We start from the raw sequence: 50685 nt of genomic DNA, 5'->3' as shown, positions 1-50685 counted from the left end.
GCTTTCTGCAGTTGGCCGGAAAGATCATCCTTGAAGCTGTTCGGGTTGAACTGTGCGACGGGGACGGTACCGCCGGCGGCCGCGCGATTCGATTTGCGCGCCGTGTCCGGATACGTCACCACCAGCCGCTGTGCGAGCAGCGCACTGGCGCCCTTGGTGGGTAGCACAGTCCACGCATCGCGTCCGGCGATCTTGCCGATCAGACGCACAACCCCGTCCAATTTTCGCCAGCGGCGCCATGCGGAATACGCCTGCTGCGTCACGCCCGCTTCACCGCCGCTGTCGAAACCGAAAGCGCGGATCGGCATCCGCCGGCGGCTACCGTCCGAAAGCGGGTAGGTCCGCGTGACGATCTCGAGCAGTTGATCCCAATCGTCGGCGTTCGTCGCGGGATCGCCGAGAAGACGACCTTTCTCGATCACCCAGCTCTCGCCGTTCATGCCCCAGCCGCGCACCAACCACTCGAACCGGCCGCCGTTTGCATCGACGCCGGCCGTCAGGAAGCGCACGCCCTCGGGAATTTCTGCCAGCTTGAGCGCAGCCTCGGCGCGCTCCGCAAGCACATTCGCGTCGATCGATCCTGTGCCGCGCTTGGGCGAATACAGAAAGCCCCATTGCTTGGCGACGACCTGACGAAGCGTCTTGTCATCGCCGTCGATCTCGTACTCGCGCTCTGCTTTCGCTTTCGCACGGGCGAGGCCGCCGATGCCGCCCAGGATAAACGGCGACATTGCGCCGACGATCCAGAAGCCAGCACTGTCGCGCGCCGCCAGATCGCCGGTCACGACGCCCTCTTGCGAGATCTCCTGGCCGTCGCCAACCCACCCGCCGAACGGAGACCGATACGCGGCGAGATTCATGGCGCGGCGTTCGCGGTCCTCAATCAGGCAGCCGTTCACGGGGCAGATAAGCCGCGCCTTCTCCTGGATCTCGTCGAGGCTCCAATCGTCCTGGTAGTGCAGCACCATATAGCGCGCTGCGATCGGCACCGGGCTTGACCACGCGCCGCAGTGCGGACATGGCCAATACCACACGCGGCGATCGCTGTCGCCATACAGGGCCATGATGCCGGCGGTCCAGTCACGCTCCGGAACCATCCCGCGTGCACGGTCCGGGTGGCTCATCGCCAGCAGCATCGACTGGCGGCCGAAGGTCTGGCGCCGCACGTCCAGCACCGCCTTAATGTCGCCGAGCGACTCCGGATATGCATCGACCTCGTCGGCCACGATCCGCGGCGCCGACTTGTTGATCAGGTTGTTGTCGTTCGCCGACAGAAATTCGACGTGCATGCCGTCGAACATCTTGTAGTGCAACGAGTCGTCGACGGGCTTCGAACCGAGCCGCATCGCCATCTCTGGATGGCTGTTGATCTGCGTGTTGATCCGGCTCTTGACGAATGCCTCGAGGCCCGGATCGGTCTGCATATACCAGAGCATGTCGCCCGGGTCGTTCGCGACCGACTTGAGCAACCAGTTCTGCGCAACCTCAGTTTTGCCCGACTGGCCCGGCCCGACGATCACCGTCGTCAGGTAGTCGAGTCGGGTGAGCGTCTCCATCGGCGCGACGAGATACGGCGCTTTCTCGTGGTGCCAGCGCCCGACGAAACCACCGCCCTGATTGGACAGCCGGCGATTCATCGCGGCGTACTGGGCAACCGTCTCGCGCTTCGGCGGTATGAATGCCGCTAGCGCCTCGCGCGCGATCTGGTACGCGTCGGCGTATGCGTTCTCAAGCATCGGGACCCAGCAACACGTTCAGCTCGTCGACCATCGTTGCGCGCAGGTCGTCCGTCAGATCCCGGATGTCGTCGGCGTTCGACTCCGGCAATCCCAGCTTGTCGACTACCTGATCGGCCAAACGGTCGAGACCCTTGCCGAGGTGCACAAGCATCTTGGTGATCACCTGGCGCATCACCTCCGCCTGCACGAGCTCGCCTCGATCGCGACGCAGCTTGTCTTCGAGGATCTCGGCCTGCACGGCGTCGCGCCGCTGACGCGCGGACTGTTCGCCGGCATGCACGACTGGTTCGACACCGGCCGGCGGGACAACGGAGTACTTCGCGCCTGGGTACGGATTACCCGAGGCCTTCGGATCGGTGCGCTGATCAAAATGCGAGTTCGCCGCCGCTGGCGCCGGAGCGCGCGCTCCGCTCTCGAGGTACGTGCGCACCGCGGCGAGATCGAAAACCCAACCGCCGGCGCGAGTCCCGCGCTGCGCGATCGGAAAGTTTTCGTCGCTCTCGAGCCGACGGTCCAGCTTCGGCCGCGTCCACCCCAACGACTCACAAAGGGCCGCCTTGCCGATCATCCCATCGGCGCCCGCCGGTGTAACGGCGGCTGGTGTAACGGCCTGCTCCTTTCCCCGAGGTTTGCGCGCGCCCTGCGTTACACCACGCTTCCCAGACGCCGCGTGGCTTTGCGCTGCGTTTGATTCCGCCATAGGTGTAACGTGTAACGGTTTTTTTTTACCCAATGGAACGGGAAAAACGGGCGCGCGCAATGCCCGCGTATTTCGCGACCCGCCGGAAGGACCCTGAAAGGTACGGGCGCCCGCGCCGGGCCACCCTCCCCGGGGTGCACCCTCGGCTCACCGCGCCGTCCTGCGCGCCGATGCGAGGGCCTCGGCGAGGTCGCGGTCGATCCACTGGTCGACGATCCGCTTCGCGCTGCTGCCCCAGTTCAGTTGCTTCTTCACCGGCAGCGCGTCGCCGAAACGAATGAGCAGCTTCAACGCACCGAGGTGCTTGTCGTACAGACCACCGCGCGCGACGCGCTTCTTTCGCACACCGCCATTGCGAGAAACATCGAGGCGCTGCCACACACCGTTGATGCTGCCCTTGGCTGTCTTGATCACGCCGATGTAGATGTCTTTGCGGCCGCGCAGCTTGGCCATGATGCCGCGTGGCAATTGGCCGTACTGGTTGAGAGCGGTGTCTTTCGGGTTCAGCAGCGCCGTACCGGGCAGCTTGTGCACACCGCCGGTTTCGTACGGCTGCAGATAGCTCGCAGTGGTGTCCTTCATGAACACGACTGCCGTCGGCGAGCCCTTTCTGGCACGCCGGACGCCAACCGACTTGCGTGTGAACGGCGTTGGATTCTTGAGCGTCTGAACGATGTTGTCGCTCTCGCCCTCCGCCACGCGCTGAGCCGTCTTGTTGACACCCTGTGCGATCGCGAACGGCAGCTGCCGCTTGATGAAGTCGTCGAGGCCGCGCGCGAGGGCGTTGGCGTTCGACGAAACGCGGATCGCTATTGCGCCGGCCATGCTGCGGAGCGAACGCTCGCGTCGGGTTCCGCATCGAAGAGGGGAATCGCGGGAATCTGCAGCGAATCACGACCAAGGGGAAACGCCTGCACAGCGATATCGTTCGTGTCTTGCTCATGCAGGCCGATTACGAGGCTGACCGTCGGCTTCACAAAGAACGGGGCCCGCACCATGACGCTTTCACCGAGGCGCGGGCGCGCGATCTTGGGCGCGACGCCCTTGGACTTCGGTCTGTTCATCGCTCGCCTTCTCGTGATTCGTGCGGCATGCAGCAATTGGTTGCGGGGGCAGAAGTCGAACCTGATGCTCTCGGGTTATGAGCATGATGGTCTGCCGGTGGCGTGCACCCGCACGGGAATCGAAATGAAATTTCGCGACTTAGAGATACGTCAATCGGTGAAAGCGTTGAGTACCGCCGGCGTTTTCGCGTCTTGAATTCGCGGGGCTCGTCCCGAACTTCTGCGTCCATCAACAACGTCGAGGCATATATGGCAACCACTGCAGACGAATTGCATCCCCAAATCACTGGCGCTTTGGACACTTTTGCCAAGATGTCGGCAAAAGAACGCGAGGCGCAGGTATCGAAGTATTACGCCGAGCGCTTGAATGCACTGCTTGATCTCGCAAAGGAGGCGATGAGCGGCGTTTCCGAGAATCGCTGGCCCAGGCCGATCCCGATTAGGACCACCGCGAATGGCATGGGCGGCAGCGGCGACGCGACGTATGCCGATGTTCGTGCTGTTCTTGCAGAACTCAGCGCAATCGTAGCTGAGGGCGTTACGCCGCCGTCATTCGGGTTCGCCTGACACGTGCTAGTGGCTATAGCCAAAGAAAAAAAGCCCCGAGTCCGTGAGGGCTCGAGGCTTTGGAGACACTTGTTCACAGTGTCAGGTTGAAGCGTATTCTGTGAGAGAAAATCATACCGGTCAAGAGAAATCATCGCGAGCGCTGCCGTCTGCCGGCTCGACTACCCCGATGGTCATTCATGCCGTCGCCGGTTCGAATAGGATAATGCGGGGATTCGATAACATTGTTGCGCCGTTGGCTGCCGCGTCAACGGCGTAATCCGCACTCCACGTTACATTGAAATTTACTGGCGGAAGCGCCAAGGTCTCGAGATGTCCCGCGTAGGCCGGAAAGATAGGCGGCGGTGCGATTCCTACTGTGTGCGAGCCGTAGTGACGGATTGAGTCGAAATCATGGCCAGAGTGCCAGTCATGAAATCCAAACGGGGCGGTAACTGTCGCGGGCCCCGCTGGTGCAGACAGGCCAAACAGTCCTGGTGCTGCAGGCTGAGACACAACATGTTGGTCCGACACCCACCGCTGTGCCGTCCGTTGGACCGAGTACACGCAGGAAAACAGCACCCTCGCCATCTCTTTTCGAAGGAATACAGGCGGCCAATAGAGAGCGCCGCTGATTTGGGACGAGAAGCCTATGTCGTTCGCTGCACTCAAATCAACCCATGGGCGCGCAAGTGCTGCGACGTTACTCCAGAACTCGTCAGCGGTTGCAATGAGCGCGTTCGCCTTTTCTTGCAGATCTTCGAACATCACCGGCTGGATGTCCGACACCAGAAAGTTGAGTTCGCTTTGCAGGGCGTCTAACCCCCGGATCACCTTCCCGTTAGGATAGTTGCGGGAGGCAACATGGCTGGCAAGAAGCCCATCGTCAGTGACGAGTATCGCGCTCTCTGCGCCATATGCAGGGAGATCGCCGCATAGTTGCTCAAAAGTCTCAGCAACAATCGCGTCTTTGAAGCCCTTCTCGTTTTCCGGATTCGGATCGAAGGGAGGTAGCCGGCTCCCGGCGGAAGACATGATCTTGCGCCAATCGACCCTAGCAGGATCGCACTGGCGGACCGCGATGCCGAGCTCGTCGAGTTCGCTCTGACCTACACGAGCAATCTCTTTGTACAGGGCTTCCGCGTCTCCGACCCACGTGTTCACGAAGAACGCTGGCATCTCCTTTGCAGCCGCCAACACATGCTTAAGCTTTTGGCGAAACTGATATTCGCGTTCCAGTTGAGCCATTTCTGGTATGACCCATCTGATATTGAGTGCTGCATGCGACGGGTCTTTGATCACCTTCGAGACCTTGCTTGCAATAAAACGCGACTGCGACATGAATACATTTGTGTCCAGCATCACATGCAACTTGGAATTTGTGCTTGGGATCATGGCAGCTTGCAGGGGGCGTGGTTGTAGATACATGAATAGCGTAACAGATTCGGCCAGTATCTCTTCCCGTGATCGAACTGATTACGCTTCGTCGCCAATGAGTCCTCGGGCGCTTAGGATGCTATCGATCTTCTTTCTTGCCGCCGACTCAATACCGTCCACCGCTGGCATAGCCTCGCGACCGCTCTTTTCGTGTCTCGCCTTATCGCCGGATATCCATAGTCGGATGAGGCGGCGGTGCTCAGTTGCAGTGTTAGGATGAACCCCACACTGCTCGGCAAGGTCCTTTAAAACGACCTTCACGCCGAATACCTGCTCCACAAGCTTGCGGCGCAGCCGGTAGTGGGAAACGTGGCCCGACAATACCGATTGCGCGCCGCCTTCAAGGGTGGCGATCGCGTAGTCCCAGTCCGGATTGAGCCTGTATCCGGCGCAGCAAGCGCTGCGGCAGCTGCAAGGGATTGTGCGCGGTGCAAAACGCGCGATCATCGCCGCCTCTTCGAACCTCGATAGATTGGATATCTCACGGCGGATCATCCCCGCCTGCCCGGCGCCGTCCATTCCGGATAGACCTTTCCCTGCACGCGCCGCCGGCGCGGCGAGACGATCCATAAGCGGCCGCCCCTGCTGTTGCATGGAATAGTTGAATGCGAAGACGAGCGCCGCCTGCGGCGTGCGAAAAAGTGTTGTGGCTTCAGTCATTGCTGTTCCTATATTGCGCGCAGCGCTTTCCGTATTTCCTGCCCTTCCTGCAAACCATCCGCACGCCGCCGAATGGATCTTCACGCGGTACCGCATGCTGGCAACCGATGCACCTCTCCGACTCACGGCGCTCGAGCACGTCTGCGGGATCCCCGTACTCCCACCACTCGAGCGGTTCGCTCATTCGCTCTGCGCGCCGCCGGCGTCACCAAAGAGCGCGATCGCAGCGGGATCACGCCGGATCAACTTGCCCGACTGCATTAACCGTCGGTGGTTGTCACGCGCGACGCGATGCCCTGCCACGTCCGGCCGCTCACGTTTCAGGCGCTGCCACCAACGCTGATAGATCTCGGCCCGCGATTGCCGCGGCGGTCTGAGCACGTCCGCGCCAGCACCTGCGGCAAATATCTCGGCGCGCCGGCCGTGATCGTCGGGCGCGGTCCAGCCACAAACGTGAATGTCGGCACGGTTTTCTTTGATGAAAGCTGTGACTGAGCACTTGCATGCCTTCGCAAGGCGCTCTATCTGTGCGCGCGTGCATGGTCTGCGCATCAGCACCTTCCAGATCTTCGGCGTCGTCAGACGCTTTGGTGCCGCGCCGCCGAATACGAGGCGCAGCTCTAGACCTGCCTCGGCGGCGAGCTTCTCTCTGCGCTTCCTGATCGCCGATTCGGTGCGCAGCGGCAGACGCTTCAGCATTCCCTTCACGGGAACACCGGCTCTCCACATCTTGCAGACCAGCGCGTCCTCAGCGGGGCTCCAATCTGGAGCGCGGCCGGCTTGCTGTTTATCCATCGATGTCTCCCACTGATTCATCGGGCACGCCGTCGCGCACCGTCGACCATTCCCTATATGCGCGCCGCCATGTCTTGAACTTCAGCAACTGCGCCGCGCCGCCGAAGTCGAGCCAGTAATGGCAGAGGCCACACGCGGGGACGGTGTATCTGTCATCGGCCTTACGCTGCCCTGCCTTGCCATGCGCGCTCTCGTTGGAATGCGCGGGCACAATCGTCTCTTCAGTATCCAGCCGCCGGCAGAGGTCCGGCACGCGCAGATAGCAGATCTGGCGGTTGCAAGCGTTGCGCATCTTCGCGTCGTGCCAGCTTCGCTTCTTCCGCGCTTTGCGCTTGAATGGCGACTTGACGAAAATCTTCGTGCGCGTGAGCGAACTGCTCGGCGCCGGCCGATGTCCGATCGGCGCGGTACGCTTCAGCGGCGTCCTGCTGACCAGCGGCTTCTTTCGCGTCAACATGGATCGCCTCGCAGCTTCAGCACGTCGTCGATGCGCACGCTGTTACGGTCCGGCGGAAACTCCGGCAGCACCACGCGCTGATTGAAATGCAACGGCACGCGTAGTTCGACCTCGCCGGATTCCAGCCGTGGCCAGTTCTCCGGCGGCGTGATCCACGCCGGCAGCCGGACGTATGCTGAGTAGCTGACGCGCAGACCGCGGCGCAATGAGTTCCGGAATTTCCACGGCGAATGCGCGAAGCTGCGCACGAGCTCGACGACGTCGCACTGAATCAGGCACGGCGGCCGCTCCTTCTGCGGCACGCCGTACACGGTGAATGACGCGGGGACGATGAACGTCATTCGCATGGTGCGTCAGGCCGGCGTGAAGTCGACGTAGTACTCGGCGCCCAGCTCGAACTGGCTACCGGTCTCAGCATTGACTACCCCAAGCGAGATGTCGCCGCACGGTGTGGCTGTGAAAAAGGAGTCATTCTCGGGCGAGCCGCTCACCACCGGGATCAACTTCACCGTGTGAATGTGTCCTTTCTTAACGTCCCAATGCCTCTCTTTAGTGATGGACTTGACTTGGAATTTTGCGCGGACAGTCATGGCGTTGCTCCTGTGGGTGTGGGTAATCACCAGCTGCGGCTGGTGAGGTCTTCAGAGCGCCAGCCGTGTCGGCCCACGCGATGAATGGCGATAAAACGAAACGGGTATTGCGCCGCGGCGATCTTCGTCTTCGCGCGCGCGTCGTCTGTCCAACGGCCTTTCACCTCTCGGAACTCGAGCTGGCCGGCGGCGTTGATGACTGGAAAATCGATGGTGATGAACGTGTTGTCTGCGAGACGCAGCTTGATCGCCTCGAAGCGGTAGAACAGGATCTCGCCGGCGTGCAGTTGCGGCTTCAGTACCTCGAACTCGTATGCGGCCTCGGTCTTGTTCATGCGGCCGCGCGGAAGACGGCCCAGCTGTTGCATGCGTTCGATCGGACTGGCGTCAGCGCGGACAGTCGATTCGCGGATCACAAATGCCGGGCCCGGAAGGGGTTTCAGGCGGCCCGTCAGTTGCGCGATAGTTGGGTCGAGGGGTTCGACGAACGGATCAACGTATGCTGACCTAAGGCGCGCGGCCGCCTCAGCGACGGTTGATGCAATGCGCGACGTGCCAATGCGGCCGTCGACGATCGCGCTCTCAGGGAAACGGACGGTGCCCTTGCTCATCAGAACGGAATCTCCTTCTCGTCGACGTAGGTCGTGCGAACCATGTTGTCCACGCGCCGCCCGGCGATCGGCTCGAGCACGACGAACAATTGGCCCGGGTGAGCGCGCGCGAGTCGCTCTGCTTCGGTGACGGCGCTCTGCTTGCTCGCATGGCGGTACCGCGGCGGCGCGCTGCCGGTCGGCGACCAGACGAGCCAGAATGCGTTTTCGGTCTGCGCGCTCATGAGGCGTAGTCGTCCACAGGCATGAGCGCATCACCGAACGTCGTGCGCGCGAATTGGCAAAGGGCGATGGAATTGAAGCGCTGCGCGTCCGCCAGCACGAATTCGATTGCCCGGTGCTCGCGCGACGCCTTCGCAACCAGCACCCGGTACGCACGCCAGTCCTCGTCGGCCTTTCGTTCGCGCATGGAGAGTTCGGCGGCGCGTGCCTCCACGCCAAGCTGCGTGCGGTACCAGTCGTCCGGTTCTGTTGCCGGGCTTGCCGTGCCTGCAGACGGCGGCGCGATCGCTTGATCGACGAACGTTGCAACGAACCCCACGTACGCCGGCCGCTCGTCACCGTCGCGTTTGCGCGCCGCCACCGCCAGCGCGTGCGCCTCTCGCAGCTGCTGGGCCGTCACGCCCTTGCCGCCCCACGTCAGCACGTGGGCGCGATCGCGGCTCCGGTCGATCACAAGCTCTTTGCCACGGGCATGCTCCAGTGCGATCAGCAACGCGGTGAGCTCGAGCTCGGTGTTTGGTTTTTCGCTTTCAGAAGTTGCAGCAGCAGCGGCAGCCGAGTTGTCCACAGCATCGCTCCCGCGCGTTGCTGCTGCTGTAGTCTCTGCTGTAGTCACACCATCGTTAACGACCTGGGAACTTCCCTCCCCCCGGACAGGGTTTTGCCCGCTCGGCGGAGAAGGGTTTCCCGTGTTCGCGGGTTGGACTTCGTCCAGTTCGCGAGATGGACTTTCACCATTTCCCGGATTGGACTTTTCCAATTCCCCGAAATGGACTTTTCCCATTTCGGGAGATGGACTTTCACCAGATGGTGGTGACGGTTCTTTCGACTTCGAAACGCGCGGCTTACGCGCCTTTTTGGCGCTCGGTCCGGACGCCAGCAATTGTTCGAGCGCATCCTCGTCGACGCGAAAATAAATCTTGTGCTCGATGCGCTTCTCGGTCTCAATCAGCACGCCCTTTGAGCGCAACGCAGCGCGCGCCGAGCGCTGCTCTTCGTAGGACAGGCCAGTCTCGTTCTCGAGCTCGGCCGACGTCTTGTGGACGCCCAGCTCACTTGTTGCCTTGTCCTGCCAATAGAAGATCTGACAGAAGAACACGGTTGCATTCACACCGCCCAGATAGCGCGCCAAATATGGGTAATACGCGATCGGGCGCCCGAGCTCACGCAGTAAGTCTGCGACCCTCATGCGACACCTTCCCTTACAAACTTCGCCATCCGGCCTTCAGCGTGGATGCGTTGGTCCCAATAGCGGTAGTACAAGTTGCGAAGCCACGTGCCCATCACCACCAGCGGCACCTTCTCGCGCCCGAGCACGTGCGGGGCGCGTGCGACGACGATCTCAAGCCCGTCAGGTCTCGTCGGTCCCTCCCATGCTGCGTATTGCGGCGGCCGCGGTCGCACATGCCAGATGCCGGCGTGCTCGGGCACAAAAGCGGGAATGCCGAGATCGATCGGCACGACGTAAATGAAACGCGTGACCCATGCAGGCATTCCAACCCACTTAGGTTTGCCGAGATCCGCTCGCCAGTCCGCTCGCGAGACCTTCACTTCGAGCTCGGTGCCGTAACCGGCTCGCGTGACCATCATGAAGTCGGCGCGATATTCGCCGATCTTGCCGCCGAGGCCATAGCGGATCGCGGCCTCGGGGATGAGCGTGTTGGCGCGGTGGTCGACGTGCCGCCGGATCGCCGCCTCGACGAGGCCAGCGTTCATTGGCCGTCGCGCAGCAGCGCGTTGCTTATTGAACTCAGGCATCGCGACGCGCCACATCGATTCGGAAGTACGTCCTGCGTCCTTCGCGGAACTGCATGACGAGACCCATCTCCTCGAGCAGCTTGATCTGGCGACGAACACCGCTGTCCGACATGCGGCATTTGACTGCCAGCTCGGGCACCGACACCGCGCATTCGCCTGTGCTTTGCGTGCTCAGATGCGCCAGACGAAGCAACACGAGCAGGCCGTGACCGGACAATGCGGCGCTCGATCCGTCGATATCCCAAGTGAGATTGGTGAGGTGATGGGACACGTCAGTTGCTCCAGAGAACTGCCGTGGCCATGAGTGCGACGACGAACGTGACGCCGAACGGCACGCGACTGCGCGCGAGTGCCGGCACGAATGCGACCGCGATACCTGCGAACGCAAAGGCGCGCAGCGCCGCTGTGGAAATCAGATGGACATCCATGAATGCACCGGTCAATGACGAAGATTCTGTGATTCCCAAAGGCGTGTAATCCCGAGCATCTGGAACGCTTCCTGTAACGCAGGTTCGCGTTGCACCATTCTCAGCAGCTCGGCCTTCACCCCTTCCTCGTTGTCCCCTGCTCTGGCGCTCGCAGTACGCAACGCCTCTTGTGTTCGCCTCTTGGCTTCGCCTTCCTTCACCGGGCGTGCTCCACAGCAAAGAACTCCTCGACTAGCCGCACTGCCATGTCGCGCGCGAGCCATTGACCGATCGCGCAATTGCCGAGCTGCTGCTGCACGATGCCGACCTTGTCGGCCGGCAACTGGCGACGCTTGCGCCCTTTCTCGTCGCGCTCGGCGGCTTGGAAGTACTCGGAGACATGCTGCTGTGTGAGATCGCACACGGACGCGAGATAGGTCTCGGTCATGCCAGGGTGCTGGCGATATTTCCAGGCGAGCACGCATGCATCGCGGAAGGTTTGGCAGCTGTCGATCAGGTCGCGCGGAAGAAACCGCAACCGCGGCTCTTCGTAGTGCGGGTCGGCGCCAGGCGCGCCGCCCGCCGCACGTTTGGGATCTTCGCGATAGAGAAATGTCATCGTTACACCTCTTGATACACCGGTCGGCCGGCGTCGAAAATTTTTTGCATGGACACCATGCAAATCCCCGAAAACTTACTCGCCGCCGGGCGCTTGCTTCAGCGGCTCACGACAGAATTGGTGAGGGTTCACACCCCGTTTAGAATCGGTGGCTTCCACACGCACCGCTTCACAACAAAGGGAAACCCTCATGACCGCTTCGACCAACGAATCGCCTCGAGAAGACGAGCCGCCAAAAGACGCAACAATGCTTGTTTTAATGGCGCTGATTCGAGCACTTCACGAGCAGGGCACTCTCCCCGCGCAAGCGGTCGCGAACGTGCTGGATCGTCGCGCAGTGAATGCCGCGCTTCGAGGCTCGACCTCAAACGAAACAATCGTTCGAGAAACCGCGGTCGCGGTTCAGAAGTTCGCGGACCTGGTCGAGAGGCAGACTCCGTTCGGGACAGCGAGTCGACATCCGACTGCAGAGTAGTTAAGCCGCGATCCGCGATTGGTAGTGGCCCTTCAATGAACACGGGGCGTAGGCCAATCTCGTGGAAGTGCTTGACTTCTCGTTCGCGCTGCGCGAGCAGCTCTTTCCATTCATCGCCAGTGTGGCCATCCGCGATGAACTGGGTTTCGAACGTTTCGAGGCCCGCTTGCATCCGCAGGCGGGTCGCTATCCGATCGCGAAACCGCACGATTTCCGACTCGTGCGGACGAATCCACGGTAGCCATGCACCCATCTCAGGAAGCGGCGCTCGCTCGGAACGCTTGCGGATCTGCCCGCGCACGGGCACCAACATCGATCGGATACGCCGCATGTCAGACGCCCTCCTCGTGCGGCGATTGCTCAGCCAGTTCGAGCTCGGGCCAGTACTCGGCCCAGTCATCGGGACGCAATTCCTTCCGTGTGACCTCGCCGTGGGTGAGCCGCTCTACGGCCACGCAGCGACTGGGGGGTACGGGACGCTCGCCGTTCACCCATTGCTGGACGGTAGGCGGTTTAACGCCGATCGCTCGTGCAAGCGCGGCATTGCCGCCCAAAATCTTGCTGGCCCGCAGGACAGCCTCGGAAGAGGATTCGCTCATGAGGCAAATTATATGGCATTGCCTCATCTTTGCAAGGCATTGCCGCATGACGGCTTCTACGGGTCAAATTAGGCAATGCTTACTGGCCCTGAACTCGGCGCAGCCATCGCGCGCGCCATCGAACGAAAACACGTCACGAAAAAGGCGTTTGCGGACGCTATGGGCGTCAAACCGGCGTCTGTGCAGGACTGGATTAAATACGGGCGCATCGCGAAAAACCGCATTGCCGATTTGATCGAATACTTTAGCGACGTCGCAGATCCAAAATATTGGGGCCTCGAGTACGTCGCGATGGCGACTGGCGGAGGAAAGACAAGCACCTTCGTCAACCTGATGAAGAACCCTCAATACGTTGAGTTGAGTCGATTCGCGCACGGAAAGATGGGTGATTCGCCCTTCTCGAACGCCGTTGCGATGATCGCGCGCGCTGCAATGGAGGCCGACGCCGCCGGCGTTCCTACAGAGAAGCTTCTCGCCATACACACAATCCTTTCGTCCTTACGTGACGCACAGAAAGCCATTTCAGGCGCTTCTCAGCGAATTGAAGAATCTGTAGCGGTTGCAGAATTGCCCTCGGACAAAGAAGTCGAGGACGCCCTCGCGGATCTCGGACTCGCACCCGACCGGGGGAACGCAAAGAATGGACGATCGACAAGCCGGGGACGCCACCCCAAGAGTGGTTAACCTCGCCTCCTACCGCCGTGCAGCGCGCAGAGCAGAATTGCGCGCACACAGAGCACGGCGCAAATGCATCACCACATCCCTTCACATCGATATCTATCAAGACGGCCGGATTGAATCTCAGCCGCTCGTGGCAAATCCGACGCAAGCAATCAGTCTCCTAAAGCTCGTGCTTGCCGTCTCAAACCACCTCGTAGAAGTGCACTCGGGACGCGCTGGGTAACGCCCGCCACTCATCTTTCCCCTTGGCCTCAAACCGTCGCCATATGGCGATGAGGCAGTCTTGCGCAAAAAATATGGCATTGCCTCTTTACAAGAGATATGGCATTGCCTAATATTCGCTCCAACAGGTCGTAGTCAACGGAGCAAGCGATGGCCCACCAACAGTCAGTTAGCAACAGAACCCGCAGCCGCGCCGCCGATGCATTGCGCTTCGTAGCAGCGCGGGTATCTAGAGCACTGTGTGTAATTGCCGACTGTGTCGAGGGGCCGGGGGAAGTCGGTCGCCGGCACCGCGCTTCTAGGAAAGCAGCTTTAGAAGCCTTGTTAGCGCAGCTTTCCGACTGTCCTGTCGCGGACTACGCGGCAGCATCTCGACCACGCGCGGGAAGCCGGGCTCACGAGGCGGCGGCTCCGTTTTCGCAATCTCGTCCAGTTCACTCTGGAGCGCCTGACGAGCAACGCTCGCCACATCGGCCGACTCCGCCAGTGCAGCCTTCAACGCAATCTCCAGCGCCTCAACGCGAAGTTTGAGTTCGGTTGTTTCGTCCATGGGTGATTCCTTCTGAAAGTGGTCAATGAAATGCCGTTTGCGAGTTCGGCACTCTCATTATCACGCGAAGGAATTGCCCGCCAACATGCGGAGCAGTGATGGCCCATCAACAGTCAGCAACACCCACCGGCAACACCCGGCGCGGCGCGCGCGCTGTGAAGTCGGCTTTTCGGATCGTCCGGAACATCCTCGCCGTGCTCGGCGTGCTCTTCGTCTACCTGCTCTACACCGGATATATGCAGTACCAGGACCGTGAGGCCGCTAGACATTCCGCGTGCTCGTTCACTCGGTGCCTGTGAGAACGGCCATGCGACCGACTCCCACCCGTCTCCCCGATGACTTGCTCGCGCCGGCATGCCGCACGCTCGGCGTCGAGGGTGAGCCCGATGAAGCGCTCCTCTCGCCTGCCGTGCGCGCCGCCGTTCAGGCTGCCGTGCGCGCCCAGCTCCATCCGAACCCGAAAGCACGTCGCAGCTCGCAGCCGCGCAGCCAGCTCGGCGACCAGACATCGCTCGGGTTCGACGATCAATGCGTCGACATCAAACGGCGCGCCGCCAACGACATCGATGAGGACTGACACGATGAACACACTCGGCTATGTGGGGTCCGCCCTCGTCGCTTTCGGCTCCGTTGCCTGGACGCTCACGAGCGCCGCCAGTCGCTTCGACCGCACCTTCGACACTGATTTCAACCCACCCGCCCCCGCGAACGATGACCGGGCTCTTCCTGAGGCGCGGTCGCGTCGTGCCTCCGGTTTAGGAAGCGCTATGAGCATGCTTCTTCGTAAGGGTGCGCCAGCGGTACCGGTGCGACTGCGCGCCATGCCGCCCGCGGCTGATGCGCCGTCACTGGACCTCGCCGCCTGCCATTACTACAAGCGGTGCGCCATCTGCGGCGAAGCGCTCGGTCAGTACAAGGCATTCATCCTGCGGCCCACCGCAGCGGTCAATCGCCTGAGCGGTTCTGCGCCGGCGCATCAGGACTGCGCGAAATATAAAGCTGCCGGTCTCTCGAGCCACCGCGGTGCCGGCGTCGTAATGGTCTGGGTGACGCGTAGCTATGAGGTGCTGCCGGGCGCCGACGTCGTTCAGCTGCGCATCGGCGACGCTGAACAAGTCTTCTGGTACCGCGACAATCGCTGCGCGACGCGCGACGAAGTGCGCGAGAGCTTCGAAAGCGCGCTGCCCGCTCTATATAGGACCGCGCACGCGGCGAGCGAACAGGCCGTGCTCGAGCTCGAGCTCGACACCATGGTCGCACGTGCAACGCGCTTCTTCCCGCGCCACAGCACCGCCGCGCTCGTGGAGCACCTGTCGTGAAGAGCGTCGACCACCCCAACATGTTCCCGCGTGCGGCAGGGCCGGCGGACACCGTGGAAGCAGTCACCGACGCCGACGTCGGTGGGATTGCGCACGAAGGCGCCGCGCCAACGGGCCCATGGGCTAATCCGCTCAGCCGGCTTCACAAAGCGACGCCGGTCGGAGCTCCTGAGATGAAGCGCGTCACGCGCGCCGAAGAGGTAATCGCATATCTGCGCGAGCACGGTCCGTCGCCGGCGGGCGATCTGTGCAAGGCACTCGGCATTACCTCAAAGGGAGGAATTATGCCCTTCATAACCGCAGCTCTTCGGGAAGGACGGATCGTTCGCGACGGCGGGAAGTACTGCATTGGCATCGAGGTCGCCGCGAAGCCAAACGTCGCAGCGAAGGGGCCACCGGTCGCGGTCAGCCACTTCGAAGCCGCTTCGGCAATCGTCGCGATGCGCAAGCCGCGCGCGCCGAAGTTGGTCGATGCGGCACCAGCACCGGCACCAGCACCAGCACCAGCACCAGCACCAGCACCAGCACCAGCACCAGCACCAGCACCAGCACCAGCAAGTGAGCCTGCGCCGGTGCTCGCGCGCAAGCCCGAGTTCGTGGTCTTCGTCGGCGACGTGCGGCTGCTCTGCTGGCCTGACGGCGATATCACCATCCAGACCGAAGCCTGCACGGTCGAGCTGAAGCCTCAACACTTCCGCGCGCTGATGACGCTTGTCGAGCTGCGCAAATGATTTCTCGGTGGTCTCCTCGTCGGTTGTACCCCCCCGGTCGGCGAGCTTTGGGGGCGGCTCTCACAGCGCCCGTTTTTTTCAGGATTCGTCATGCAGCGACGCAGGCAAACACCGACTCTCTGGCAACTGCTCGCGGATCTGCAGGCAAACAGCATTTCGCTTCACGAAGCACATCGACTCGTTCGCGCACATGTGCGCGCCGCCAGGCGTCGGCGCGTGACGCACCACACGAAGGGACTCAAGCCATGAAAACGATCTTCATATTCAACGACTCGCGGCCGAGTGATTATTTTCAGTCGATCGCTGCACTCGGCGAGGACGGGCAGCTCATCGACTCCATCCAGTTCGATGGATGGACGTTGCCGCACGTCGGGTTCGCCATGGGCGTTGAGCATGTGCTGCGCGAGGACGACCTCACTGTCGCTGTCCCCGTTCGCATGACACGCGCCGCCATGCTGCGCCGCTATGACGCCGCGTATAGCGCCGGCAACTGGATCCCGATGTGGCTCGATTCGCCGCAGACCAATGAGGCATGGCGCCGCGCACTGCACCTGATGCGCGAGCGTCTTTCGCAACCGGTACCGCCGGCGTCGCAGTTCAGCGATCGCGGGTTGACCGGCATCCTCGGCGCGATCTTCAACTCGGCAGATGTCACGCCGCACACCACTCATTAACAGGCAACTCAACCGCCATGAAAAAACAGACCGTCGACGGCCGCCTCATTACGGTGCCGCTGAACAAGCTGCATATCTCGCCGCTCAACGCACGCCCGGACGATAAGAGCGATGTAACTGAGCTCGCCGCGCTGCTGGATTCGCAAGGTCAGCTGCAGAACCTGATCGTCATTCCCGAGGACGGCGATCACGGCGCCGTCGGCGGCGGTCGGAGGTACCGCGCATTCAAGCTGCTCGAGCAACAGGGCAAAGTGCCGGCCGATCACCCCGTGTTCTGCCTGCTCACGAGTCCCGAGCACGCGCTGGCCGCGAGTGTCGCCGAGAACAGTGCCCGCGAACCGATGCATCCGGCGGACGAGTTTTATGCGTTCAAGGTGCTTTCCGAGGAAGGCACGCCGGTCGAAGATATCGCCGCGCAATTCGGAGTGACGCCTCTCGTTGTGCGCCGGCGTCTCGCGCTTTCGGATGTGGCGCCCGAGCTCATCGAGATCTACCGTAAGGGTGAAATGACGCTCGACGCCCTGCAGGCGTTCACGCTGACCACAGATCGCAAGCTGCAGTTGAAGGTATGGAAGGGTACGCAATATCCCTACCAGCGCAGCGGCAGCAGCCTGCGCGACGCGCTGATGGCGGGCAAGCTGCAGGTGAGCGGCGAGCGAGTGGCCAAGTTCGTCGGCGTCGACGCATACGAAGCCGCCGGCGGCCGCGTGGTGCGGGATCTTTTCGGCACCGAAAATAGCAGCTACGTCGAAGACATGACGCTCATGAATACGCTCGCAGCGGGCAAGCTGCAGGCCGTGGCCGACCAGCTCAAAGCCGAGGGCTGGTCGTTCGTGAAAGTGGTACCGGAAATGGGATATAGCGTCACCAGCGCTTACGGTCGGAGCAAACCGAAGGTGCGCGAACTCACTGCCGCGGAGCGGACCGAGATCGCATCGCTTGAAGAGATCGCCAACGCGGCCAATGAAGCTCAGAACGCCGACACTGAAGATCAGATCACTGACGGCGAGATAGACGAGCTTGAGCACAAAGCAGAGCGAGCCGTCGACCTGATCAACAAGATCAAGGAATCGCTCGAAACCTACAGCGATCGACAGATGAAAGCCTCTGGGGTCGTGCTGGGGCTCAACCATCAAGGCATGCTGGAAATTCACCGCGGCATGATTGACCCGAAGGTGGCGGCCGAGAAAGAGAAGGCGAAGGTCAAGGCCGAACGCGAGAAGCGCGTCGCCGCCGGCGAAGCGGTGGAAGACGAGAAGCCCGCGTATAGCGAAGTACTGCTGCGCAAGCTCACAGCGAACCGGTCGGCCGCCATGTCCGCACACCTTCTCGAAGCACCGCGCGTGGCGCTCGATCTGCTGTGCTCGACGCTGCTCGCAAGGGTGCTCCATACCGGCTATTTCGGATCCGGCGGCCTCTCTATCGCGCCGACCGAGCAGCTCACGAATCTCACGTCCAGCGCTGACGACATGGAAGAAAGCAAGGCGTGGGCAGCGCTAACCGAGCGGCGCACGCAGCTGCTGGACGAACTGCCAGAGGATCCGAACGCCATTTTCGACTACGTGGCTTCGCGCAGCGTGGTCGACGTGGTCGAGCTGCTCGCGTTCTGCACGGCGGCCTGCATCAACACCACCACCAGCAACGATCACGCGCGGCCGCTCGAGCACGTTGAGCAAACGATCGGTCTGAACATGGCCGACTGGTGGCAACCGACGCGCAAGTCCTTTCTCGGCCAGGTGGCCAAGCCGGTAATCATCGAAGCGCTCGAAGAGGTTGGCATCGCCGAGATCGCGATCAAGCAGGCCGACAAGCTGAAAAAGGCCGAGCTCGCACAGAAGGCCGAAGAGCTGCTCGCCGATTCCGGCTGGCTCCCTTCTCTCTTGCGCGCAAAGACGCCGCCGGCGAAGAAGGCGCAGGTCAAGATCCCGGCCGAGAAGATCCCCGCCGTGAAAAAGACCCTCCTGTGAAAACCGTCGCGCCAATTCCGGTGAAGAACGTGCCGGCGGCTAAGAAGACAGCACGCAAGGTCGCAGCCAAGCAACAGGAACCGCATGCAGCGCTGCCGTTGGAAGCTGCATGGCCCTTCCCCACCACCGGGAGGCCCTGACCATGTCCAGCATTCTCGAACAGGCCCGCGCCGCCGGACTCACGGTGCTTCTCAACGCCCGCATTGGTCGCGAGGAATACCACAGCGTGTCCGGATCCGTCGCGGCCCTACAGCGGTTCGCCGATGCCTATACGAACGAACCGATCGTACTCGGCGGCATCGCTGAGCGTCTGCTAATCCGCGCCGCTCTCCAGATCGACGACGCGGACGCACACCTCATGCGCGCCGCCGCGCGCGCGATCGCGCAACTGTATTACACGAATCTCGCACAAGAAGCCGCCGCAATTGCGTCGACCACTGAATCAAGTAGTGCGGCGCGCTGACCCTCTCATCAGCGCGGCGTGTGTTTGGCAGGGCCTCGGCCCGGTCCCTTTGAGGATACCGACGTCACATGTGCATTCTAGAACTCAGCAAACCCGGGCAGCGAAGGGGCTTTGAGATATTGCCGCGTCAGTTATGTCCAGCTCGACGCATCATAGGCAACGCTCCCACACTCGTGCAGCAGGGGTATCAATATTTCCTTAGCGAATCGAACATGCTTGCCAAGGTTCGAAAGCGCCATTTCGAGTTGCGAGTCACATGCGCCAATTCGCGTGGAGTCTTTGCTGTTGAGCGCGTCGTAAAGGGCGATCAATGCACCGTTCACCGAGCCCGCGTGGGCGGCGCTGCCGGTGAGAAGCAGCGAAAGTGTATGCAATCGAATTGCAAAGTTCCCCTTGATCGGTGCGAGCAACACAAGATCTTCCAACGTGACCGCCAGGGCGAGGTCGGCGATACGCTCTATGTTGCTATGTTCGCTACTTCCGTCGAACAGAGCTTTCATACGGTCCTCTGCCCAAACTTCCACGAAATTGAGCTTGATGTGAAGTTCACTCAGGGACCCGACGTAACGGAGCGCGGTCATTCTTGCACGGACATAGTCCTTTTGTTGCTCTTTGCGGTCAACCTGCTTCGCGAGGAACAGAGAAACAACGACGGCTCCAACAGTGGCAATTCCGGCAACCCACGTCCCCCAAGCTGCAAAGGCATTCCAGTCCCATCCTTGATGATGTTCCACCCCGAGCAGAATTTTGCATGCCCAAATAAAGAACAGGACGGATATCGAGACCAGCGCGAACGCGCCAGCCCAATCGACAACGTTTATCTTTCGCATTTGATATCCCGTTTTTTCGAGAAATCCTAGCATGGCCGTCTACGTCGACGACATGCTCGCAAGGTTCGGCCGAATGGTGATGTGTCACATGCTCGCCGACACCGACGACGAGCTCCACGCAATGGCCGAACGAATCGGCGTCGCCGGGCGCTGGCACCAGGCGCCCCCGCGTCACGATAGCCATTACGACATTGCGCTCAGCAAACGCGCCGCCGCGGTCGCGGCCGGCGCTGTCGAAATTACATGGCGCCAATGTGGTGCCATGGCGATGCGCCGTCGCGTCACTGGTGAGCTGGGCTCGCACTCGGATGCGATGGACTGGCAGGCGAAGTTTCTCGCTGCGCGCCGCGACGCATCTTTGCAAGGAAAGATCGAATGAGCGGTAATACCATGACTAGTCACGCTTATGGGGTAGCGTCTGGCGCACCGGCGTCTAGGTATTTGTCTTTGCCCGTCAACTCCGCGCTGACCGCAAGAAGCTCGGTAAGTGACTTTTCGAGCAGTTGCATTCCGTCATTCAATTGCAACTCCCAAGTTTCAAACACGGATTCAAGTCGACGTCCACTGACGGCGAATGGGCGCGCTACTCGAGCCTTCAGCGCTATATCCGCTGCAACGGTATTAATTAGAGCCATTGCGCGGGCCAATCTAAAGGCCGCTGCGCGTGGGAGCGGCGTCAGCGCAGCTAAATCATTTGGGGGAATCGTCCAATCCATCGGCCGGCAGAGCTCAGCGGCAGTTTGGCAGCGCATCCCCTTGGTAACTCCATCCGCGTCGCCGAAAAGCGCTTCTCTCGTTTTGACGGCCGCGTCCATCACCACGGCCAAACGTGGGGTCAAGTACGCTCCAACGATTTTCGCCTTTGCGAGGGAATCATTCCGTCTGATCACTTCTTGGGTTATCCCAAACCCAAGGGCAACGACAACGGCTCCGCATGTTCCAACTGCCGAAAGAACGTCCACCCAGTCTTTTGTCGTATGCCTGAAGGGTGCGAACGGCCAAATTAACATCGCACCTAGTCCGATCAAGATGCCATATCCGATAAGCGCGACGCACTGCTGCGTATCTCTCATGATCGACCCGATAATAATTTTCAGGATCGTAGTATGAGCGATCACTGCAAAATCGAGCGGATGGAAGATTCGCCTCCATACCTAATCTGGGTCTCCGCCGGCAACCCGCGCTCCGACTTGTCGAACCTGCTCCATGAGCTTATCGGGTGCCCGAATCCATTTACTCTGCTGAGGATTCCACCATTCGATGTTAGGGGGCGTCTGCGGGCTACCAAAGTAATCAGCAATGTCCTCAACATGCGCCCTCATCGCGCGAAGCACGGTGCGACGGTACTCGCTGAACTCTGTTTTTTCAGCCTGGGCGATCGCTGCAAGGGCTTCCCGCTGCGCACTGACGTCCAATTGGACCGGTTGTCTCGGATTGAACTGAGTAAGGAGGCGCAGCGTGTCGCGCAGGATCTTGTACGCGATTCGTTCAATCTCGTACATCTGCTGTTTTGCCCGTTCAAGCCGTTGCGCGGCAGCTTCTTTGTCACTTTGCCTTCGTTGGCTCAAAGGGAAGTAGATAGCAACCCCAAGAGCAACGATGGTGCCGATTGCCTGTACCCAAGTGGCCCATTCGGACGGCGACCCCGGAATATGCGTGAAAGCTGCGGCCAAAACAATGCCGAGTACGAACCCGCCAATTGCGATAGCCGTCTCTCGAAACTGCTTCGAATCGTTACTTTCTTCCATTGTTCGCCCCGTGTTTTGGGAGGAATCGTAGCATGAGTCAAAACAGCAAAATCGAATGGACCGATCACACCTTCAACCCGTGGGAAGGATGCCAGAAAGTAAGCCCCGGCTGTGACCACTGCTATGCCGAGGCTCGTAACGCGCGCTTCGCTGGCGGTACCGCAATCAATTGGGGGCCCGGCGCGCCGCGGCGCCGCACGTCAAAGGCTAACTGGCGTAAGCCGCTTCAGTGGAACGCGAATCACGCGGCCTTCTTCGCCGAGCACGGCCGGCGCCAGCGGGTCTTCTGCGCGTCGCTCGCCGACGTGTTCGACAATGCGGTCGACCCGGCGTGGCGCATCGATCTGCAGGACCTTATCGAGCTGACGCCACACCTCAATTGGCTACTGCTGACGAAGCGCATCGGCAATGCCATGCACATGTTGAAGTCCCACGACTGGTGCGCCGGGCGCGACAACGTCTGGCTCGGCGCGACGGTGGTCAATCAAGAAGAGGGCGATCGCGATATCCCGAAGCTGCTTGCGACCCCCGCGCGGGTGAAGTTTCTGAGCCTCGAACCGCTGCTCGGTCCGGTCGACGTCAGCGAGTATTTGACGCCAAGTTTTCCCTATTGCCACGGATTCGTGCAGGGCGAGCACATGGAGCAAGACTACTGCGGAAGGTGCGCAGGTTACAAAAGTGATCCCATTCACCGTTTCGGCATGCGCGACTCAATCGATTGGGTGATCGTCGGCGGCGAAAGCGGTCCGGCAGCGCGCCCGATGCATCCGCAATGGGCGCGATCGCTGCGCGACCAGTGCGCATCGGCCCGAGTGCCGTTCCTGTTCAAGCAGAACGGCGAGTGGCTATCGGTCAGCGAGGTCGCCGGCGCCGGTGTGCATCACCAATTTGAAGATGGCAGCACCATCCGTCGTGTTGGCAAGCGCGCCGCCGGCCGCACGCTCGACGGGCGCACGCATGACGAATTTCCGGGAGGTACGGTGTGAAGCGAATCTCTCCGTCACCCGTTATTGACGAAATCACCGCCGTGGGCGATCCCCTCGATCACTTCCCTGCCATATTGAATCAGGATTCGACACGCCTCTTCGGCGGTGTTCGCGGGTTTGGTCCAGTTCGGAGTGACGAGCGTCTCTGTGACCTGAGAACCGTTCGTTCTATCAGTGATCACTATCCATCCGGTGAAGCTAGCTTGCCCGGGGGTATTCGGCACGTTCGCATGGATCTCGATGCCGGGCCTGTATTCGGAAAGCTGGCTAGTCACGGTCGTCTCCTTGGCGATTTAGGGGAATCCTAGCATGAAGGCACTTTCTATCCGCCAGCCATGGGCGTGGCTGATCGTCAAGGGTCACAAAGACATCGAGAACCGCACGTGGTCGACGCGCTTTCGCGGCCGCGTGCTGATCCATGCCGGCGCGCGGCTGTGGTGCTTAGGCACGACGAAGGATGGCTCGCTCTGCGCGGCTATCGGGGTCGCCCCAGCACTGAGGCAAGTACCGCCTTCCTCCACTCATGGTCGGGAGGCTTGCGCTCAGGGAATTGCTGGACAGGATCGCTCGACTCGCAGGTCCACCAAAGGCCGGCCGGTAATCCATCGGATGTGTTTTGCTTCATCCAGCAACCGCATGAACTACATCGATAAAGCATGTAGCGGGTTATCGGCTCTTTGGGCGTACCAAAAACACCCGACCCGGAGCACTTGAGTTTTTCGTGTGGGGGGACTGTTGACGCTCTTCCGATCAACGTCTTGCAAGCAAGGCACTGTTCCATTTCGCCCTCCCACTCGAATACAACCGACGTATGCAATAAGCATAGGTCATTCAGATAGGGTCGAAGCAGAACTGATCGCAAAACGTCAATACTGATTAAGCCAAAACAGCAGCACAACGAGTTCTAGAAACCACGCGCAAACACTGGGGTGTGAATTGAGCGACTACCTATCAGCGCACGAACTGGCCGACCTAGTCGGCTGCAAACCGAACCAGCGCGCCGCCATGGCACATTGGCTCACTGATAACCACTGGCGATTCGTCGTCGACAAGAATGGCTTGCCGAAAGTCGCGCGCGAGTATCGCGACCGTAAGCTCGGCCTCTCCACAGACACGAAGTCAACAAAATACGATGCCGGCCCGAACCTCCAAGCCTTCGCGTGAGAAGCACGTCGCGACGAACGAATCTACGGGCATTGATCGCCTGTACAAGCGGTATGGCGTGCGCAAAATCTCCTTCTGGTACAAGTACCCGGACGGCCGCAGCGAGACGCTGACGTCGGCGAAGCTCGGCGATCGGGCGGAAATCATCGCAGCCGAGCGCAGCGCGAAGCGCAAGGCACTCGACATTCAGGCAGGCCAAATCCTCTCGGGTTCGGTCGCCGACATGATCGACCGCTTCAAAACGGACATTGCGCCGACGCACTTTCGCGACCAGTCGAAAGAAGGGTTGGCGGTGCGCGCAGGTGCATGCGACCGCCTAACGAAGTTTTTCGGGCGCATGGACCCGAAGAAGCTCGAAACCTTCCACGGTTATCAATACCTCGACCAGCGCGCGAAGGCCGGCGCGCCGATCGGCGCGAACAAAGACATGGCCCTGATGCAGACCATCTGCAATTACGCCGTTCGCTGGGGCGTCATCAAGCAGAACCCGTTCGTCGGCATGATGCAGAACCAGGCGGAGAAGGACGTGCGCGTCGTCGAGCGTTCGCAAGTCGTCCGGTTTTACCTGTGGGCGCTTCGGCAAGATCAGGCATACCGGACGATGGGACTCGCCGCGATGTTCTGTTACCTGACCGGCTTTCGCGCCGCGGAGATCCGGCCGTTCCACATGTCGGGCCTGACGGATGCCGGCGTGCGGGTCACGAACGCGAAGCGCAAAAAGGGCGAAGCGGAAGTGCAGAAGCTTCGGTACTGGTCGACGCGCTTGCGCGTGGTCGTCGAGCGCGCGAAACGCGATCGCAAGGTGCAGAGCCTATTCCTGTTTCCGAATCGCCGCGGCCAGCCGTATTCAAAGAGTGGTTGGGGATCGGTGTGGCAGGACGCCATGTATGCGTACATCGGCGCATTCGAGCCGGCGATCGCCAAAGAGTTTGAGGAGAAGAAGAAGCGCGAGGTCGCGCAACGCATCGCGAAGCGCCGCGATAACCCGATCGACAACAGTGTCGAGCTGCAACTGACGAACCATCCCGCGTATTTTTCGATGCTCGACATTCGCCCCACGGCGATCACTGCGAAGCTAGAAAACCGGGATGACGATGCTTACGACTTCGCTGCGCACGCGAGTCCGAGCACGACGCATCGCCACTACGACCGACGCAAAGCAAAAGCCGCGCGAGCGACGGAGTGACTTTCAACCGCAGCCCCACCGCGCCCGAAACGACGGTGAGTGCCTTATACCTCACGAATCGCGCAGAATTCGGTGAGGGCGGCGCTGCGCGGAAACTCCGGCCTTATGGGGTTTTTGTCGAGAGAACGCCATACGGCCCGCACTTCATTTTGGGCGCCATATGATCCGGGGTCTTTCACAAACGCTGCGGACATATCAGGAGAGTAAGACTCCCAAGTCTGATTGCGCGGGGTATACGTGACCTCTCTGAACCCGAGGAATTCAACTGGCCGCACTGCATTCAGTGCGCGCGTCAATTCGTCAAAGAAAGTTCCAGCAGCGCGGATCTCAACGCATGCCTCAGCGCCTTCTAAAGACTGCTCGACGTCAGCGGAAAACTCAGTAGAGCAACACCAAACAAAAACGTCCGGATGCTCGAGCACGCGCCGGAATTGGATGTTTTGGACAGAGGCATCACCCTCGATTCCGAAAAATCGCATCGCCGCCCCTTCTTTCGTTCCGGGCGGGAAGTAGTGAGGCTCGCCGCCAATTTGGCGACTCACCTGCAGCAATCCTTCTTCCGGATCCGCGACGCCGGCGCCAAGTTCTATGCGTCTGAAGTCGTACAGCGTGCCCACCCGGGTAGAGCCGTCTCGCACAAGATCCTCGGCATATTGGCGCGGGAGATACTTGTATAGCGTCACGCCGCGGTCCATCGACACGATAGGCCGAAACTCCGCGTCTAATGCATCGGCCGCCGTGGGCCGATAAATCAGGGTTGTACCGGACTCTCCGAGCAAACGAATCCGACCGGAAACCGAGTTGCCTCGCGATCCTGCGAGTATTTTTTTTGCAGCCGCGCGCCGTGTTCTCCTACCGCCCATCGGAGTCTCCGTTCCGAAAACAAAAAAGCCGTTCCGATTTTCATAATCCGGAACGGCTCTTAATGCTTAACTGCTTGATACTGCTGAATTCTTTGGGGTGGCTGATGGGGCTCGAACCCACGACAACAGGAATCACAATCCTGGACTCTACCAACTGAGCTACAGCCACCACTGACATCTGCCTGACTTGCCGTAAAACTTGGCTCGTCAATGAAGAAACGAGATTATACGAACAAGAATCCCGCTTGCCTAGTCCTTTATTCAAAAATTTCGATAGGCTCGCGCAGATGCTGTCTTGCCTCGTCGAAGATGGTCAGATCGCGCGCGGCGAGCCGCTTGCTATCGGACAACACGCGTCGCCATCCACGCGCACCCGCTTCGCCGCGATAGAGGCCGAGCGCATGGCGCGTGATGGCGCCGAGATACGTACCACGCGCCATCTCAGCGGCGCAATACTCGATCAACTTCGCTTCGACCTGCTCGCGCGTGAGCGGCGTTTCCGTCGAACCATAGAAGCGTGCATCGACATCGGCCAGCACATACGGATTGTGATAAGCCTCGCGCCCGAGCATCACGCCGTCGACGTGTTGCAGGTGCGTCTCGACTTCATCGAGCGTCTTGATGCCACCGTTAATGATGATCTCCAGATGCGGGAAGTCGTGCTTCAACTGATACGCGTACTCGTATTTGAGCGGCGGAATCTCGCGATTTTCCTTCGGGCTCAATCCCTTGAGAATCGCGTTACGCGCATGCACGATGAACACATTGCAACCGGCGTCCGCAATCGTGCCGACGAAATCGCGCACGAATCCATACTCTTCCACGGCATCCACGCCGATGCGGTGCTTCACGGTCACCGGCACCGACACCGCATCGCGCATGGCCTTCACGCAGTCGGCGACGAGTTGCGGCTCGTTCATCAGGCACGCACCGAATGCGCCGCGTTGCACGCGCTCGGACGGACAGCCGCAGTTCAGATTGATTTCGTCGTAGCCCCATTGCTCGCCCAGCTTCGCCGAGCGCGCGAGGTCGTCGGGTTCGCTGCCGCCGAGTTGCAGAGCGACCGGCGCCTCTTCGGGCGTGAAAGCGAGATGGCGCGGCACGTCGCCATGCAAGAGCGCGCCGGTCGTCACCATTTCCGTGTACAGCCACGTATGGCGAGAGATCACGCGATGCAGGGAACGGCAATGACGATCAGTCCAGTCCATCATGGGTGCGACCGATACGCGGCGCGGACTGGGAGTGTGAGGTGAAGACATGGGCGGCTAGACGGCTTGATTCAAAACACCGATTTTACCGCAAGGCGTGAATTCGCCGGCCCGGGCGCGATACTTGTCGCCCGCGCTTCAGTTGTTTGACACCAAAACGCCGGGCGTCAGCGAGTCGTCCCCGAAACGTTTGTTCCGCCCTCATCCGTTCTAGCCCTCAACATCCCGGTATTGAGCATGGCCGACAGCACGTCCTCGATTCGCGCGTCTTCGAGCAGGCGTCGGCCGGCGCGCAGGCGTCGTGCGTTCGTCAAATCGATGGCGCGCTGCAAATCGGAAGTCTCAGCGGCGATATACACGGCCATCCCATAGCCGTATCGATCGGCGAGCTTGTAGTCGAAGAAGTATTTCATGCTCCCGTTTTCGGCAGCCGCGCCGAAAACTTTACAGCGGGTTTACGACGGCATGTGAAACGGTTGCCCCTCGCGGAACGGACCGGCCATTAGTGCTGCCCCGCGTTCAGCAGCATCCATATCTGCATTCGAGGCTCACCGGCAAGGATGCGCGCGAACGCCGCTCCACAACGCACGCACGTGTAGTGCTCCTCCGCCCGCTCGTCCTTCACCGCCCCACGACTATTCAACGTCAGGTTGTCATGCGGGCGATCGGCAGCCGGCAAGCCATAAAGCTCGAAGCAGTCCGCGCACGGTTGAATCCACAGGTCCATCGAAGTGCTCTCCAAGGCGACGAATTCAAACCTGAATTCGATTCGCACCACGCTATCCATCGCGATTAACCCGCACCGCAACCCGGGTCTTTGGCGCCCCAAACCGCTTGGCCCGTGGGGTCGGACCACCGCCGAGGCCTGTCCCGCCTACCTTCAGCCGATTATTTCAGAATCAAGAACAGTAATTTCAGATTATCGGCACAAATTTTCAATAGTAGGGGTATACACTGCCTCACATCGACGTTGCAGACACACCTCACCGGCCCCCTGCGACGCCTTCCTGAACTGAAGTCGAAACGTTATCGGAGTCACACCATGAAGACCAAGCTCATCGCCGCCCTGCTGGTTGCTGTTTCTGCCTCGATCGCTGCTCCCGCCTTTGCTAGCGGCTACGGCCCGGCACCGTCCTACCGTCCGTCGGTCGGCGCACCGGCTTCGCAACAAGGCCAGAACGCACAAACCGTCGCAGCTGAACGCGCCAACGCTGGATCGAATGCCTACGGCGGCGTGAACAACGTGTCGTCGCAATCGGGTGCCAAAGAGCCGGTTTCCGGCCCGCAATCGGTTTTCTTCGGCCACTAAGCAGTTGCCGTTGAACCGGCTGCCTCACGAGGGCAACCGGTAAACTGGGCGCCGCGCATGCAGTATCGATGCCGGCGCCCAGTTGCGTTTACGCGGCACTGCAAGCGCATCGGGACGCCCGTTTCACCGCTCAACGACTGAGCGCCCGCCTATTCGCCCTTCGGCGATTCACAAAACCGGATCCGGTTGCCGAACGGATCGACCGTCTCCAGCACCCTTCCCCACGGCAACGTTTCAACGCCCGGCTTCCCGTATTTGTAGTCTTTGCGCTGAAGTTCGGCATGAAACGCGTCGATGTCCTGCATCGGCACGAAAATCGTCGACCCCGGCGTCGCGTCGCCATGGTGCTCGCTCAGATGCAGGATCAGATCGGAGCGCCGCACCTGCGCGTAGAGCGGGAAATTCTCTTCGAACCGGTGTTCCCATTCGACGGTGAAGCCGAGAAAGTCCACGTAAAACTCCCGGGCTTTTTCCTCGGAGAAGATACGGATGATCGGGATAGCACGCGCAAGATGCACAGCGGTCTCCTGCTAGTCATGGCGGGACAGCCAGCTTAATCGAACGCGTGCGCAATTTCACCCAGGTGCGGAAGGAACGTGCGGCGAGGCGGCAAGTCCGCCCGCGTCGATCACTTCGCGCGCCGCCCGGAAGCCCGCCTCGGCTGCCGCATGCTCGGTGCACCATAAGCTCTGGATATGCACGAGCCGCCACTCGATCACCACCGCCTCGCCCCGCAACACCCGAAAATGCGCTTTGACGCCCGTCAGCACCTGTTCGACGGCGACCTCGATGTCGTAGTCCTGATAGCGCTCCTGGTAGTCCCCCATGTCGAGACCCTTCGGCTCCATGTTCGCCTCCGTGGTGTCGCCGCCAATGTGACGGCCAGACTTGTCCGGCGAGCACGCTCGACGGCTCGCGGATCGATTCGGCCCGACGTCAGGCCGACCTCGCGCTGACGATCAATCGCAATCGCCAGAAAGATATTGCCGACCGTTGCAGGTGATTTCGACGTCGCCGCCGCTCGCCTCGGCAACCAGGCCGCCGGCCAGCAATTCGGCTGTAATGGACTGCGCCAACTTCGGCGCGTCCTTTCCGACGCCGACGTCGTTCAGACGCCGCAAGGCTTCCACCGCTTCGGGACTCAATGACTTTGACATGGCCGTCTCCGTCTACATGCTCAATTCATCCTAGCAAGTTTCGGGGACGTATGCAGGCGCGCGTCGCGGCACGCGAGTTGCGTGGCGGAGGTCATCCCGCCAGCGTAGCAGCGGCGAAACCGTCAGGCGGTGTCGCGAAGGAGGACGGACATGGAGCGAAGCAGATGGGTGGCGTTGATAGCGGGCGTCGCGCTGGCCACAGGCGTCGGCACAAACGGCACAAACGGCACGATGGCATTCGCACAGACGGCGAAACCGGGCCAAATGCAGCAAACACCGGCACAGGCAGCGCCGCTAAACGACAACGCGTCGATGGCCAAGCCGCCCGAGGCCGGCTCCGGCTCAGGCGGCTCGAGCAATCCTGACAATATGCCGATCAAGCGTCCACGCCAGCCGACCAACGACAAAATGATGCACGAGCCGCCTGCCAGCGGCGCGAACGCGAAATAGCGCGAGGTTCACAGGCGCGCGATCGACACCTCCGTCGACTTCACGAGCGCGATCACTTCGGAGCCGACCGTCAGTTCGAGTTCGTCGATGGAGCGCGTGGTGATCACCGAGGTGACGATACCAAAGGGCGTATCCACATCGACTTCGGACACGACGGGTCCGCGGATGATTTCCTTGACCTTGCCTTTGAACTGATTGCGTACGTTGATTGCGGAAATGCCCATATCGAGTGACTCCAGAGAAGCGATTTAGAAACAGTCAGTCAAGCAATGTCAGACGGCCCAACGGACCTCTGTCGGCCGCCTGAGACGGCCTTCGTCACGTGCGTCGTACGCCTGATGAGACAGCGCGTCGTCATTCGGCGCCGTCTTCAGTACGCGTTGCAACACATGTTCTTCGAGTGCGGCGAAACCCGCCGATGCGCGCGCCCGCGGACGCGCCAGCGGCACCGGCTGATCGAGCGCGATGCGCCCTTCTTCGATCAGCAGGATCCGGTCGCCGAGCGCCACGGCTTCATGCACGTCGTGCGTGACCAGCAGCGCGGTAAATTGATGCTCGCGCCACAGGCGCTCGATCAGCGCGTGCATTTCAATACGCGTCAACGCATCGAGCGCGCCGAGCGGCTCGTCGAGCAACAACAATTGCGGCCGATGCACAAGCGCCCGCGCCAGCGCCACCCGCTGACGCTGACCGCCGGACAGTTGCGCGGGCCAGTCGTTGGCTCGCTCCAGCAAGCCGACTTCGGCGAGCACGGCGCGTGCGTCCTCACGCGCGCTGCGGCCGAGGCCGAGCATCACGTTTTGCAGCACGCTCTTCCAGGGCAGCAGACGCGCGTCCTGAAACATGATGCGGGTATCGATCGGGCCGCCGTCTTCGGTGCGCTTTTCGAGCACACCCGCGGTGGTCTTTTCCAGCCCGGCGACGAGCCGCAGCAAGGTCGATTTCCCGCAGCCGCTGCGGCCGACAATCGCCACGAAACTGCCGCGCTCGATCGACAGATCGAAATCGGACAGCACCTGGCGCTCGCCGTAGCGTTTGCCTACGCCACGCAATTCCACCGAATAATCCGCGGCACGGCGGGCGTCGTTGCGCGCGAGCGCGCCGGCCGGCAGTCCCGCAGCGGCGCGCGCTTGATGATGATGCGTCGCCTCGGCGTACTCGACGTCCGCGGCTTCGTGCGCGTCATGATCGACGGTACGATCGTGCGCCAACTCGGCTTCGAGATCGCTGCCGGCAATCCCGCCGAACGACGCGGACAAGGTCGTTGCGTTCATGATTTCGCTCCTCGTTGATAGGCCGGATGCCAGCGCAGCGAGACGCGCTCGAGACTCTTGGCCAGCACGTCCGCGAGTTTGCCGAGCGCCGCGTAGAGCAGAATGCCGACCACCACCACATCGGTTTGCAGGAATTCGCGGGCGTTCATCGTCATGTAGCCGATGCCCGATTGCGCGGAAATGGTTTCGGCGACGATCAGCGTGACCCACATCAGCCCGAACGCGAAGCGCACCCCGACCAGAATCGACGGCAACGCGCCCGGCAGAACCACATGCCGGTACAGCGCGAAACCCTTCACGCCATAACTGCGCGCCATCTCGATCAGGTTGGCATCCACCGAGCGGATGCCGTGAAACGTGTTCACGTAGATCGGGAAAAACACGCCCAACGCGACGAGAAACACCTTCGCCTCCTCCTCGATGCCGAACCACAGAATCACGAGCGGAATCATCGCCAGCGCCGGGATGTTGCGGATCATCTGCACGGTCGAGTCGAGCGCGATCTCGGCGGGTTTGAACAGGCCCGTCGCGAGTCCGAGCACGAGGCCGATCCCGCCGCCGATCGCAAAACCCGACACCGCGCGCCACGTGCTGACCTTCACGTCCGCCCACATTTCACCGGACTGGATCAGCGACCACGCGGCCTTGACGACCGCGAGCGGTTCGGGAAGCACACGCGTCGACAGCACGCCGCTGCGCGCGGCGAATTCCCACGCCAGCAGAATCGCGAGCGGCGCGAGCCACGGCGCGAGATGCGCGCCGATCCGGCGCAACGCTTTCAAAGCCGCGCCGCCCTCGGCGCCTGCGTCCCGCGTGGCGCTCACAGTGGATTGAGCCATGCTTCTCGTTCCTCATTGCTTATCGATGGGCATGCGTGCCGTTTGCGGCACGCATGCCGAGTTCGAGATTCAGCTCGAACTTGCCGCCTTCGGCAGATAGTTGTTGCCGACGATCTCGCCGAACGGCCCCGACAGCGGTCCATTCGACACCTTGTTCCGACGGTTCGGCAGCAACGGAAACACGAGTTCGGCGAAGCGATACGACTCTTCCAGATGCGGATAGCCCGACAGAATGAAGGTGTCGATGCCGAGTTCGGCGTACTCCTTCATGCGCGCCGCCACCTGCTCCGGATTGCCGACCAGCGCCGTGCCCGCGCCGCCGCGTACGAGGCCCACGCCCGCCCACAGATTCGGATAGACCTCGAGTTCCGCGCGGCCGCCGCGCTTGCCGCCGTGCAGCGCGGCCATGCGGCGCTGACCTTCCGAGTCCATCTTCGAGAACGAGGCCTGGGCGCGCGTGATGGTTTCGTCGTCGAGCTTGCTGATCAGCTTGTCGGCGGCGGCCCACGCTTCTTCTTCCGTCTCGCGCACGATCACGTGCAGACGAATCCCGAACTTGATCTGGCGGCCATGCGCCGCGGCGCGCGCGCGAATGTCGGCGATTTTCTTCGCGACAGCTTCGGGCGGCTCGCCCCACGTCAGATAGGTATCGATATGCTCGGCCGCCATGTCGTGCGCGGCCGGCGACGAACCGCCGAACCACAACGGCGGATGCGGGTTCTGCACGGGCGGATACAACGCCTTGCCGCCCTTCGAGTTCAGATGCTTGCCTTCAAAATCGATCGCGTCGTTGGTATGCGCGGCGGTCAGCAGCTTGCGCCAGATGTGCAGGAATTCGTCGGTGATTTCATAGCGCGTGTCGTGGTCGACGAACACGCCGTCGCCTTCCAGTTCCGCCGCATCGCCGCCGGTCACGACATTGATCAGGAGACGCCCGTTGGACAAACGGTCGAAGGTCGCCGCCATGCGCGCGGCCAGACCCGGCGACGAAATGCCCGGACGGATCGCCACCAGAAACTTCAGCCGTTTGGTCGCGGCGATCAGGCTCGACGCGACGACCCATGCGTCCTCGCACGAGCGGCCCGTCGGCAGCAGCACGCCCTCGTAGCCGAGCGTATCGGCGGCGACGGCGATCTGCTGGAAATAGTCGTAATCGGCTGCGCGTGCGCCTTGGGACGTACCGAGATAGCGGCTGTCGCCGTGAGTCGGAATGAACCAGAACACATTCATTTTGCTGCTCCTGCAGGTTCGAAACTGGATTGAAATGAAGACGGTGCGTCGAGCGTTCGCGCACACGCCGGCCGCGCGCATCCCTCCGGCACACAGCCGGACGGTGCAGCGCAAAGAGGCGGAAAAATGCGGTGTCGGTGCGCGCTAGCGGCGACAACGGACCGGCCGGCGCGCGGGCGCCATGCGGCGGGTGAAGATCGGCATCAGGCAGGACATCGCGACAGCTTCCCTCGACCAAACGTGCGCGTCATACGCTCGATTAAACGGCGACGGCGGCAAACGCCGTCTGCATGGAGAAACAGTCTATGGATCGGGCTGCGGCTTTTGAACGATTTTTTTTAGCTTAGGTTTTCCACTTTCGTGATTAGCCCGACGCTAAAGCATACGGATGTTGCGTGTTGTGCACGCTGGAAAGGGGGTACGTCTATATATAATGGCGCACGTTTTCCGAATAATCCGGTACAGGCCATGCGAACCACGCCGCCTGTATCCTGGCGGTGCAATGCATGCAAAAACTCATCCTGCCGTTCGTCGCCGGTTTTCTGGCTTCCCTGTTCTTCCACGAATCGACGCTGGCGCTGCTGCACGCAGCCGGGATGATCGAACCAACCGGTTTTTCGACTGCGCCGTTTTTACCGCTCGGATTGCCTGAGTTCATCGCCAACGCGATCTGGAGCGCGTTCTGGGCCGTATTGATGGCGTGGCTCTTGCGCGTCGCGCCGCATCGGCGTGCGCCGTGGGTGCCGGCCTTCGTGTTCGGCGGCATCGCGTTGACGGCGGCGAGCGTGTTCGTGATCGACCCGCTGCGCGGCATCTGGCCGAGCGGCAACATGCTGCCGCGCCTCTCGGTGGGATTTGCGGCGAATGCGATGTGGGGCTGGGGCGCGCTGGTGTTCATGCGCGCGTTCATGGCGAGCGAAGACGAGGATTGAGCGGCTTGGCGGCTTAGCCGCCGGTCGTTCGCAACGACTGCGATGCCGCTCGCCAAGGCGGCATCGCGACCCGCCGCTTCAATTCCTCAGGTTTAACCGCGCAGATCGCGCAGCGGGTGTTCGTTCGCCGGCCACGGGCTCTCGAACATCTTCTCGACTTCGGCGGCGTTCACGTCCTCGATGCGCGCGAAGCGCCAGCGCGGCGCGTTGTCCTTGTCGATGATGCGCGCGCGAATGCCTTCGATCGTGTCGCCGTGCAGAAAGCTCGAGCGCGTCAGATCGAGATCGCCACGCAGCACGTCGGCCATCGAACCCTCGGCGCGCGTCACCACTTCCAGCGACACCGCCATCGACAACGGCGAACGTTCGCGCAAGACCGCAATCATCTGTTCGGCCCAATCGGCGGCGTCGCGCTCGCTTTGGAGCGAGGCAAGAATCCGCGCGACATCGGGCAACGCGAAGTGACGATCGATCAACGCACGCCCGTTCGCCAGCGACGACGCCTCCGGCCGCGGCACGACCTGATGCGCGAGCGCCTCGCGTTCGATGCACGCCACCACGTCCGCGCCGCGCTCAAACGCCTCGCCGCGCAAGGTGTCGACCAGCGCGGGCAAGGCCGCGTCGTCGATGTAGGTGTCGGCGAGACCCGCGTAAAGCGCGTCGGCCGCGCCGATCGTTTCACCGGTCACCGCCAGATAACGGCCGATCGCGCCGGGCGTGCGGGCCAGAAACCAGCCCGCGCCGACATCGGGAAACAGGCCGATGCGGGTTTCGGGCATCGCCATCTTCGTCGAATTCGTGACGACTCGCAGACCACCGGTGCGATGCGCGCCCTGCGAAATGCCCATACCGCCGCCCATCACGACGCCGTTCATCAACGCGATATACGGCTTCGGAAAGGTGAAGATGGCGTGATTGAGCCGGTATTCCTCGATGAAAAACGTGTCGCGCGCGTCATGTTCGCCGCGCTGCGCCGACTCATAGAGAAAGCGGATGTCGCCGCCCGCGCAGAACGCGCGCGGCTGCTGGCTGCGTACCACGACGGCGAGCACTTCTGGATCTTCGCGCCACTGGTCGAGCGCCGCGTGCATCGCGCGAATCATGCCGGTCGACAGCGCGTTGAGCGCCTTCGGCCTGTCCAGTTCGATGAAACCGATGCGGTTGGCTACGTAAGTCGCGACTTCGTCGCTGACGGCGGGCGAGGCGGAAATGGACATGGAGAGCTAAGCGCAACCGCGCAAATTGAGGTGGAAGCGAACGTTATCACGCACTCGTGGCTTTGCGTCTGGCGGCCGGCGCGGTGGCACTGCCGGCTGCCGCTTTTACCGGTTTTTTGTCTGAAGGCTGAGCGGCGGATTCATTGCCCGGTTCCGACTCCGGTTCAGTCGGCGATTCGGTACGCGTATCAAGCGATTTTCTCTTGCGCGTGCCAGCGGTGGCCGCAACGCCCGGCGCTTGCGTTGCGTGCGATGCGCCCAGCCAGGCGTCGAGCGCGACGCCCACCACGGTGTCGAGCGGTGCGGTCGGAAACACGGGACACGTCAGATTCAGTGCAACGATGCCATGCAAGTTCGCCCAGAACGCCTCGGCCCACACCGCCACATCCGTCGATGCCGACAGACGCCCCGCCGCTTTGAGTTCGTCGAGCGCGGAAATCATGATGTGCAACGCGGCCTCGCCGGGATCGTCCTCGGCTGCGGCCGTTTCGCCGCTCGCTTCGTGCGCCGCCGTGGCTTCGGTGTCCTCGCTCATCACCGCGCTACTCGTCGCCGCACCGCCCGACGCCGCGCCGGCATTGACCAGATCCACCACCGCCTTACCCTTCGCCGCGCCGCCCAACGCCGCGCCCGTGTAGCTCGGATCTTCCATGAAGATCAGCCGGTACGTTTCCGGATGCGCGACACCGAATGCCACATACGCCCTGCCGAGCGCCTTGAGCCGCTCGGCCGGATCGGCGATGCCCGCGAGCGGCACGAACGTCTCCAGCAGTTGCGCATAGCCTTCCGCGCACAAGGCCTGGGCGATCTCGTCGCGGCTTGCGAAGTGCAGGTACAGCGTGGCCGGTGAATATTCGATGGCGTCGGCGATTTTGCGCATGGACAGCGCGGCAAAGCCTTCGCGCATCACGATGCGCCGCGCGGCATCGAGGATGCGTTCGCGCAGTGCCTGTTTCTGGCGGTTCTTTCGTTCAGCGATTCCCATGACGAACATTCTCGGGTTGACAAACTGAAAAGTCAAATTAAACTGAACACCGTTCACTGAACAGCGTTCATTAAATTTTCCACTATCAGTCACAATTCATGCGGACGCGATGCGGCGCCGCTTCAAGGAGTCGTCATGCAAGTCACAGGCAAGGTGGGTTTATTCGGCGCCGCGGGCGCGTCCGGACAGATCATTGCGGCGGCGCTCAGCGCGGCGGGCCGCGATTACCGGGTGGTTGGCCGCTCGCGCCAACCGCTCGAAGCTGCGTTCGGCCACGATCCGCACGCGGAGATCGTCACGTGGAATCCGGACGACCCCGCTTCGATCCGCGCGGCGTCGCAGGATCTGCAGACGGTGATCTATCTGGTCGGCGTGCCCTACGATCAGTTCGCCGCGCATCCGCCGCTCATGGAGAGAGCGCTTGCGGGCGTGACGGCGGCGGGCGTCGAGCGCTTCATTCTGATCGGCACGGTGTATCCGTACGGCCGCGCGCGCGGCAATCCGATCCGCGAAAATCATCCGCGTGAGCCGCACACGTTCAAGGGCCAAATGCGGCTCGCGCAGGAAAATCTGGTGCTGGCGGCGCATGGACGCAATGGCCTCTCGACGCTCGTGCTGCGTCTGCCCGACTTCTACGGCCCGGGTATCGAGCGCAGTCTGCTGAACGGCGTGTTCGAAGCTGCGGCCAATGGCAAGCGCGCTCAGGTGATCGGCCCTGTGGATGTGCCGCATGAATTCATCTATCTGCCGGATGTCGGGCCAGTGGTCGAAAAGCTCACGCGCACGCCCGAGGCGTATGGACGCTGGTGGCACCTCGCCGGCGCGGGCACCATCACGCAGCGCGAAGTGGCGCGGCAGGCCTATGCGCTGGCGGGCCGCCAACCGAAGCTGATGGTGGCCGGCAAGACCCTGCTGCGCGTGCTCGGCCTGTTCAATCCGTTCATGCGGGAACTGGTGGAAATGAATTACCTGATGACCGAGCCGGTCGTGCTCGACGACTCGGCGTTGACCGAACTGATCGGCCCGATCGCCAGGACGTCGTACGAAGAAGGGATCCGCCATGCATTCGATGCGGCGCGAGAAGCGGCATCGGCAAATGCAGGAACGAACGGAAGCGCCGCGAGCGCGGCTTGAATGAGAATGCGAGGATCGTCCGGGTGGGGCAAGTGGCGTTGGCGAGTTGCGCGGTGATTTGCAGCGTCCGGCACTTCAGGTCAGCGCATGCAAACTCGCCATGGCTCGCACGGCTCGCTCAGTCGCGATTTGCTCATCAACCGTAGCGCGTCTGACCCGCGAATCCCCTGCCGATGCGATGGAGCCCGCATGGCCGCATTCTCTCTCGAGCAGCGCCATTACCCCGCCACGTTGCCCGGCGGAAAGTGGCCGCTCTTGAGCAGCACGGGCGTGCCGTTGCTGATCTGCAAGTGCTCGCGCGCGACCGCTTCGATGCGCGGACGTCCGGCGTCGAACGCGCGCATCCAGCCTTCCAGGTCCTCGGTGTAGGCGCCGAAGTGATCTTCGAGCGCTTCGACCGAGATCGCGCACGGCACCGGCTCGCCGTCCACCAGTGCGGGAAAGACAACGGTCAGATTCGAGTCGCGGTAAGCAGGCGCGTCCGCGGGAAACCGAATTTCCATGGTTGCCTCATCAGAAAGATCCGACGGGAAACCGGCGTCGGCGAGAACCGGCCGGCCCCGGAGAACGTCGATATGGTACTCGCGCGGCTGGACCGCGGTCCAGCCTGCCGCAGCGCTTTCATCAGCGGTTTTGCCGACACGCCCGGCGACGCTTTTCTCCACCTTACGCACCGCCATCAAGCGCCTCCCAGCAAGCGGTCGATGTAATCGCGCGCCGCCTGCTCGATGAAGACGAGCGCCTCCTCTTCGCTGCCGAAGCGCTGGCCGTCGCCGAGTTCGAGCAAAGTTTCCATGCGGTGAGGATCGTCCGGACCGTGTTCAGCCAGGCTCACCGAGCCGACGTAAGTCCCGCTCGCACTGCCGGCGCCCGTGGCCGGCGTGTCGGCCGCCGGCACGAGGCGCGCGGCGGCGCTGATGTAATAACCACGGTAAGGGCCGCTGACCCGTTCAGCCATATTCGTTCTCCTCGTTGCAATTCATGGGCGGACGCCGCGTGGAGCGGCGGCCGATAGGTCTGCCCGTGCGTTGACCCTGATGTCGCCGGTTTCGTCCGCGAGGCCGGTGCAGCACCCGCGTCGACGCGCGGCCAACCAGTATGTAAGGCGCGTCGCGAGCCGATTAGTTCTGCAGCGCCACCCGGCGATGCAACCGATCGCACTTGTTCGGCCCGCGCCGGTCGAACTGGATCATCGGCACGGTCCGTGCTGAAGCGACGACCCCTTTTCGAGTTCAGCGAGCGCAATATGGGAAAATATTTTCTGCAAAACCACGAATTGCCCGAGCCGGATGCGGCGAACACATGGTTTGCGTACGCCGAAAGCCACGGCATCGACATTCCAAAAGCCATCAGCATCTGGGAAGACGCGGCCACCAGGGAAGGCGGGGAAAGCCGCCGGATGGTCAGCGCGGCGGGCATTACGATCGAAACGCCCTGAGCTTCTCCCGAGCGCCAACAGGTGCTCCCGGTCCACATGGCGACCCGAATATCAATCTGAAAGGAAACAACACGATGCATTTCATGACGCAACTGCGCCGCGCCGGCCGCTTCAACCGCCTCCGAACCCGCTCCGTGCTTGCTCTCGTTCGCCGGACCTCGCTGTCGGCCGCCCTTCCCGCCGCCGTGCTGCTCGGCGCGGCGGGCCTTGCCGGCTGCGCATCGTCGAACACCACGTCGCTGATCAATCTGCCGAACGGCCAGACCGGCTTCGCCGTGAATTGCAGCGGCGCCGACGCCGCTTCCAGCTGGGCGTCGTGCTACGTGCAGGCCGGCAACGCCTGCGGCGCGACGGGCTACGACATCGTGTCCAAAGACAATGACGAAGGCGGCACGGCGGGCGGCAGCGTCACGAACGTCGTCTCGGCCAACGTGAAAAACCGTTCGATGATCGTGCGCTGTAAATAAGCGCCCGCGGCGCCTGTGTCGATGCAGCGGCTCAGTGCGCCTGCATCTTCGAAAACGTGTTCAGCACGGCAACCCCGGCAATGATCAGCCCGAGTCCGATGACGGCCGGCACGTCGGGCACCTGCCGGTACAGCAGCACCGCGACCAGCGTGATCAGCACGATGCCGGCGCCGGACCACACCGCGTAGACGATGCCGACCGGAATGCTCTTGAGCGTGAGCGACAGGCAATAGAACGCCACGCCATAGCCGAGCACGACCACCGCTGAAGGCAGGAACCGCGAGAAGCCCTCCGACGCCCGCATCGCTGAGGTCGCGATCACTTCGGCCACGATGGCGATGCCGAGCAAGGCATAAGGAGGCAGCCGCATCGGCTCAGGCCTTTGCAAGCGCGAGCTTGCTGTAGTCGTGACCGAGATGCGCGCACAGCGCTTCCACCACCAGTTCGTGATCGGCGCGCTGCGGCAGACCCGACACCGTGATCGAACCGATCACGCCCGCGTGCGCCACCGTCAGCGGAAACGCGCCGCCATGCGACGCATATTCCGTGGCGGGCAAGGCGTGCTTGTCGGCGAGCGTGCCGCCGGCCTGCTGCATCTTCAGGCCGATCGCGTACGAGCTGCGGCGGAAATGCGCGACCGTGTTGCTCTTGCGGCGCACCCAATCGACATTGTCCGGCGTCGCGCCGTCGAGCAGACTGAAGAACAGCGGCTGGCCGAAGGTGCGCACGTCGATCGCGACGGGGATACCACGCGCCTTGGCGACTTCGTGCAGATAGGCGCCGACTTGCCACGCGCGGTCGGCGTCGAATTGTGGGAACACCAGCGCATGTTCCTGAGCGGCAATCACCTGCAGATCGTGAGCGATATCCATGGATTTTAGAGCAAGGTAAGAGGTGGAGCGCGCGCCGCCGTGCGTGCAGGGCGGCGTCGCGAGAGGAACCTGAATTCTAGCGCAGCGCCTTACGCGGGCCTTCCGGCATGCGACGCGAGCAACGCATACGGCGACTTCAGCGTTCACGCGCCGATGCATGACTCATGGATTGAAGCCGGTCCTTAAATAGCTATTGCAACCCTATCCGCTTTGTTCTATAATCTTTTCTTCGACGGACGCGGGGTGGAGCAGTCTGGCAGCTCGTCGGGCTCATAACCCGAAGGTCGTAGGTTCAAATCCTACCCCCGCAACCAAGTGCACCAAGTTGGTTGGAGACGTCGAAAACAACATTGAAGGCTTGCCCAACCGGCAGGCCTTTTTTGTTTTCTTTCCGAATATTTCATGATGCGTTGCGGCCCTGCCCGCGTCATTCCGTTTTTCTAGTTTTTCCACGCCAATTGCATCCGCGGTGCGGGACGCCGGATCACCCCGCCTGCGTTACCATCCACGCCCTCGGATCAAGCCTCGCGCGCAAGATATTCCGGATTCCGAACAAAATGATTGCGCCTTTTGCGAGCAGCTTCTGGCGCAATTTTCCGCACCGGCCTCACTCGCCGCGCGATCCGCGCGCCGCAAATTGTCGCCCTGAGAAAAACCGCGCCCCAGTGATAAACTCCTATCACCCTTTCTCGTCCCCTTCCTATGAAATTCTGTTCTGTCTGCGGCCAGGGCGTCAGCCTGAGCATTCCGCCCGGCGACAACCGCGAGCGCTTCGTATGCGGCAGTTGCGGCACGGTGCACTATCAGAATCCGCGCAACGTGGTCGGCACGGTCCCGGTCTGGGACGAGAAAGTGCTGCTGTGCCGTCGCGCGATCGAACCGCGCTACGGTTACTGGACGCTGCCCGCGGGCTTCATGGAAATGGGTGAGACGACCGCCGAAGCGGCATCGCGCGAAACGCTGGAAGAAGCCGGCGCGCGCGTCGAAGTGCAAAACCTCTTCTCGCTGCTGAACGTGCCGCACGTGCATCAGGTTCATCTGTTCTATATGGCGCGCCTGCTCGATCTCGACATTGCCGCCGGCGAAGAAAGCCTCGAAGTGAAGCTCTTCGACGAACATGAAATCCCCTGGGACGAGATTGCCTTTCCCACGGTCGGCCAGACCCTGCGTTTCTTTTTCGCCGACCGCGCCGCCGGCAGCTTCGGCCTGCACACGGGCGACATCTTCCGCTCGCTGCGCGAAGGTTGAGCGGCGCGCATGGTTCCCTGGCTCGGACCTGACGATCCGTTTCCGCCCGTCGAACGCGCCCTCGGCGCGACCAGCGGCGCGCCCGGCCTGCTCGCCGCCAGCGGCGACCTGCTGCCGTCGCGGCTGATCGACGCCTATCGGCGCGGCATCTTCCCGTGGTATTCGGACGGCCAGCCGGTGTTGTGGTGGAGTCCCGACCCGCGCATGGTCCTGCGCCCCGCCGAATTCAAAGTGGCGCCGTCGCTGCGCAAGACGCTCAGGCGCGTGCTGCGCGAAGACGCGTGGGAAATCCGCGTCGACCATGATTTCGCCGCGGTGATGCGCGCCTGCGCGCAGGCGCCGCGACGTGGACAGCGCGGCACCTGGATCACCGCGGATGTCGTCGAAGCTTACTCGTCGCTGCATCGTGTGGGCGACGCTCACAGCATCGAAACCTGGTTCGAAGGCAAGCGAGTCGGCGGTTTGTACGGCGTCTCGTTCGGCAAGATGTTCTTCGGCGAATCCATGTTCGCGGAGGTCACGGATGCGTCGAAAATGGCACTGGCCGCGCTTGTCGGACACTTACGCCGTCACGAAATAGAAATGATAGACTGCCAGCAGAACACGTCGCATCTGGCGTCGCTAGGCGGTCGCGAGATAGCGCGCAAGGCGTTCATCGCGCATGTTCGCGCGTCGGTCGAGGCGCCGCCGATTCCCTGGCGCTTCGACAAGACCGCGTTGCTCGAGGTCGTCGCGCCGGCGTCGTAGGAAAGAATCAGGCCGAATCCGGATCCGCCGCCTACCGAGCCGCGGATCACGAGCCGCGGGTCGTCAACCGCAAGGCGCCGGGTTTGCATTACCAGAGACGCTTCGAGAGCTGCCAACGTGACTCATCCTAACGAGCTGCCTCTTTCCCCGCTTTCAGCGCTGCAATTTTATGCAACGGCGCCCTATCCCTGCAGTTACCTGGATGGCCGCATCGCGCGCTCGCAAGTCGCCACCCCCAGTCACCTGATCAACTCCGACGTCTACACCGACCTCGTCAAGGCCGGCTTCCGGCGCTCGGGCGTGTTCACCTACCGGCCGTATTGCGACGGCTGCCGCGCCTGTGTGCCGGTGCGCGTGCCGGTCGACCAGTTCGAGCCGAACCGCACGCAACGCCGCGTCTGGAAGAAACACGGCGAACTGATCGCCACCGTCGCGCCGCTCCACTACGACGAAGAACACTACGCCCTCTACATGCGCTATCAATCGGCGCGGCATGCGGGCGGCGGCATGGATCGCGACAGCCGCGACCAATATGAACAGTTCCTGCTGCAGAGCCGGATCAACTCGCGGCTGGTCGAATTCCGCGAGCCGCTGCCGGGCCGGCCGGATGTGCCGGGCATTCTGCGCATGATCAGCATGATCGATATCCTCGGCGACGGGCTCTCGTCGGTGTACACGTTTTTCGAGCCGGGGCTGCCGAACACGAGTTTCGGCACCTACAACATCTATTGGCAGATCGAGCAGGCGCGCAGCCTCAAGCTGCCCTACGTGTACCTCGGCTACTGGATTCGCGAGAGTCCAAAGATGGCGTACAAGGCGAATTTCCGGCCGCTCGAGGGTTTGATCGACGGCGCCTGGTGCGTGCTCGATCCCACGGGCGTAGACCTGCCGCCGGTCGACCTGGCGGTGCACGGCAAGCGCCCGCCGCTCAAGCCGTAGCCAGGCCGTTGCAAAGGCGCGAGCCGACCGGGCCGCCGCCCGTTCCCGCCAGTCGGTCTCATTAAAGCCCCAAAGCCGGTAAAATAGCGGGTTCCCATTTTCCGGCCGCCCGGCTTCGTCCCGTGTTCAGTTCCCTCTACCCGCTTGTACGCGCCCAACTCTTTCGCATGGACGCGGAAGACGCTCATCACCTCACCTTGCGCATGCTCGGCGCCGCCGGCCGCACTGGTCTCGCCGGCGCGCTCGCGCCGCGCGTGCCGGATGCGCCGCGCACTGTGATGGGGCTGACGTTCCGCAACCCGGTGGGACTTGCCGCGGGCCTCGATAAGGACGGCGCCTGCATCGACGGCCTGGCCGCGCTCGGCTTCGGCTTCATCGAAGTGGGCACGGTCACGCCGCGCGCACAGCCTGGCAATCCGCGCCCGCGTATGTTCCGTCTGCCGCAGGCGAACGCCGTGATCAACCGGATGGGCTTCAACAACGCGGGCGTCGACCAGTTCGTGAAAAACGTGCAGGCCGCGCGCTATCGCGGCATTCTCGGCCTGAACATCGGCAAGAACGCCGACACGCCGATCGAACGCGCCGCCGAAGACTACCTGTACTGTCTCGAGCGCGTGTATCCGTTCGCCAGCTACGTGACGGTCAACATCTCGTCGCCGAATACGAAGAACCTGCGCCAGTTGCAAGGCGCGGGCGAACTCGACGCGCTGCTCGCGGCGCTCAAAGAAAAGCAGCTGCGTCTGGCCGACATGCACGGCAAGCTCGTGCCGCTCGCGCTGAAGATCGCGCCGGACCTCGACGACGAACAGATCAAGTCGATCGCCGACACGCTGTTGCGCCACCAGTTCGAAGGCGTGATCGCCACCAACACAACGCTCTCGCGCACCGCCGTCGCCGGCATGCAATACGGCGACGAAGCCGGCGGCCTGTCGGGCAAGCCGGTGTTCGACGCGTCGAATGAAGTGATCCGCAAGCTGCGCGCGGAAGTCGGCGAAACGGTGCCGATCATCGGCGTCGGCGGGATTTTTTCCGGCGACGATGCGCGCGCCAAGCTCGCGGCCGGCGCGTCGCTGGTCCAGCTCTATACCGGCTTCATCTACCGCGGACCGGCGCTGGTCGCCGAATGCGCGCAAGCGCTGCGCTAAAGCGGCCGCAGTGAGCGCGGCGCGATGAGCCGAGCCGAGCCGAGCCGAGCCGAGCCGAGCCGAGCCGAGCCGAGCCGAGCCGAGCCGAGCCGAGCCGATAATATAGACATAAACAAACGATATTTTGGTTTCGATAGTCTGCTTTGTTATGCTTTCGTCTGTTAAAACGCCAGACGAAGAAAAAGGAACTCGATGAAATTTGGCTTGCTGAAAAAGATTCTCGTCGCCGGTCTGATCGGCGCGTCGTTCACTGCGGTCGCCGCCCACGCCGACGACCTGCTCGATCAGGTCAAGCAGCGCGGCACGCTGCGCATCGGTCTCGAAGGCACCTTCCCACCGTTCAACTCGAAAGCGCCGTCGGGCGAACTGGTCGGCTACGACGTCGACATCGCCAGGGCCGTGGCCGCCAAGCTCGGTGTGAAGCCGGAATTCGTCACGACCGAATGGAGCGGCATCATCGCCGGTCTGCAGGCGAACAAGTTCGACGTGATCGTCAACCAGGTCGGTATCACCGACGCGCGCAAGCAGGCGCTCGACTTCTCGCCGGCCTACACGTATTCGGCCGCGCAACTGATCCAGCGTAAGGACGACACGCGTCAGTTCAAGTCGCTCGACGATCTGAAGGGCAAGAAGCTCGGCGTCGGTCTGGGCACGAACTACATGGACATGGCGAAGTCGGTGCCGGGCATCGACGTGAAGACGTATCCGGGCGCGCCCGAGTACCTGCGCGATCTGGCTGCCGGGCGTCTGGACGCAGCGCTCAACGACCGCCTGATGCTTGCCTACCTGATGAAGAACTCGCAACTGCCGCTGCGCACCGGCGCGAATGTCGGTCCGGGCAACCCGTCCGGCATTCCGTTCAGGAAGGGCAATCCGAAGTTCGCCAAGGCGATCGACGACGCGATGACCCAGCTCGAAGCGGACGGCACGTTCTCGAAAATCTCGGACAAGTGGTTCGGCATCGACGTCAGCAAACCGATCAAGTAAGACGCGCTGACTGAAACGAAGGGCGGCATCGTCGACGATGCCGCCCTTCGCGCTTCTACAGCAAAGTTTATGATGTGCGCTTTTTGCGCGCCTAACCCGTCCACCGCTCAGCCCATGTCCACCACTTCCCTGCTCGTCCAATCGCTGCCTGTGCTCGCGCAGGGCGCCGTCCTGACGGTCAAGTTCGCGGTTCTGTCGATGATCTTCGGCCTGATTGCCGGCGCCGTGCTCGCGTTGATGGGCGTCAGCCACAACCGCGCGCTGAACTGGATCGCGCGCATTTACGTGAGCGTGATGCGCGGCACGCCGCTGCTGGTGCAGATCTTCGTGATCTATTACGGCTTGCCGAGTTTCGGCATTTCACTCGATCCGACGCCGGCCGGCGTAATCGCGTTGTCCGCGAATGTGGCGGCGTATCTATCGGAGAGCATGCGCGGCGCGATCCTGGGGATCCAGAACGGCCAATGGCTCGCGGCCTACAGTCTTGGACTCTCGCGCCGCCAGACGCTGCGCTACGTGATCGCGCCGCAAGCCTTGCGCATTGCCGTACCGAGTCTGTCGAACAGCTTGATCAGCCTGATCAAGGACACCTCGCTGGTATCGGTGATCACCGTGACCGAACTGCTGCGCAGCGCGCAGGAAATCATCGCTTCGACCTATCAGCCGCTGCCGCTGTATCTCGCCGCGGCCGCGGTCTACTGGGTGCTGTGCCAGGTGCTCGAAAGCGTGCAGCGCTGGTACGAACGGCGCCTCGCGCTGCCGACGCGCCACTGAGCACCGGGTCCATCTGATTTAACGGCTGGCGACCGGCGACGCCGCATCCAGCGGCGCGCCGAAGCGTTCGAAGCGCGGCGTGTAGTAGTGATCCGGGTCGAGCGAAAACGCGACGTGGCGCGTGCGGCCCATCAGTTCCTTGCGCGGAAAGAAGCCGAAGTAACGCGAATCGGCGCTGTCGTCGCGATTGTCGCCGAGCATCAGATACTCGCCGGCCGGCACGATCACCGGCCCGAACGAATCGCGCGGGCTCGGCGTCTGCGGCGCGAGCCGCACGGTATGCGCGACGCCGTCGAAGCGCTCGGTCAGATAATCGCCGGGCGACGCGGCGTCGCCGGGCAGCGGTTTGAACTTCAGCGGCTGGTAATCGGCGCGCACGCCGTTCACGTACAGCACGTTCTCGCGCATCGCCACGCTGTCGCCGGGCAAGCCGATCAGACGCTTGACGATCAGTTCATGCGCCGCCGACGAATCGATCGTCACGATATCGCCACGCTGCGGATCGTGCAGATGCGCGATCGCGATATGCGTCAGCGGCACGCGCAGATCGTAGGCCATTTTGTCGACGAAGATCCGGTCGCCCTCGCGGATCGTCGGCAGCATCGAGCCGCTCGGCACGACGTTCCAGTCGGCCACGGCGCTGCGAAACAACACCATCAAGAAGAGAAACGCGACAACGCTCTTGTTGTCGCGCCACAGTTTTCCGAGCATGCGCATGGCAGGCGGCTCCATTGGAGGGAATTCGAAAGCGGCGGGCACGTGGAGCGTTTTTTCTCTCCGCATGCCCGCGCAAATCCTACCACCGCTGCAGGGCGCAACGCGGCAACGCCGGCGGCGGATCGGATTGCGTGGAAGATCTCATGGGCATTGCTTCGGAGATTGCTTGAGCATTGCGCAGGAATTGCATGGCGCGTGCGCCGGCTCGTGCCACGTTGCACGCCTCGCCTCGCCTGGCCGCGCTACTCTCCCGCGAACTTCAACCCGAGCGCCGCGCGGGCCGCGTCAGCCATCGCGATCATCTGCAATGACTTGCCATGCGGCATCACCGGACTTTCCACCTGCCCCGACCGGATCAACTCGCAGAAGTGCGCGGTCTCGTAGTTCAGGCCGCCGCCTTCGAACGGCTCGTCGAGTTCGACCACGCGTCCATCGGTATAACGGATCGTCGCGCGCGACGGATTCCACCACGGCTCGTGAATCGTGACGTGGCCCCCTTTGGCCATCAGCAGCGCATCGCCCTTGCCGTGCAGATCGAGCCCGCAAAACAGCTGGGCGATGCCGCCCTCGTGCTGACTGTTCAGGCTCGCAAACGTATCGACGCCCGTCGCCCCGAGCCGCCCGAGCGTCTGCACTTCAAGCGGCGCGCCCAGCCAGTCGACGGCGAGAAACATCTCGTAGATACCGATGTCGAGCAGCGCGCCGCCCGCATGCTCGAACGACAGCGACGGGTGATCGTCCGGCACGCCCGGCACCGAGCAGCCGGCCCGCACCAGCCCGACCGCGCCGATCGGATCGGCATCTAGATGCGCGCGCAACTTTCTGTAGAGCGGATAAAAGGGCGGCTTCATGGCTTCCATGAACAGCCGTTGCGCGGCGCGGGCGGCGTCGAGCACGCGCTCGAGCTGCGGCTGATTGATGGTGGCGGGTTTTTCGCACAGCACGTGCAGACCGGCTTGCAGCGCGGCGATCGCGTAGTCGGCGTGACTGTCCTGGACGGTGGCGATATAGAGCGCGTGGATACCGCTGGCGAGCAGCGCGTCGAAACTCGCGCACACCTCGCCCCCGAATTCCCCGGCGAATGCCACGGCAGGTTCCGCGCGGCGTGACCACAGCGCGGTCAGTTGCGTCTGCGGCACATGAGCGAGACCTTCGGCGAAGCGACGGGCAATGCGGCCCGTCCCGACGATTCCCCAGCGGATCGTGCCACCCGAGGGGATTTCCTGCGTTGCGATTGTCATCGTTCCTTCGAGTCCATGCAGTTCAGAACAGGCGCTATTGTCGCGCATGCCGCACGCTCTCGCGTGGGCGTGAACGCGCGCCCTTTCGTACCGCACAGTCTCACAAGGAAAAATAAAAGACCCAGCGTGCCGCCGCGGCGGCGACGCTCAACTGCGTGCCGGCGGTTCCGCTGAGAACTGGCCGCTGACTTCTTCCGCGGTGTAGTCGATCATTGCAAGCGAGGCGAGTTCCGCTTCCTTCGGATCGCGCCGTTCGATCGCTTCGACCACGCGTTGATGGGATTTCACCGCCGTTTCCCAGAGTCCGTCCCCATCCCTTTCGGTGACGATCGGATTGACGGTCGATAGCGCGCCGCGAATGATCGCCGCCATCTGCTTGAAGAACTGATTGCCGCTCGCCACCACGATGCGGGTGTGGAACAGTTCGTCCGCTTCCTGATAGCCCGGCTCGCCCGGCCGGATCGTGCGGAATGCCTCGAACGCCTCGCGGATCGCGGCAATATCCGCCGCGCTGCCGCGTGCGGCCGCCTGCGCCGAGGCGCGCGGTTCGATCAGGATGCGAAACTCGATCACGTCACGCAGAAACAGCGGATCGGGTTTCGCGCGAAAACGCCAGTTCACGACATCTTCGTCGATCATGCGCCAATCGCTCATCGACCGGATGCGCGTGCCGATTTTCGGCCGCACGTCCAGCATGTCGCGCGCGAGCAGCATCGACAGCGCCTCGCGCATGACGGTGCGGCTGACGTCGAACTCCTTCGACAGCACATCCTGCGGTGGCAGTATGGCGCCGTATTTCTCTTCGACGATGCCCGTGACCAGTCCATCCATGACTTTGCTCACGAGCGATCGATCTTTGTTTGCCTGTTCCATGACACTCTCCCCGAAGCGGTGTTTGTCCCCGCGTAGCCTGTTGATCGTGCGGCCCTTATGTCTCGTTTTATCGATGTCACTTAGTTCTTCTACGATACGTTGCTAGCTTCAAAACGGTTGCGCCAGTTGGGAAACTTCCTAACAGGGTTATCCCTCTGAAGAATTGTTTCTTCCTTGTAACGCCGCATATTTTGACGGGCCATAAGCTTGCGTCTCAAGCGTGCCTGCGTTGCGGAATTTGCATAGTGCGAAGACGCACGTTGCGAGACGATTTGTCTGATCCACCACGCCTCGGCGGATACGAACTGGCGGGAAATGACGAATGACGTTCGCATCAGGAGGCGCTCGCGGCAACTGACGGCGAGTCCTGCCTGGAAGCCGCAGTCGAACCCTGAATGGAATCTGGCGCCGCGACCGACCCATAACGCCCGCCGAAAAAGATCAGCGGCGCGTGTTCATCGAGCGAGAACACCAGCACCTCGCCGACGAACAGCGTATGGTCGCCGCAAGGATGCCGGTCCACCACGCGCGCGGCGAAACGCGCCGCCGCGTGTTCGAGCAGCACCACGTCCGTCAGCCCCTCGACCGCCGCGAAGCGTGGCGCGAGCCGGCTCTGCGGCTCGCCGGCAAAGTGGCGGCTATGCGGCTCCTGCGCCTCGGACAACACGCTTACGCCGAACAGCGCGCTGTCCATCAGACGCTCGTGCATGCGCGCCCGGTGCCCGACCGAAACGACGATCAGCGGCGGCTTGAGCGAACCCGACATGAAGGCGTTGGCGGTCATCGCATGCAAATCGTCGCCGCTGCCGGTCGAGATCACCACGACGCCGGTCGCGAAGCGTCCCAACGCGTGACGAAAGCGCCGCTCGTCGAAAGACGCCTGCGCGACATGCGGCGTCTCAGCGTGAAGTACCTTTGCCTGCATGAGCGCTCTCCAGATTGAGACCGAACGGGTCCTCGAAACGCACGGCGTCGTCCTCGCCCGGATAGCCGCCTGATTGGACCTCGATCATTTCTCGCGGCGTCCTGCCCGGATTTTCTAGCCGGTGCATGACGCCGAGCGGAACATACGTCGACGAGTTTTTCTCCGTGAGCATGAAGCATTCCCCGCCGCGCGTGACGTGCACCACCGACTCCCAGGCGCTCACTTCCGAGCGTGCCGCGACGACCGGCACGGCGACGCCCACCAACCGCGCGTCGGTGCCGACGCGCTCCATCACCGCGTAGTCGATCGAAACGGACGGGCACAGGGCCACCGCATCGCGCGCCAGATGCAGCGTGCCGTCGCCGTCGACTGTCGCACGCTCGAAGGCGGCCGCGCAGGCCTCGGCGATCGCCGGCCGGCAGAGCGCGATGGCCGCGAGCCACACCGACGCGCGCACCACGAACATGCCGCTGTTCCACCAGTAATTGCCGGAGGCGGCATAACGCTCGGCCAA

The 50685-nt window shown here is 62.2% G+C and carries 75 protein-coding genes, 2 tRNA genes and 1 pseudogene (2 of these 78 running past the window's edge); 31 read left to right on the top strand and 47 right to left on the bottom strand.

Features of this window, described 5'->3' with window-relative positions; all coding sequences use genetic code 11:
* The 4 genes from HF916_RS36240 to HF916_RS36225 all read right to left on the bottom strand — a co-directional run.
* Positions 1-1736, bottom strand: the 5' portion of a protein-coding gene (locus tag HF916_RS36240; protein ID WP_168793589.1) for a terminase gpA endonuclease subunit. Its footprint begins 358 nt before the window's first position; the window shows 1736 of its 2094 coding nt (coding positions 1-1736); its start codon is at positions 1734-1736; its stop codon lies off the left edge, out of view.
* The gene (locus HF916_RS36235) at positions 1729-2439 is read right to left on the bottom strand and encodes a hypothetical protein (protein WP_168793588.1); all 711 of its coding nucleotides are present in this window, start codon (positions 2437-2439) and stop codon (positions 1729-1731) included. The genes HF916_RS36240 and HF916_RS36235 overlap by 8 nt, the downstream gene beginning before the upstream one ends.
* Positions 2440-2586: 147 nt before the next feature.
* The gene (locus HF916_RS36230; protein ID WP_168793587.1) at positions 2587-3264 is read right to left on the bottom strand and encodes a hypothetical protein; all 678 of its coding nucleotides are present in this window, start codon (positions 3262-3264) and stop codon (positions 2587-2589) included.
* Complete coding sequence (locus HF916_RS36225; protein ID WP_168793586.1) at positions 3249-3503, bottom strand: hypothetical protein; 255 nt, start codon at positions 3501-3503, stop codon at positions 3249-3251. The genes HF916_RS36230 and HF916_RS36225 overlap by 16 nt, the downstream gene beginning before the upstream one ends.
* Positions 3504-3752: 249 nt before the next feature.
* Here HF916_RS36225 and HF916_RS36220 point away from each other — a divergent pair, with 249 nt between their 5' ends.
* A complete protein-coding gene (locus HF916_RS36220) occupies positions 3753-4070 on the top strand; it encodes a hypothetical protein (protein ID WP_168793585.1) in 318 nt (105 codons plus the stop codon).
* A 177-nt stretch (positions 4071-4247) separates the two neighbouring features.
* Here HF916_RS36220 and HF916_RS36215 read toward each other — a convergent pair whose 3' ends face one another.
* From HF916_RS36215 to HF916_RS36150, 14 genes are all read right to left on the bottom strand, one after another.
* The gene (locus HF916_RS36215; RefSeq protein WP_168793584.1) at positions 4248-5444 is read right to left on the bottom strand and encodes a PIN domain-containing protein; all 1197 of its coding nucleotides are present in this window, start codon (positions 5442-5444) and stop codon (positions 4248-4250) included.
* Positions 5445-5525: 81 nt separating this feature from the next.
* Positions 5526-6146, bottom strand: a complete 621-nt coding sequence (locus tag HF916_RS36210) for a DNA-binding protein (protein WP_168793583.1) — start codon at positions 6144-6146, stop codon at positions 5526-5528.
* A 180-nt stretch (positions 6147-6326) separates the two neighbouring features.
* Positions 6327-6941 (bottom strand): hypothetical protein, encoded by a 615-nt coding sequence (locus tag HF916_RS36205; protein ID WP_168793582.1) that lies wholly within the window; start codon positions 6939-6941, stop codon positions 6327-6329.
* A complete protein-coding gene (locus tag HF916_RS51160) occupies positions 6934-7398 on the bottom strand; it encodes a hypothetical protein (RefSeq protein ID WP_240975822.1) in 465 nt (154 codons plus the stop codon). Before HF916_RS51160 ends, HF916_RS36205 begins: the two co-directional genes overlap by 8 nt.
* A complete protein-coding gene (locus tag HF916_RS36195; protein WP_168793581.1) occupies positions 7392-7739 on the bottom strand; it encodes a hypothetical protein in 348 nt (115 codons plus the stop codon). The genes HF916_RS51160 and HF916_RS36195 overlap by 7 nt, the downstream gene beginning before the upstream one ends.
* Positions 7740-7751: 12 nt before the next feature.
* A complete protein-coding gene (locus HF916_RS36190; RefSeq protein WP_168793580.1) occupies positions 7752-7988 on the bottom strand; it encodes a hypothetical protein in 237 nt (78 codons plus the stop codon).
* Between the two features lie 26 nt (positions 7989-8014).
* On the bottom strand, positions 8015-8599 hold the full coding sequence (locus HF916_RS51155; protein ID WP_240975821.1) for a hypothetical protein: 585 nt from the start codon (positions 8597-8599) through the stop codon (positions 8015-8017).
* On the bottom strand, positions 8599-8823 hold the full coding sequence (locus HF916_RS36180; RefSeq protein ID WP_168793579.1) for a hypothetical protein: 225 nt from the start codon (positions 8821-8823) through the stop codon (positions 8599-8601). Before HF916_RS36180 ends, HF916_RS51155 begins: the two co-directional genes overlap by 1 nt.
* Positions 8820-10010, bottom strand: a complete 1191-nt coding sequence (locus HF916_RS36175) for a hypothetical protein (RefSeq protein ID WP_168793578.1) — start codon at positions 10008-10010, stop codon at positions 8820-8822. Before HF916_RS36175 ends, HF916_RS36180 begins: the two co-directional genes overlap by 4 nt.
* The gene (locus tag HF916_RS36170) at positions 10007-10537 is read right to left on the bottom strand and encodes a hypothetical protein (RefSeq protein WP_168793577.1); all 531 of its coding nucleotides are present in this window, start codon (positions 10535-10537) and stop codon (positions 10007-10009) included. The genes HF916_RS36175 and HF916_RS36170 overlap by 4 nt, the downstream gene beginning before the upstream one ends.
* 34 nt (positions 10538-10571) lie before the next feature.
* A complete protein-coding gene (locus tag HF916_RS36165) occupies positions 10572-10850 on the bottom strand; it encodes a helix-turn-helix domain-containing protein (protein WP_168793576.1) in 279 nt (92 codons plus the stop codon).
* A gap of 1 nt (position 10851) precedes the next feature.
* Positions 10852-11007: a hypothetical protein gene (locus HF916_RS36160; protein WP_168793575.1), complete on the bottom strand. Its 156-nt coding sequence runs from the start codon at positions 11005-11007 to the stop codon at positions 10852-10854.
* Positions 11008-11018: 11 nt separating this feature from the next.
* Positions 11019-11207 carry a hypothetical protein gene (locus HF916_RS36155; RefSeq protein ID WP_168793574.1) on the bottom strand — a complete coding sequence of 63 codons (189 nt, stop codon included), beginning with the start codon at positions 11205-11207 and terminating at the stop codon, positions 11019-11021.
* Positions 11204-11605, bottom strand: a complete 402-nt coding sequence (locus tag HF916_RS36150) for a hypothetical protein (protein WP_168793573.1) — start codon at positions 11603-11605, stop codon at positions 11204-11206. The genes HF916_RS36155 and HF916_RS36150 overlap by 4 nt, the downstream gene beginning before the upstream one ends.
* Before the next feature lie 190 nt (positions 11606-11795).
* Here HF916_RS36150 and HF916_RS36145 point away from each other — a divergent pair, with 190 nt between their 5' ends.
* Both HF916_RS36145 and HF916_RS36140 read left to right on the top strand, forming a co-directional pair.
* Complete coding sequence (locus HF916_RS36145; RefSeq protein ID WP_168793572.1) at positions 11796-12080, top strand: hypothetical protein; 285 nt, start codon at positions 11796-11798, stop codon at positions 12078-12080.
* A gap of 61 nt (positions 12081-12141) precedes the next feature.
* The gene (locus HF916_RS36140; RefSeq protein ID WP_168793571.1) at positions 12142-12321 is read left to right on the top strand and encodes a hypothetical protein; all 180 of its coding nucleotides are present in this window, start codon (positions 12142-12144) and stop codon (positions 12319-12321) included.
* Between the two features lie 91 nt (positions 12322-12412).
* Here HF916_RS36140 and HF916_RS36135 read toward each other — a convergent pair whose 3' ends face one another.
* Complete coding sequence (locus HF916_RS36135; RefSeq protein ID WP_168793570.1) at positions 12413-12679, bottom strand: transcriptional regulator; 267 nt, start codon at positions 12677-12679, stop codon at positions 12413-12415.
* Positions 12680-12754: 75 nt separating this feature from the next.
* Between HF916_RS36135 and HF916_RS36130 the strand changes: the two genes are divergently transcribed.
* Positions 12755-13363, top strand: a complete 609-nt coding sequence (locus HF916_RS36130) for a hypothetical protein (RefSeq protein WP_168793569.1) — start codon at positions 12755-12757, stop codon at positions 13361-13363.
* A gap of 517 nt (positions 13364-13880) precedes the next feature.
* Here the strand turns inward: HF916_RS36130 and HF916_RS36125 are convergent.
* Positions 13881-14132 carry a hypothetical protein gene (locus tag HF916_RS36125; RefSeq protein ID WP_168793568.1) on the bottom strand — a complete coding sequence of 84 codons (252 nt, stop codon included), beginning with the start codon at positions 14130-14132 and terminating at the stop codon, positions 13881-13883.
* Between the two features lie 98 nt (positions 14133-14230).
* Here HF916_RS36125 and HF916_RS36120 point away from each other — a divergent pair, with 98 nt between their 5' ends.
* The 8 genes and pseudogenes from HF916_RS36120 to HF916_RS36090 all read left to right on the top strand — a co-directional run bounded on the left by HF916_RS36120 (position 14231) and on the right by HF916_RS36090 (position 19286).
* Entirely contained in the window at positions 14231-14431 is a 201-nt protein-coding gene (locus HF916_RS36120) for a hypothetical protein (protein ID WP_168793567.1), read from the top strand.
* 8 nt (positions 14432-14439) lie between these two features.
* Positions 14440-14709, top strand: coding sequence for a hypothetical protein (locus tag HF916_RS36115; RefSeq protein ID WP_168793566.1), 270 nt, complete (start codon positions 14440-14442; stop codon positions 14707-14709).
* A gap of 4 nt (positions 14710-14713) precedes the next feature.
* Positions 14714-15451, top strand: a complete 738-nt coding sequence (locus HF916_RS36110) for a hypothetical protein (protein WP_168793565.1) — start codon at positions 14714-14716, stop codon at positions 15449-15451.
* 53 nt (positions 15452-15504) lie between these two features.
* Positions 15505-16182, top strand: coding sequence for a hypothetical protein (locus HF916_RS36105; RefSeq protein WP_206002041.1), 678 nt, complete (start codon positions 15505-15507; stop codon positions 16180-16182).
* A gap of 245 nt (positions 16183-16427) precedes the next feature.
* Positions 16428-16856, top strand: coding sequence for a hypothetical protein (locus HF916_RS36100; RefSeq protein WP_168793564.1), 429 nt, complete (start codon positions 16428-16430; stop codon positions 16854-16856).
* Between the two features lie 17 nt (positions 16857-16873).
* Positions 16874-17122: pseudogene (locus HF916_RS52155) on the top strand (ParB/Srx family N-terminal domain-containing protein); the annotation flags it as partial.
* Between the two features lie 201 nt (positions 17123-17323).
* Complete coding sequence (locus HF916_RS36095) at positions 17324-18823, top strand: hypothetical protein (protein WP_240975819.1); 1500 nt, start codon at positions 17324-17326, stop codon at positions 18821-18823.
* A 142-nt stretch (positions 18824-18965) separates the two neighbouring features.
* On the top strand, positions 18966-19286 hold the full coding sequence (locus HF916_RS36090) for a hypothetical protein (protein WP_168792180.1): 321 nt from the start codon (positions 18966-18968) through the stop codon (positions 19284-19286).
* Between the two features lie 131 nt (positions 19287-19417).
* Here HF916_RS36090 and HF916_RS36085 read toward each other — a convergent pair whose 3' ends face one another.
* Positions 19418-20149: a hypothetical protein gene (locus tag HF916_RS36085; protein WP_168793562.1), complete on the bottom strand. Its 732-nt coding sequence runs from the start codon at positions 20147-20149 to the stop codon at positions 19418-19420.
* Positions 20150-20204: 55 nt separating this feature from the next.
* On the opposite strand from HF916_RS36085, the gene HF916_RS36080 reads away from it, so the two are divergent.
* Complete coding sequence (locus HF916_RS36080) at positions 20205-20495, top strand: DUF4031 domain-containing protein (RefSeq protein ID WP_240975818.1); 291 nt, start codon at positions 20205-20207, stop codon at positions 20493-20495.
* Between the two features lie 25 nt (positions 20496-20520).
* On the opposite strand, the gene HF916_RS36075 is transcribed toward HF916_RS36080, so the two are convergent.
* On the bottom strand, positions 20521-21234 hold the full coding sequence (locus HF916_RS36075; protein ID WP_168793560.1) for a hypothetical protein: 714 nt from the start codon (positions 21232-21234) through the stop codon (positions 20521-20523).
* A gap of 36 nt (positions 21235-21270) precedes the next feature.
* On the bottom strand, positions 21271-21864 hold the full coding sequence (locus tag HF916_RS36070; RefSeq protein ID WP_168793559.1) for a hypothetical protein: 594 nt from the start codon (positions 21862-21864) through the stop codon (positions 21271-21273).
* Positions 21865-21896: 32 nt separating this feature from the next.
* Between HF916_RS36070 and HF916_RS36065 the strand changes: the two genes are divergently transcribed.
* Positions 21897-22850, top strand: coding sequence for a phage Gp37/Gp68 family protein (locus HF916_RS36065; RefSeq protein ID WP_168793558.1), 954 nt, complete (start codon positions 21897-21899; stop codon positions 22848-22850).
* Between the two features lie 14 nt (positions 22851-22864).
* On the opposite strand, the gene HF916_RS36060 is transcribed toward HF916_RS36065, so the two are convergent.
* The gene (locus HF916_RS36060) at positions 22865-23125 is read right to left on the bottom strand and encodes a hypothetical protein (protein WP_168793557.1); all 261 of its coding nucleotides are present in this window, start codon (positions 23123-23125) and stop codon (positions 22865-22867) included.
* A 34-nt stretch (positions 23126-23159) separates the two neighbouring features.
* On the opposite strand from HF916_RS36060, the gene HF916_RS49990 reads away from it, so the two are divergent.
* The 3 genes from HF916_RS49990 to HF916_RS36045 all read left to right on the top strand — a co-directional run bounded on the left by HF916_RS49990 (position 23160) and on the right by HF916_RS36045 (position 25200).
* On the top strand, positions 23160-23564 hold the full coding sequence (locus tag HF916_RS49990; RefSeq protein WP_206002040.1) for an ASCH domain-containing protein: 405 nt from the start codon (positions 23160-23162) through the stop codon (positions 23562-23564).
* A 222-nt stretch (positions 23565-23786) separates the two neighbouring features.
* Entirely contained in the window at positions 23787-24014 is a 228-nt protein-coding gene (locus HF916_RS36050) for a DUF4224 domain-containing protein (protein ID WP_168793556.1), read from the top strand.
* Between the two features lie 58 nt (positions 24015-24072).
* Positions 24073-25200 (top strand): hypothetical protein, encoded by a 1128-nt coding sequence (locus HF916_RS36045; RefSeq protein WP_168793555.1) that lies wholly within the window; start codon positions 24073-24075, stop codon positions 25198-25200.
* 44 nt (positions 25201-25244) lie between these two features.
* On the opposite strand, the gene HF916_RS36040 is transcribed toward HF916_RS36045, so the two are convergent.
* The 5 genes from HF916_RS36040 to HF916_RS36020 all read right to left on the bottom strand — a co-directional run bounded on the left by HF916_RS36040 (position 25245) and on the right by HF916_RS36020 (position 28046).
* Entirely contained in the window at positions 25245-26063 is an 819-nt protein-coding gene (locus HF916_RS36040) for a hypothetical protein (RefSeq protein ID WP_168793554.1), read from the bottom strand.
* Positions 26064-26156: 93 nt separating this feature from the next.
* Positions 26157-26232 (bottom strand) — tRNA-His (locus HF916_RS36035).
* Between the two features lie 88 nt (positions 26233-26320).
* Entirely contained in the window at positions 26321-27322 is a 1002-nt protein-coding gene (gene dusA, locus HF916_RS36030; RefSeq protein WP_168793553.1) for a tRNA dihydrouridine(20/20a) synthase DusA, read from the bottom strand.
* A 116-nt stretch (positions 27323-27438) separates the two neighbouring features.
* Entirely contained in the window at positions 27439-27684 is a 246-nt protein-coding gene (locus tag HF916_RS36025) for a hypothetical protein (RefSeq protein WP_168793552.1), read from the bottom strand.
* Between the two features lie 89 nt (positions 27685-27773).
* On the bottom strand, positions 27774-28046 hold the full coding sequence (locus HF916_RS36020; protein ID WP_240975817.1) for a hypothetical protein: 273 nt from the start codon (positions 28044-28046) through the stop codon (positions 27774-27776).
* A gap of 267 nt (positions 28047-28313) precedes the next feature.
* Here HF916_RS36020 and HF916_RS36015 point away from each other — a divergent pair, with 267 nt between their 5' ends.
* A complete protein-coding gene (locus HF916_RS36015) occupies positions 28314-28580 on the top strand; it encodes a hypothetical protein (protein WP_168793551.1) in 267 nt (88 codons plus the stop codon).
* A 149-nt stretch (positions 28581-28729) separates the two neighbouring features.
* Here the strand turns inward: HF916_RS36015 and HF916_RS36010 are convergent, their stop codons facing one another.
* The 3 genes from HF916_RS36010 to HF916_RS36000 all read right to left on the bottom strand — a co-directional run bounded on the left by HF916_RS36010 (position 28730) and on the right by HF916_RS36000 (position 29737).
* On the bottom strand, positions 28730-29098 hold the full coding sequence (locus HF916_RS36010) for a glyoxalase superfamily protein (protein ID WP_168793550.1): 369 nt from the start codon (positions 29096-29098) through the stop codon (positions 28730-28732).
* Positions 29099-29155: 57 nt separating this feature from the next.
* Positions 29156-29428, bottom strand: a complete 273-nt coding sequence (locus HF916_RS36005) for a DUF6566 family protein (RefSeq protein WP_168793549.1) — start codon at positions 29426-29428, stop codon at positions 29156-29158.
* A 111-nt stretch (positions 29429-29539) separates the two neighbouring features.
* On the bottom strand, positions 29540-29737 hold the full coding sequence (locus HF916_RS36000) for a hypothetical protein (protein WP_168793548.1): 198 nt from the start codon (positions 29735-29737) through the stop codon (positions 29540-29542).
* 150 nt (positions 29738-29887) lie between these two features.
* Between HF916_RS36000 and HF916_RS35995 the strand changes: the two genes are divergently transcribed.
* Positions 29888-30187: a hypothetical protein gene (locus tag HF916_RS35995; protein ID WP_168793547.1), complete on the top strand. Its 300-nt coding sequence runs from the start codon at positions 29888-29890 to the stop codon at positions 30185-30187.
* 8 nt (positions 30188-30195) lie between these two features.
* Here HF916_RS35995 and HF916_RS35990 read toward each other — a convergent pair whose 3' ends face one another.
* The 4 genes from HF916_RS35990 to ssuD all read right to left on the bottom strand — a co-directional run bounded on the left by HF916_RS35990 (position 30196) and on the right by ssuD (position 33530).
* Positions 30196-30411: a TOBE domain-containing protein gene (locus HF916_RS35990; protein WP_012432764.1), complete on the bottom strand. Its 216-nt coding sequence runs from the start codon at positions 30409-30411 to the stop codon at positions 30196-30198.
* 48 nt (positions 30412-30459) lie between these two features.
* Positions 30460-31461: an ATP-binding cassette domain-containing protein gene (locus HF916_RS35985; RefSeq protein ID WP_168793546.1), complete on the bottom strand. Its 1002-nt coding sequence runs from the start codon at positions 31459-31461 to the stop codon at positions 30460-30462.
* Positions 31458-32300 carry an aliphatic sulfonate ABC transporter permease SsuC gene (ssuC, locus tag HF916_RS35980; RefSeq protein ID WP_168793545.1) on the bottom strand — a complete coding sequence of 281 codons (843 nt, stop codon included), beginning with the start codon at positions 32298-32300 and terminating at the stop codon, positions 31458-31460. Before ssuC ends, HF916_RS35985 begins: the two co-directional genes overlap by 4 nt.
* 69 nt (positions 32301-32369) lie before the next feature.
* Positions 32370-33530 (bottom strand): FMNH2-dependent alkanesulfonate monooxygenase, encoded by a 1161-nt coding sequence (ssuD, locus tag HF916_RS35975; RefSeq protein WP_168793544.1) that lies wholly within the window; start codon positions 33528-33530, stop codon positions 32370-32372.
* Between ssuD and HF916_RS35970 the strand changes: the two genes are divergently transcribed.
* Entirely contained in the window at positions 33511-33678 is a 168-nt protein-coding gene (locus HF916_RS35970) for a hypothetical protein (protein WP_168793543.1), read from the top strand. The two genes, ssuD and HF916_RS35970, sit on opposite strands and share 20 nt — an antisense overlap.
* Positions 33679-34036: 358 nt before the next feature.
* Entirely contained in the window at positions 34037-34462 is a 426-nt protein-coding gene (locus HF916_RS35965) for a hypothetical protein (RefSeq protein WP_168793542.1), read from the top strand.
* Between the two features lie 92 nt (positions 34463-34554).
* Here the strand turns inward: HF916_RS35965 and HF916_RS35960 are convergent, their stop codons facing one another.
* The gene (locus HF916_RS35960) at positions 34555-35679 is read right to left on the bottom strand and encodes an enoyl-CoA hydratase/isomerase family protein (protein ID WP_168793541.1); all 1125 of its coding nucleotides are present in this window, start codon (positions 35677-35679) and stop codon (positions 34555-34557) included.
* Positions 35680-35725: 46 nt separating this feature from the next.
* Positions 35726-36664, bottom strand: coding sequence for a TetR/AcrR family transcriptional regulator (locus HF916_RS35955; RefSeq protein ID WP_168793540.1), 939 nt, complete (start codon positions 36662-36664; stop codon positions 35726-35728).
* Positions 36665-36799: 135 nt separating this feature from the next.
* Here HF916_RS35955 and HF916_RS35950 point away from each other — a divergent pair, with 135 nt between their 5' ends.
* Complete coding sequence (locus HF916_RS35950) at positions 36800-37798, top strand: NAD-dependent epimerase/dehydratase family protein (protein WP_168793539.1); 999 nt, start codon at positions 36800-36802, stop codon at positions 37796-37798.
* Between the two features lie 218 nt (positions 37799-38016).
* Here HF916_RS35950 and HF916_RS51145 read toward each other — a convergent pair whose 3' ends face one another.
* Both HF916_RS51145 and HF916_RS35940 read right to left on the bottom strand, forming a co-directional pair.
* Positions 38017-38478 (bottom strand): DUF1488 domain-containing protein, encoded by a 462-nt coding sequence (locus HF916_RS51145; RefSeq protein ID WP_240975816.1) that lies wholly within the window; start codon positions 38476-38478, stop codon positions 38017-38019.
* Positions 38478-38756 carry a hypothetical protein gene (locus HF916_RS35940; RefSeq protein WP_168793538.1) on the bottom strand — a complete coding sequence of 93 codons (279 nt, stop codon included), beginning with the start codon at positions 38754-38756 and terminating at the stop codon, positions 38478-38480. The genes HF916_RS51145 and HF916_RS35940 overlap by 1 nt, the downstream gene beginning before the upstream one ends.
* Before the next feature lie 288 nt (positions 38757-39044).
* Here HF916_RS35940 and HF916_RS35935 point away from each other — a divergent pair, with 288 nt between their 5' ends.
* Positions 39045-39236: a hypothetical protein gene (locus tag HF916_RS35935; RefSeq protein ID WP_168793537.1), complete on the top strand. Its 192-nt coding sequence runs from the start codon at positions 39045-39047 to the stop codon at positions 39234-39236.
* Between the two features lie 74 nt (positions 39237-39310).
* On the top strand, positions 39311-39703 hold the full coding sequence (locus HF916_RS35930; protein WP_168793536.1) for a hypothetical protein: 393 nt from the start codon (positions 39311-39313) through the stop codon (positions 39701-39703).
* 31 nt (positions 39704-39734) lie between these two features.
* Here HF916_RS35930 and HF916_RS35925 read toward each other — a convergent pair whose 3' ends face one another.
* Both HF916_RS35925 and HF916_RS35920 read right to left on the bottom strand, forming a co-directional pair.
* Positions 39735-40067 (bottom strand): DMT family transporter, encoded by a 333-nt coding sequence (locus HF916_RS35925; RefSeq protein ID WP_431311465.1) that lies wholly within the window; start codon positions 40065-40067, stop codon positions 39735-39737.
* 10 nt (positions 40068-40077) lie between these two features.
* On the bottom strand, positions 40078-40575 hold the full coding sequence (locus HF916_RS35920) for a heme-degrading domain-containing protein (RefSeq protein WP_168793534.1): 498 nt from the start codon (positions 40573-40575) through the stop codon (positions 40078-40080).
* A gap of 237 nt (positions 40576-40812) precedes the next feature.
* Here HF916_RS35920 and HF916_RS35915 point away from each other — a divergent pair.
* From HF916_RS35915 to HF916_RS35885, 7 genes are all read left to right on the top strand, one after another.
* Positions 40813-40889: transfer RNA gene (locus tag HF916_RS35915), tRNA-Met, on the top strand.
* 388 nt (positions 40890-41277) lie between these two features.
* Positions 41278-41823: an NUDIX hydrolase gene (locus HF916_RS35910; protein ID WP_168793533.1), complete on the top strand. Its 546-nt coding sequence runs from the start codon at positions 41278-41280 to the stop codon at positions 41821-41823.
* A gap of 9 nt (positions 41824-41832) precedes the next feature.
* Positions 41833-42570, top strand: a complete 738-nt coding sequence (aat, locus tag HF916_RS35905) for a leucyl/phenylalanyl-tRNA--protein transferase (RefSeq protein WP_168793532.1) — start codon at positions 41833-41835, stop codon at positions 42568-42570.
* A 117-nt stretch (positions 42571-42687) separates the two neighbouring features.
* Complete coding sequence (locus tag HF916_RS35900; protein ID WP_168793531.1) at positions 42688-43509, top strand: arginyltransferase; 822 nt, start codon at positions 42688-42690, stop codon at positions 43507-43509.
* Between the two features lie 167 nt (positions 43510-43676).
* Complete coding sequence (locus tag HF916_RS35895; protein WP_240975851.1) at positions 43677-44654, top strand: quinone-dependent dihydroorotate dehydrogenase; 978 nt, start codon at positions 43677-43679, stop codon at positions 44652-44654.
* A gap of 192 nt (positions 44655-44846) precedes the next feature.
* Positions 44847-45641 (top strand): cystine ABC transporter substrate-binding protein, encoded by a 795-nt coding sequence (locus HF916_RS35890; RefSeq protein WP_168793529.1) that lies wholly within the window; start codon positions 44847-44849, stop codon positions 45639-45641.
* Positions 45642-45755: 114 nt separating this feature from the next.
* On the top strand, positions 45756-46415 hold the full coding sequence (locus HF916_RS35885) for an amino acid ABC transporter permease (RefSeq protein WP_168793528.1): 660 nt from the start codon (positions 45756-45758) through the stop codon (positions 46413-46415).
* An 18-nt stretch (positions 46416-46433) separates the two neighbouring features.
* Here HF916_RS35885 and lepB read toward each other — a convergent pair whose 3' ends face one another.
* From lepB to HF916_RS35860, 5 genes are all read right to left on the bottom strand, one after another.
* On the bottom strand, positions 46434-47132 hold the full coding sequence (lepB, locus tag HF916_RS35880; protein WP_168793527.1) for a signal peptidase I: 699 nt from the start codon (positions 47130-47132) through the stop codon (positions 46434-46436).
* 242 nt (positions 47133-47374) lie between these two features.
* The gene (locus HF916_RS35875; RefSeq protein WP_168793526.1) at positions 47375-48373 is read right to left on the bottom strand and encodes a Gfo/Idh/MocA family protein; all 999 of its coding nucleotides are present in this window, start codon (positions 48371-48373) and stop codon (positions 47375-47377) included.
* 147 nt (positions 48374-48520) lie between these two features.
* Entirely contained in the window at positions 48521-49246 is a 726-nt protein-coding gene (locus HF916_RS35870) for a FadR/GntR family transcriptional regulator (RefSeq protein ID WP_168793525.1), read from the bottom strand.
* A 334-nt stretch (positions 49247-49580) separates the two neighbouring features.
* Positions 49581-50171 (bottom strand): flavin reductase family protein, encoded by a 591-nt coding sequence (locus HF916_RS35865; protein ID WP_168793524.1) that lies wholly within the window; start codon positions 50169-50171, stop codon positions 49581-49583.
* Positions 50146-50685, bottom strand: the 3' end of a protein-coding gene (locus tag HF916_RS35860; protein WP_168793523.1) for a sugar phosphate nucleotidyltransferase. Its footprint extends 666 nt past the window's final position; 540 of the gene's 1206 nt are visible here — the last part of the coding sequence; its start codon lies beyond the right edge, outside the window — the gene reads right to left on this strand; its stop codon occupies positions 50146-50148. Before HF916_RS35860 ends, HF916_RS35865 begins: the two co-directional genes overlap by 26 nt.

The organism is Paraburkholderia aromaticivorans (genome assembly GCF_012689525.1).
GTDB classification, from domain to species: domain Bacteria; phylum Pseudomonadota; class Gammaproteobacteria; order Burkholderiales; family Burkholderiaceae; genus Paraburkholderia; species Paraburkholderia aromaticivorans_A.
Note: the sequence above shows the minus strand (reverse complement) of the source record. Positions and strands in the feature narration are given on the sequence as shown.

Excerpts from the sequence above, each read along its gene's own strand:
- HF916_RS36235 (WP_168793588.1), bottom strand. The coding sequence starts at position 2,439 with ATGGCGGAATCAAACGCAGCGCAAAGCCACGCGGCGTCTGGGAAGCGT.
- HF916_RS36230 (WP_168793587.1), bottom strand. The coding sequence starts at position 3,264 with ATGGCCGGCGCAATAGCGATCCGCGTTTCGTCGAACGCCAACGCCCTC.
- HF916_RS36225 (WP_168793586.1), bottom strand. The coding sequence starts at position 3,503 with ATGAACAGACCGAAGTCCAAGGGCGTCGCGCCCAAGATCGCGCGCCCG.
- HF916_RS36220 (WP_168793585.1), top strand. The coding sequence starts at position 3,753 with ATGGCAACCACTGCAGACGAATTGCATCCCCAAATCACTGGCGCTTTG.
- HF916_RS36215 (WP_168793584.1), bottom strand. The coding sequence starts at position 5,444 with ATGATCCCAAGCACAAATTCCAAGTTGCATGTGATGCTGGACACAAAT.
- HF916_RS36210 (WP_168793583.1), bottom strand. The coding sequence starts at position 6,146 with ATGACTGAAGCCACAACACTTTTTCGCACGCCGCAGGCGGCGCTCGTC.
- HF916_RS36205 (WP_168793582.1), bottom strand. The coding sequence starts at position 6,941 with ATGGATAAACAGCAAGCCGGCCGCGCTCCAGATTGGAGCCCCGCTGAG.
- HF916_RS51160 (WP_240975822.1), bottom strand. The coding sequence starts at position 7,398 with ATGTTGACGCGAAAGAAGCCGCTGGTCAGCAGGACGCCGCTGAAGCGT.
- HF916_RS36195 (WP_168793581.1), bottom strand. The coding sequence starts at position 7,739 with ATGACGTTCATCGTCCCCGCGTCATTCACCGTGTACGGCGTGCCGCAG.
- HF916_RS36190 (WP_168793580.1), bottom strand. The coding sequence starts at position 7,988 with ATGACTGTCCGCGCAAAATTCCAAGTCAAGTCCATCACTAAAGAGAGG.
- HF916_RS51155 (WP_240975821.1), bottom strand. The coding sequence starts at position 8,599 with ATGAGCAAGGGCACCGTCCGTTTCCCTGAGAGCGCGATCGTCGACGGC.
- HF916_RS36180 (WP_168793579.1), bottom strand. The coding sequence starts at position 8,823 with ATGAGCGCGCAGACCGAAAACGCATTCTGGCTCGTCTGGTCGCCGACC.
- HF916_RS36175 (WP_168793578.1), bottom strand. The coding sequence starts at position 10,010 with ATGAGGGTCGCAGACTTACTGCGTGAGCTCGGGCGCCCGATCGCGTAT.
- HF916_RS36170 (WP_168793577.1), bottom strand. The coding sequence starts at position 10,537 with ATGAACGCTGGCCTCGTCGAGGCGGCGATCCGGCGGCACGTCGACCAC.
- HF916_RS36160 (WP_168793575.1), bottom strand. The coding sequence starts at position 11,007 with ATGGATGTCCATCTGATTTCCACAGCGGCGCTGCGCGCCTTTGCGTTC.
- HF916_RS36150 (WP_168793573.1), bottom strand. The coding sequence starts at position 11,605 with ATGACATTTCTCTATCGCGAAGATCCCAAACGTGCGGCGGGCGGCGCG.
- HF916_RS36145 (WP_168793572.1), top strand. The coding sequence starts at position 11,796 with ATGACCGCTTCGACCAACGAATCGCCTCGAGAAGACGAGCCGCCAAAA.
- HF916_RS36135 (WP_168793570.1), bottom strand. The coding sequence starts at position 12,679 with ATGAGCGAATCCTCTTCCGAGGCTGTCCTGCGGGCCAGCAAGATTTTG.
- HF916_RS36130 (WP_168793569.1), top strand. The coding sequence starts at position 12,755 with ATGCTTACTGGCCCTGAACTCGGCGCAGCCATCGCGCGCGCCATCGAA.
- HF916_RS36125 (WP_168793568.1), bottom strand. The coding sequence starts at position 14,132 with ATGGACGAAACAACCGAACTCAAACTTCGCGTTGAGGCGCTGGAGATT.
- HF916_RS36120 (WP_168793567.1), top strand. The coding sequence starts at position 14,231 with ATGGCCCATCAACAGTCAGCAACACCCACCGGCAACACCCGGCGCGGC.
- HF916_RS36115 (WP_168793566.1), top strand. The coding sequence starts at position 14,440 with ATGCGACCGACTCCCACCCGTCTCCCCGATGACTTGCTCGCGCCGGCA.
- HF916_RS36110 (WP_168793565.1), top strand. The coding sequence starts at position 14,714 with ATGAACACACTCGGCTATGTGGGGTCCGCCCTCGTCGCTTTCGGCTCC.
- HF916_RS36100 (WP_168793564.1), top strand. The coding sequence starts at position 16,428 with ATGAAAACGATCTTCATATTCAACGACTCGCGGCCGAGTGATTATTTT.
- HF916_RS36090 (WP_168792180.1), top strand. The coding sequence starts at position 18,966 with ATGTCCAGCATTCTCGAACAGGCCCGCGCCGCCGGACTCACGGTGCTT.
- HF916_RS36085 (WP_168793562.1), bottom strand. The coding sequence starts at position 20,149 with ATGCTAGGATTTCTCGAAAAAACGGGATATCAAATGCGAAAGATAAAC.
- HF916_RS36080 (WP_240975818.1), top strand. The coding sequence starts at position 20,205 with ATGCTCGCCGACACCGACGACGAGCTCCACGCAATGGCCGAACGAATC.
- HF916_RS36070 (WP_168793559.1), bottom strand. The coding sequence starts at position 21,864 with ATGGAAGAAAGTAACGATTCGAAGCAGTTTCGAGAGACGGCTATCGCA.
- HF916_RS36065 (WP_168793558.1), top strand. The coding sequence starts at position 21,897 with ATGAGTCAAAACAGCAAAATCGAATGGACCGATCACACCTTCAACCCG.
- HF916_RS49990 (WP_206002040.1), top strand. The coding sequence starts at position 23,160 with ATGAAGGCACTTTCTATCCGCCAGCCATGGGCGTGGCTGATCGTCAAG.
- HF916_RS36040 (WP_168793554.1), bottom strand. The coding sequence starts at position 26,063 with ATGGGCGGTAGGAGAACACGGCGCGCGGCTGCAAAAAAAATACTCGCA.
- dusA (WP_168793553.1), bottom strand. The coding sequence starts at position 27,322 with ATGTCTTCACCTCACACTCCCAGTCCGCGCCGCGTATCGGTCGCACCC.
- HF916_RS36025 (WP_168793552.1), bottom strand. The coding sequence starts at position 27,684 with ATGAAATACTTCTTCGACTACAAGCTCGCCGATCGATACGGCTATGGG.
- HF916_RS36015 (WP_168793551.1), top strand. The coding sequence starts at position 28,314 with ATGAAGACCAAGCTCATCGCCGCCCTGCTGGTTGCTGTTTCTGCCTCG.
- HF916_RS36005 (WP_168793549.1), bottom strand. The coding sequence starts at position 29,428 with ATGGAGCCGAAGGGTCTCGACATGGGGGACTACCAGGAGCGCTATCAG.
- HF916_RS36000 (WP_168793548.1), bottom strand. The coding sequence starts at position 29,737 with ATGTCAAAGTCATTGAGTCCCGAAGCGGTGGAAGCCTTGCGGCGTCTG.
- HF916_RS35995 (WP_168793547.1), top strand. The coding sequence starts at position 29,888 with ATGGAGCGAAGCAGATGGGTGGCGTTGATAGCGGGCGTCGCGCTGGCC.
- HF916_RS35990 (WP_012432764.1), bottom strand. The coding sequence starts at position 30,411 with ATGGGCATTTCCGCAATCAACGTACGCAATCAGTTCAAAGGCAAGGTC.
- HF916_RS35985 (WP_168793546.1), bottom strand. The coding sequence starts at position 31,461 with ATGAACGCAACGACCTTGTCCGCGTCGTTCGGCGGGATTGCCGGCAGC.
- ssuC (WP_168793545.1), bottom strand. The coding sequence starts at position 32,300 with ATGGCTCAATCCACTGTGAGCGCCACGCGGGACGCAGGCGCCGAGGGC.
- HF916_RS35970 (WP_168793543.1), top strand. The coding sequence starts at position 33,511 with ATGAACCAGAACACATTCATTTTGCTGCTCCTGCAGGTTCGAAACTGG.
- ssuD (WP_168793544.1), bottom strand. The coding sequence starts at position 33,530 with ATGAATGTGTTCTGGTTCATTCCGACTCACGGCGACAGCCGCTATCTC.
- HF916_RS35965 (WP_168793542.1), top strand. The coding sequence starts at position 34,037 with ATGCAAAAACTCATCCTGCCGTTCGTCGCCGGTTTTCTGGCTTCCCTG.
- HF916_RS35960 (WP_168793541.1), bottom strand. The coding sequence starts at position 35,679 with ATGTCCATTTCCGCCTCGCCCGCCGTCAGCGACGAAGTCGCGACTTAC.
- HF916_RS35955 (WP_168793540.1), bottom strand. The coding sequence starts at position 36,664 with ATGGGAATCGCTGAACGAAAGAACCGCCAGAAACAGGCACTGCGCGAA.
- HF916_RS35950 (WP_168793539.1), top strand. The coding sequence starts at position 36,800 with ATGCAAGTCACAGGCAAGGTGGGTTTATTCGGCGCCGCGGGCGCGTCC.
- HF916_RS51145 (WP_240975816.1), bottom strand. The coding sequence starts at position 38,478 with ATGGCGGTGCGTAAGGTGGAGAAAAGCGTCGCCGGGCGTGTCGGCAAA.
- HF916_RS35940 (WP_168793538.1), bottom strand. The coding sequence starts at position 38,756 with ATGGCTGAACGGGTCAGCGGCCCTTACCGTGGTTATTACATCAGCGCC.
- HF916_RS35935 (WP_168793537.1), top strand. The coding sequence starts at position 39,045 with ATGGGAAAATATTTTCTGCAAAACCACGAATTGCCCGAGCCGGATGCG.
- HF916_RS35930 (WP_168793536.1), top strand. The coding sequence starts at position 39,311 with ATGCATTTCATGACGCAACTGCGCCGCGCCGGCCGCTTCAACCGCCTC.
- HF916_RS35920 (WP_168793534.1), bottom strand. The coding sequence starts at position 40,575 with ATGGATATCGCTCACGATCTGCAGGTGATTGCCGCTCAGGAACATGCG.
- HF916_RS35910 (WP_168793533.1), top strand. The coding sequence starts at position 41,278 with ATGAAATTCTGTTCTGTCTGCGGCCAGGGCGTCAGCCTGAGCATTCCG.
- aat (WP_168793532.1), top strand. The coding sequence starts at position 41,833 with ATGGTTCCCTGGCTCGGACCTGACGATCCGTTTCCGCCCGTCGAACGC.
- HF916_RS35895 (WP_240975851.1), top strand. The coding sequence starts at position 43,677 with ATGGACGCGGAAGACGCTCATCACCTCACCTTGCGCATGCTCGGCGCC.
- HF916_RS35890 (WP_168793529.1), top strand. The coding sequence starts at position 44,847 with ATGAAATTTGGCTTGCTGAAAAAGATTCTCGTCGCCGGTCTGATCGGC.
- HF916_RS35885 (WP_168793528.1), top strand. The coding sequence starts at position 45,756 with ATGTCCACCACTTCCCTGCTCGTCCAATCGCTGCCTGTGCTCGCGCAG.
- lepB (WP_168793527.1), bottom strand. The coding sequence starts at position 47,132 with ATGCGCATGCTCGGAAAACTGTGGCGCGACAACAAGAGCGTTGTCGCG.
- HF916_RS35875 (WP_168793526.1), bottom strand. The coding sequence starts at position 48,373 with ATGACAATCGCAACGCAGGAAATCCCCTCGGGTGGCACGATCCGCTGG.
- HF916_RS35870 (WP_168793525.1), bottom strand. The coding sequence starts at position 49,246 with ATGGAACAGGCAAACAAAGATCGATCGCTCGTGAGCAAAGTCATGGAT.
- HF916_RS35865 (WP_168793524.1), bottom strand. The coding sequence starts at position 50,171 with ATGCAGGCAAAGGTACTTCACGCTGAGACGCCGCATGTCGCGCAGGCG.